This is a genomic window from Streptomyces sp. NPDC001848, assembly GCF_042891915.1.
Classification (GTDB): Bacteria; Actinomycetota; Actinomycetes; order Streptomycetales; family Streptomycetaceae; genus Streptomyces.
Genome location: NZ_JBIATP010000007.1, coordinates 56,791 through 114,461, shown reverse-complemented (window position 1 = coordinate 114,461; position 57,671 = coordinate 56,791). Strand labels below are relative to the sequence as shown.

The 57,671-nt window shown below is 70.4% G+C and carries 47 protein-coding genes and 1 riboswitch (2 of these 48 only partly in view); of the genes, 28 read left to right on the top strand and 19 right to left on the bottom strand.

The genetic code is table 11. The features are described from left to right. Together ACFYZJ_RS15995 and hemL are read right to left on the bottom strand one after the other, a co-directional pair. Positions 1-107 carry the beginning of an MFS transporter gene (locus ACFYZJ_RS15995; protein WP_388567867.1) on the bottom strand. The gene continues 1,300 nt to the left of window position 1, outside the view, so only the first 107 of its 1,407 coding nucleotides appear in the window; it begins with the start codon at positions 105-107; its stop codon lies off the left edge, out of view. 67 nt (positions 108-174) lie between these two features. Further along, the gene (gene hemL / locus ACFYZJ_RS15990; RefSeq protein WP_388567865.1) at positions 175-1,554 is read right to left on the bottom strand and encodes a glutamate-1-semialdehyde 2,1-aminomutase; all 1,380 of its coding nucleotides are present in this window, start codon (positions 1,552-1,554) and stop codon (positions 175-177) included. 600 nt (positions 1,555-2,154) lie between these two features. Here hemL and ACFYZJ_RS15985 point away from each other — a divergent pair. From ACFYZJ_RS15985 to ACFYZJ_RS15910, 16 genes are all read left to right on the top strand, one after another. Further along, positions 2,155-3,180, top strand: coding sequence for a zinc-binding dehydrogenase (locus ACFYZJ_RS15985; RefSeq protein ID WP_388567862.1), 1,026 nt, complete (start codon positions 2,155-2,157; stop codon positions 3,178-3,180). A 380-nt stretch (positions 3,181-3,560) separates the two neighbouring features. Continuing rightward, on the top strand, positions 3,561-6,743 hold the full coding sequence (locus ACFYZJ_RS15980; protein WP_388567859.1) for a type I polyketide synthase: 3,183 nt from the start codon (positions 3,561-3,563) through the stop codon (positions 6,741-6,743). Between the two features lie 59 nt (positions 6,744-6,802). Continuing rightward, on the top strand, positions 6,803-13,378 hold the full coding sequence (locus ACFYZJ_RS15975; RefSeq protein WP_388567857.1) for a type I polyketide synthase: 6,576 nt from the start codon (positions 6,803-6,805) through the stop codon (positions 13,376-13,378). Continuing rightward, positions 13,375-13,809, top strand: a complete 435-nt coding sequence (locus tag ACFYZJ_RS15970) for a DUF3291 domain-containing protein (RefSeq protein WP_388567854.1) — start codon at positions 13,375-13,377, stop codon at positions 13,807-13,809. Before ACFYZJ_RS15975 ends, ACFYZJ_RS15970 begins: the two co-directional genes overlap by 4 nt. A gap of 12 nt (positions 13,810-13,821) precedes the next feature. Further along, positions 13,822-15,018: an acyl-CoA dehydrogenase family protein gene (locus tag ACFYZJ_RS15965; RefSeq protein ID WP_388567851.1), complete on the top strand. Its 1,197-nt coding sequence runs from the start codon at positions 13,822-13,824 to the stop codon at positions 15,016-15,018. 56 nt (positions 15,019-15,074) lie between these two features. After that, positions 15,075-15,806, top strand: coding sequence for a thioesterase II family protein (locus ACFYZJ_RS15960; RefSeq protein ID WP_388567848.1), 732 nt, complete (start codon positions 15,075-15,077; stop codon positions 15,804-15,806). Between the two features lie 209 nt (positions 15,807-16,015). Continuing rightward, on the top strand, positions 16,016-16,831 hold the full coding sequence (locus ACFYZJ_RS15955) for an SOS response-associated peptidase (protein ID WP_388567846.1): 816 nt from the start codon (positions 16,016-16,018) through the stop codon (positions 16,829-16,831). A gap of 10 nt (positions 16,832-16,841) precedes the next feature. Beyond that, entirely contained in the window at positions 16,842-17,468 is a 627-nt protein-coding gene (locus tag ACFYZJ_RS15950) for an alpha/beta family hydrolase (protein WP_388568588.1), read from the top strand. 254 nt (positions 17,469-17,722) lie between these two features. After that, positions 17,723-18,403, top strand: coding sequence for an RNA polymerase sigma factor SigR (gene sigR / locus ACFYZJ_RS15945; protein ID WP_388568585.1), 681 nt, complete (start codon positions 17,723-17,725; stop codon positions 18,401-18,403). Continuing rightward, positions 18,400-18,702, top strand: coding sequence for a mycothiol system anti-sigma-R factor (gene rsrA / locus ACFYZJ_RS15940; RefSeq protein ID WP_388567843.1), 303 nt, complete (start codon positions 18,400-18,402; stop codon positions 18,700-18,702). Before sigR ends, rsrA begins: the two co-directional genes overlap by 4 nt. A 196-nt stretch (positions 18,703-18,898) precedes the next feature. Continuing rightward, positions 18,899-20,281, top strand: a complete 1,383-nt coding sequence (locus tag ACFYZJ_RS15935) for an HD-GYP domain-containing protein (RefSeq protein ID WP_388567840.1) — start codon at positions 18,899-18,901, stop codon at positions 20,279-20,281. Further along, the gene (locus tag ACFYZJ_RS15930; protein ID WP_388567838.1) at positions 20,278-21,543 is read left to right on the top strand and encodes an HD-GYP domain-containing protein; all 1,266 of its coding nucleotides are present in this window, start codon (positions 20,278-20,280) and stop codon (positions 21,541-21,543) included. The genes ACFYZJ_RS15935 and ACFYZJ_RS15930 overlap by 4 nt, the downstream gene beginning before the upstream one ends. Before the next feature lie 140 nt (positions 21,544-21,683). After that, positions 21,684-22,664 carry a tetratricopeptide repeat protein gene (locus ACFYZJ_RS15925; RefSeq protein WP_388567836.1) on the top strand — a complete coding sequence of 327 codons (981 nt, stop codon included), beginning with the start codon at positions 21,684-21,686 and terminating at the stop codon, positions 22,662-22,664. Between the two features lie 119 nt (positions 22,665-22,783). Next, positions 22,784-23,434: a peptide deformylase gene (gene def / locus ACFYZJ_RS15920; RefSeq protein WP_388567833.1), complete on the top strand. Its 651-nt coding sequence runs from the start codon at positions 22,784-22,786 to the stop codon at positions 23,432-23,434. Between the two features lie 295 nt (positions 23,435-23,729). Then, positions 23,730-24,815 carry an epi-isozizaene synthase gene (cyc1, locus tag ACFYZJ_RS15915; protein WP_388567830.1) on the top strand — a complete coding sequence of 362 codons (1,086 nt, stop codon included), beginning with the start codon at positions 23,730-23,732 and terminating at the stop codon, positions 24,813-24,815. Further along, positions 24,812-26,176, top strand: coding sequence for a cytochrome P450 (locus tag ACFYZJ_RS15910; RefSeq protein ID WP_388567828.1), 1,365 nt, complete (start codon positions 24,812-24,814; stop codon positions 26,174-26,176). The genes cyc1 and ACFYZJ_RS15910 overlap by 4 nt, the downstream gene beginning before the upstream one ends. A gap of 126 nt (positions 26,177-26,302) precedes the next feature. On the opposite strand, the gene ACFYZJ_RS15905 is transcribed toward ACFYZJ_RS15910, so the two are convergent. The 6 genes from ACFYZJ_RS15905 to ACFYZJ_RS15880 form a co-directional block, all read right to left on the bottom strand. After that, entirely contained in the window at positions 26,303-27,331 is a 1,029-nt protein-coding gene (locus tag ACFYZJ_RS15905) for a ribonucleotide-diphosphate reductase subunit beta (protein ID WP_388567825.1), read from the bottom strand. Next, positions 27,331-29,685 (bottom strand): ribonucleoside-diphosphate reductase subunit alpha, encoded by a 2,355-nt coding sequence (locus ACFYZJ_RS15900; RefSeq protein WP_388567822.1) that lies wholly within the window; start codon positions 29,683-29,685, stop codon positions 27,331-27,333. The genes ACFYZJ_RS15905 and ACFYZJ_RS15900 overlap by 1 nt, the downstream gene beginning before the upstream one ends. Before the next feature lie 121 nt (positions 29,686-29,806). After that, positions 29,807-29,979: riboswitch (cobalamin riboswitch) on the bottom strand. A 17-nt stretch (positions 29,980-29,996) separates the two neighbouring features. Continuing rightward, on the bottom strand, positions 29,997-30,503 hold the full coding sequence (locus ACFYZJ_RS15895) for a GNAT family N-acetyltransferase (RefSeq protein ID WP_388567819.1): 507 nt from the start codon (positions 30,501-30,503) through the stop codon (positions 29,997-29,999). An 80-nt stretch (positions 30,504-30,583) separates the two neighbouring features. Further along, the gene (gene mctP, locus ACFYZJ_RS15890; protein ID WP_388567816.1) at positions 30,584-32,212 is read right to left on the bottom strand and encodes a monocarboxylate uptake permease MctP; all 1,629 of its coding nucleotides are present in this window, start codon (positions 32,210-32,212) and stop codon (positions 30,584-30,586) included. Further along, positions 32,209-32,475, bottom strand: a complete 267-nt coding sequence (locus tag ACFYZJ_RS15885) for a DUF3311 domain-containing protein (RefSeq protein ID WP_388567812.1) — start codon at positions 32,473-32,475, stop codon at positions 32,209-32,211. Before ACFYZJ_RS15885 ends, mctP begins: the two co-directional genes overlap by 4 nt. A 139-nt stretch (positions 32,476-32,614) precedes the next feature. Further along, complete coding sequence (locus tag ACFYZJ_RS15880; protein ID WP_388567810.1) at positions 32,615-33,379, bottom strand: GntR family transcriptional regulator; 765 nt, start codon at positions 33,377-33,379, stop codon at positions 32,615-32,617. 421 nt (positions 33,380-33,800) lie between these two features. Between ACFYZJ_RS15880 and ACFYZJ_RS15875 the strand changes: the two genes are divergently transcribed. From ACFYZJ_RS15875 to ACFYZJ_RS15860, 4 genes are all read left to right on the top strand, one after another. Beyond that, entirely contained in the window at positions 33,801-35,084 is a 1,284-nt protein-coding gene (locus ACFYZJ_RS15875) for an extracellular solute-binding protein (RefSeq protein ID WP_388567808.1), read from the top strand. Positions 35,085-35,174: 90 nt separating this feature from the next. Next, entirely contained in the window at positions 35,175-36,164 is a 990-nt protein-coding gene (locus tag ACFYZJ_RS15870; protein ID WP_388567806.1) for a carbohydrate ABC transporter permease, read from the top strand. A gap of 14 nt (positions 36,165-36,178) precedes the next feature. After that, a complete protein-coding gene (locus ACFYZJ_RS15865) occupies positions 36,179-37,048 on the top strand; it encodes a carbohydrate ABC transporter permease (protein WP_388568583.1) in 870 nt (289 codons plus the stop codon). A gap of 7 nt (positions 37,049-37,055) precedes the next feature. Further along, positions 37,056-38,549 (top strand): glycoside hydrolase family 3 protein, encoded by a 1,494-nt coding sequence (locus tag ACFYZJ_RS15860; protein ID WP_388567803.1) that lies wholly within the window; start codon positions 37,056-37,058, stop codon positions 38,547-38,549. 65 nt (positions 38,550-38,614) lie between these two features. On the opposite strand, the gene nagB is transcribed toward ACFYZJ_RS15860, so the two are convergent. Next, positions 38,615-39,400: a glucosamine-6-phosphate deaminase gene (gene nagB / locus ACFYZJ_RS15855; RefSeq protein ID WP_388567800.1), complete on the bottom strand. Its 786-nt coding sequence runs from the start codon at positions 39,398-39,400 to the stop codon at positions 38,615-38,617. 350 nt (positions 39,401-39,750) lie between these two features. Here nagB and ACFYZJ_RS15850 point away from each other — a divergent pair, with 350 nt between their 5' ends. Then, positions 39,751-40,821: an SIS domain-containing protein gene (locus ACFYZJ_RS15850; RefSeq protein WP_388567798.1), complete on the top strand. Its 1,071-nt coding sequence runs from the start codon at positions 39,751-39,753 to the stop codon at positions 40,819-40,821. Between the two features lie 30 nt (positions 40,822-40,851). Here the strand turns inward: ACFYZJ_RS15850 and ACFYZJ_RS15845 are convergent, their stop codons facing one another. Continuing rightward, complete coding sequence (locus ACFYZJ_RS15845; RefSeq protein ID WP_388567796.1) at positions 40,852-41,604, bottom strand: SDR family oxidoreductase; 753 nt, start codon at positions 41,602-41,604, stop codon at positions 40,852-40,854. A 95-nt stretch (positions 41,605-41,699) separates the two neighbouring features. Here ACFYZJ_RS15845 and ACFYZJ_RS15840 point away from each other — a divergent pair, with 95 nt between their 5' ends. Both ACFYZJ_RS15840 and ACFYZJ_RS15835 read left to right on the top strand, forming a co-directional pair. Continuing rightward, positions 41,700-42,437, top strand: coding sequence for a TetR/AcrR family transcriptional regulator (locus tag ACFYZJ_RS15840; RefSeq protein WP_388567794.1), 738 nt, complete (start codon positions 41,700-41,702; stop codon positions 42,435-42,437). A 481-nt stretch (positions 42,438-42,918) separates the two neighbouring features. Next, on the top strand, positions 42,919-44,385 hold the full coding sequence (locus ACFYZJ_RS15835) for a sensor histidine kinase (RefSeq protein WP_388568580.1): 1,467 nt from the start codon (positions 42,919-42,921) through the stop codon (positions 44,383-44,385). A 210-nt stretch (positions 44,386-44,595) separates the two neighbouring features. On the opposite strand, the gene ACFYZJ_RS15830 is transcribed toward ACFYZJ_RS15835, so the two are convergent. Both ACFYZJ_RS15830 and ACFYZJ_RS15825 read right to left on the bottom strand, forming a co-directional pair. Continuing rightward, positions 44,596-44,853 (bottom strand): WhiB family transcriptional regulator, encoded by a 258-nt coding sequence (locus tag ACFYZJ_RS15830; protein ID WP_003992873.1) that lies wholly within the window; start codon positions 44,851-44,853, stop codon positions 44,596-44,598. 321 nt (positions 44,854-45,174) lie between these two features. After that, positions 45,175-46,143, bottom strand: coding sequence for a diacylglycerol/lipid kinase family protein (locus ACFYZJ_RS15825; protein ID WP_388567792.1), 969 nt, complete (start codon positions 46,141-46,143; stop codon positions 45,175-45,177). Positions 46,144-46,280: 137 nt separating this feature from the next. Here ACFYZJ_RS15825 and ACFYZJ_RS15820 point away from each other — a divergent pair, with 137 nt between their 5' ends. Beyond that, the gene (locus ACFYZJ_RS15820) at positions 46,281-46,733 is read left to right on the top strand and encodes a hypothetical protein (protein WP_388567789.1); all 453 of its coding nucleotides are present in this window, start codon (positions 46,281-46,283) and stop codon (positions 46,731-46,733) included. An 800-nt stretch (positions 46,734-47,533) separates the two neighbouring features. Here ACFYZJ_RS15820 and ACFYZJ_RS15815 read toward each other — a convergent pair. The 3 genes from ACFYZJ_RS15815 to ACFYZJ_RS15805 form a co-directional block, all read right to left on the bottom strand. After that, positions 47,534-48,673, bottom strand: coding sequence for an RNA polymerase sigma factor SigF (locus ACFYZJ_RS15815; protein WP_388567787.1), 1,140 nt, complete (start codon positions 48,671-48,673; stop codon positions 47,534-47,536). Further along, a complete protein-coding gene (locus tag ACFYZJ_RS15810; protein WP_103839295.1) occupies positions 48,670-49,083 on the bottom strand; it encodes an anti-sigma regulatory factor in 414 nt (137 codons plus the stop codon). The genes ACFYZJ_RS15815 and ACFYZJ_RS15810 overlap by 4 nt, the downstream gene beginning before the upstream one ends. Positions 49,084-49,357: 274 nt before the next feature. Then, entirely contained in the window at positions 49,358-49,618 is a 261-nt protein-coding gene (locus ACFYZJ_RS15805; protein WP_388567784.1) for a UBP-type zinc finger domain-containing protein, read from the bottom strand. Positions 49,619-49,680: 62 nt separating this feature from the next. Here ACFYZJ_RS15805 and ACFYZJ_RS15800 point away from each other — a divergent pair, with 62 nt between their 5' ends. After that, positions 49,681-51,276, top strand: a complete 1,596-nt coding sequence (locus tag ACFYZJ_RS15800; RefSeq protein ID WP_388567781.1) for a Na+/H+ antiporter — start codon at positions 49,681-49,683, stop codon at positions 51,274-51,276. A gap of 17 nt (positions 51,277-51,293) precedes the next feature. Here ACFYZJ_RS15800 and ACFYZJ_RS15795 read toward each other — a convergent pair whose 3' ends face one another. Next, positions 51,294-52,223: a 1-aminocyclopropane-1-carboxylate deaminase/D-cysteine desulfhydrase gene (locus ACFYZJ_RS15795; RefSeq protein ID WP_388567778.1), complete on the bottom strand. Its 930-nt coding sequence runs from the start codon at positions 52,221-52,223 to the stop codon at positions 51,294-51,296. A 168-nt stretch (positions 52,224-52,391) separates the two neighbouring features. Here ACFYZJ_RS15795 and ACFYZJ_RS15790 point away from each other — a divergent pair, with 168 nt between their 5' ends. The 3 genes from ACFYZJ_RS15790 to ACFYZJ_RS15780 all read left to right on the top strand — a co-directional run bounded on the left by ACFYZJ_RS15790 (position 52,392) and on the right by ACFYZJ_RS15780 (position 55,919). Then, the gene (locus ACFYZJ_RS15790; protein ID WP_388567775.1) at positions 52,392-53,798 is read left to right on the top strand and encodes a family 2B encapsulin nanocompartment shell protein; all 1,407 of its coding nucleotides are present in this window, start codon (positions 52,392-52,394) and stop codon (positions 53,796-53,798) included. A gap of 153 nt (positions 53,799-53,951) precedes the next feature. Continuing rightward, positions 53,952-55,076: a family 2 encapsulin nanocompartment cargo protein polyprenyl transferase gene (locus tag ACFYZJ_RS15785; protein ID WP_388567772.1), complete on the top strand. Its 1,125-nt coding sequence runs from the start codon at positions 53,952-53,954 to the stop codon at positions 55,074-55,076. A gap of 222 nt (positions 55,077-55,298) precedes the next feature. Next, positions 55,299-55,919, top strand: coding sequence for a GNAT family N-acetyltransferase (locus ACFYZJ_RS15780; protein WP_388567769.1), 621 nt, complete (start codon positions 55,299-55,301; stop codon positions 55,917-55,919). A gap of 260 nt (positions 55,920-56,179) precedes the next feature. Here the strand turns inward: ACFYZJ_RS15780 and ACFYZJ_RS15775 are convergent, their stop codons facing one another. The 3 genes in view from ACFYZJ_RS15775 to ACFYZJ_RS15765 are tightly spaced (at most 9 nt apart) and all read right to left on the bottom strand, a layout consistent with a single transcriptional unit that may run on beyond the window. Then, positions 56,180-56,932, bottom strand: a complete 753-nt coding sequence (locus tag ACFYZJ_RS15775; RefSeq protein ID WP_388567766.1) for a VOC family protein — start codon at positions 56,930-56,932, stop codon at positions 56,180-56,182. After that, positions 56,929-57,348 (bottom strand): VOC family protein, encoded by a 420-nt coding sequence (locus ACFYZJ_RS15770; RefSeq protein WP_388567763.1) that lies wholly within the window; start codon positions 57,346-57,348, stop codon positions 56,929-56,931. The genes ACFYZJ_RS15775 and ACFYZJ_RS15770 overlap by 4 nt, the downstream gene beginning before the upstream one ends. A 9-nt stretch (positions 57,349-57,357) precedes the next feature. Continuing rightward, on the bottom strand, positions 57,358-57,671 hold the 3' portion of the coding sequence (locus ACFYZJ_RS15765; protein WP_388567760.1) for a helix-turn-helix transcriptional regulator. Its footprint extends 118 nt past the window's final position; only the last 314 of its 432 coding nucleotides appear in the window; its start codon lies off the right edge, out of view; its stop codon occupies positions 57,358-57,360.

Sequence of the window (57,671 nt, the reverse complement as noted above, 5' to 3'; positions counted from 1 at the left end):
AGGTCCAGGATGGCGAGGAACTGCGCGGCCGACGCGACCGCCAGGATCCGCCACCGCCGGCTGTCGGCGCGCGTGACGGCAGGAGACTCCGTGTTGTGTGCTATCACGTCTCGTCACCGTACAGAGCCACTTTGGCCATCACGAGTAGCGTGTCTGCCATCATCCGATGACTCGTCACTGGCCGGAATTCCAGGAAGTTTGGCGGACACACAGTTGGTCCGGGCGAGCTTCGGCCGCGGCGCGGGCAGCATCTGGAAGTGCGTCGATGATCTTGGTGATGGCGCGGTCGTCGTGGGCGGCCGTGACGAACCATGCTTCGTAGACGCTTGGCGGCAGGGCGACTCCGTGTTCCAGCATGGCGTGGAAGAACGGTGGGAACCGGAAGGTCTCCTGCGCCTGTACGGCTTCGTAGTCCCGAGCCGGCTCCGGAGAGAACAAGATGGAGAACAGGTTGCCGGCGGACTGAACTGTGTGGGCCACGCCGGCTTCCGTGAGGGCGTCGGACACCGCTGCCCGAATCGTGCCGCTGGCCTGGTCGAGTCGGGTGTAGGTCTCTTGGTCCGCGAGCTGGAGAGTGGCGAGGCCGGCTGCGACGGCCAGCGGGTTCCCGGACAGGGTCCCGGCTTGGTACACGGGGCCGTCCGGGGCGAGGTATCCCATGATGTCGCTTCTGCCGCCGACTGCGGCTACGGGCATGCCGCCGCCGATCACTTTGCCGAAGGTGACCAGGTCAACGTCGTAGGGCTCTGCGGAACGCGTCCTTTCCAGACCCCAGTAACCGTCGGGGGCGACTCTGAACCCGGTGAGGACTTCATCGAGAATCAGCAAGGCGCCGTTCTCGTGGGCGATCGAGGCGAGAGCGGCGTTGTATCCGTGGTCGGGTGCGACGACCCCCATGTTCGCGGCTGCCGCTTCAACGATCACTGCTGCGATCTGTCCCGAGTGGGCCGCGAAAGCGGCCCGTACCGCGGCGAGGTTGTTGTAGGGCAGGACGATGGTCTGCGCGGCGATCGGCTCGGGAACGCCGACCGAGGCGGGCAGGCCGAAGGTGGCCACGCCGGAGCCCGCGGCGGCGAGGAGACCGTCGGAGTGGCCGTGGTAGTGGCCGCCGAACTTCACCAACAGCGGCTTGCCGGTGAAGCCGCGCGCCAGGCGGATCGCGGTCATGGTCGCCTCGGTGCCGGTGGAGACGAGACGCAACTCGTCGATGAGCCCGCCTGCCGCACGTGTGCCGCCGAGCCGTTCGACGACAAGCTCGGCCAGCTCTGTCTCGGCCGGGGTCGTGGCGCCGAACGAGAGGCCCCGGGATGCGGCGTCCTGAACCGCGGTGACGACCTCCGGGTGAGCGTGACCGAGGATCGCCGGTCCCCAGGAGGCGACGAGGTCGACGTACTCGCGCCCTTCGACGTCTGTGACGTAGGGGCCGCAGGCGGAGACGATGAAGCGGGGCGCACCGCCGACCGACCGGAATGCGCGCACCGGCGAGTTGACCCCGCCCGAGATGACCTTCTGCGCCCGGGCGAAATGGGACTCATTGCTTGGTGTCATGCTCATCGTTCGATCAGCCTCGTGGCGAGTTCGACGGCCTGGTAGGTGAGCACCGCGTCCGCGTCCGGCGCGGGGATGCCGGTGACAGTCTCCAGAATCGCCCGGTCCCGGTCGATCCAGCCGTGTGCAGCGGGAGTTTGTGGGTCGCTGCGACGAGTTGGCGTATCGCCGACGTTCCCCGTAAGCGGCGGGGGCGGACGGTCGGAGTGGATGGAGCAGCCATATCGGCAGTCTAGGACTGGGCCCACCGGACTGATTCAGGTATACGGCGCAGGACGCCGCGCGGGTGGTCGTTCCTGCGCCATTCCCGTGGATACCCCAATGAGACTTCCTGGCAGAGGGTAATGCCGCGGCGTCAGCGGGTCTGCGCATTGTGGGTAGGTGAGGGGCGTGACCCAGGTGGAAGGATCCGCAGCTGGAACCTTGGCGAGAAGACGTACCAGATCGCCGAACTCCAGCCGCTGCTGGAGGTCGTTGCAACTCGCTGGTCCGGTAACACGCAGCGTGGCAGAGCGATTTGGCGGAATCTCGCCGTAGGGGCCGTGAGTGACTCGAACTTATCGGCACGCCGTGACACTCCACGATCTCCCCGATATAGTCCGCCGAATGCTGACAGCGAGGCTTCACGGGATCGCGGACCTTCGGGTCGGGGACGAGCCCGCGCCGGAGGTCGGCGCGGGTGACACCCTGGTGAGGGTGACCGCGGTGGGGATCTGCGGGTCGGACCTGCACTGGTACGAAGACGGCTCGATCGGTGACGCGAAGCTGGAGCGGCCGCTGGTGCCCGGGCACGAGGGCGCCGGCGAGATCGTAGCCGGGCCGCGGCGCGGGGAGCGGGTCGCCATCGACCCGGCGATCCCGTGCGAAACGTGCCGGGCGTGCCGGGACGGGCGCCGGAACCTGTGCTACAACATCAGGTTCTCCGGGAACGGGGCGACGGACGGGATGATGCGCGAGGTCATGCCGTGGCCGTCGCATCGGCTGCACCCGCTGCCCGACTCGATATCCGACGTGGGCGGCGCGATGCTGGAGCCCCTGGGCGTCGCGCTGTGGGCACTGGACCTGGGACAGGTGCCGTTCGGCGGCACGGTGGCGGTCGTAGGCTGTGGCCCGGTCGGCCTGCTGCTGATCCAACTGCTGCGGGCGGCAGGGGTGTCCCGCCTGATCGCGGTCGAGCCACTCCCGCACCGCCGCGAAGCCGCCGCCAAGTGGGGCGCCGACGAAACCCTCGACCCGTCTCGCGCCCCTGCATCCACGTCGACTCCCGCTCCAGCGGCGACAGATCCCGACTTTTCCTTGTGCGGAGTTGACGTCGCATTCGAAATGGTCGGGAACGACGACGGGGTGCGCATCGCCATGGAGTCCGTACGACCGGGCGGGCGCGTGGTGCTCGGCGGCATCCCGGGCTCGGACACGACGACGTTCCGCGCCTCACTCGCCCGCGGCAAGGAGTTGACCATCGCGATGGTGCGCCGGTCGAACGATGTCTACCCGCGCGCCATCGACCTGGCCGCGCGCGGCGTGGTGACGCTCGACCCCCTGGTGACGTCCCGGTTCCCGCTGGCCGAGGCGCCTGCCGCGTTCGCCGCCGCCCAGCGCCGCACCGGCCTGAAAGTCGTCATCACGCTGTAACCGTCGTCGGTTGATCGGTTCACGACGGCCGTCACGTGCCTGGCGCCGGTGATTTCGCCGTCATGCCGTCGGGCTTCTGATTTGTCTTCCCGCCGGGGCGCGGCGGCTCAGCTGTTTTCCCGTCATTATTGTGACCGACTTGCCGCTTGAGCGCCATTTGGTCGCCGCCGGTGCGGCGCACGTGCGACCGGCGCAAAGCGGATCTTGGGTGGCGAAACTGGCGCTGATGGAGCGCCCACCCCGGCGCTCCACTTGACTCTTCCTTGAAGATGGTTGGGTTGACCCTCAAGAGCGCGATCACCTAGTCTAAAAATTAACTGCTAGTGGCAACTAGTGTAGTCGGTGGCTTTATTGCAGTTGGCCTCCGGCGGGAGGGGAAGATGTCCGATTTAGCGGCAAACGGTATAGTGACGGAACCGATTGCGATCATCGGGATGGCGTGTCGGTACCCCGGGGGACTGGAATCTCCAGAAAGACTGTGGGAATTCCTCACGGCGGACTCCGAGGCCCTCTCCGATTTTCCCGCCGACCGGGACTGGAACCTCGACCGTCTCCGCTCGGATCCCGCTCGGGCCGGTTCCAGCTCAGTGGACCGGGGCGGGTTCCTCGACGCCGCCGAATTTGACGCCGCGTTTTTCAGCATATCGCCGCGAGAAGCGGTCGCCATGCATCCCGAGCAGCGTATCCTGCTCGAAGTGTCGTGGGAGGCATGCGAACACGCCATGTTGGACCCGCTATCGGTGAGCGGGATGAACATGGGAGTGTTCGCGGCGCGGCTGTCGACCGAATACGGGCCGCCGATGCATCTGGCGCCGGAAGGTTCCTCCGGGCTGATGCTCACCGGGACCACACCCAGCGCGATCAGCGGCCGGATCGCCTACACGCTGGGTGTCGTCGGGCCGGCGATCACGATAGACACGGCCTCCTCCGGTTCTCTGGTCGCGATCCACCTGGCGGTGCAGGCGCTCCGGGCCGGGGAATGCGACCTCGCGCTGGCCGGCGGCGTCTCGGTCATGCCCGCGCCGGGGTTGTTCACCGAGTTCACCAGGCAGCAGGGGCTCGCGCCGGACGGCCGGCCGAAGCCCTTCTCCGCTGACGCGGACGGCACGGCCTGGTCCGAGGGGGCGGGCATGGTCATGCTCGCCCGGCTGTCGGATGCCCGGGCGAACGGCCATCGGGTCCTCGCGGTGATCCGCGGCTCCGCGGTCAACTCCGACGGCGCGACCGAGGGCTTGGTCGTGCCGAGCGCTCCCGCGCAGGAACGGCTGATTGTCCGGGCGCTGGCGAATGCCGGCCTGTCGCCTGCCGATGTGGACGCGGTGGAGGCACACGGATCGGGGACCAGGGCCGGTGACCGGGCAGAGGCACTGGCCCTCATGGCCACCTACGGCGGTAGTCGTCCGGTGGGGCGGCCGTTATGGGTGGGGAGTGTGAAGGCGAATATTGGTCATTCCCAGGCTGCTGCTGGTGTGGCGGGGGTGATCAAGATGGTGATGGCGTTGCAGCATGAGGTGCTGCCTGGGTTGGTGCATTTCTCGTCGCCGTCGCGTCATGTGGATTGGGAAGGCGGCGGGGTGGTGCCGCTGGCGAAGTCGGTGGAGTGGCCGCGGGGGGATCGGCCGCGGCGGTGTGGGGTGTCGTCGTTCGGGATCAGTGGGACGAACGCGCACGTGATCATCGAGGAGTCGCCGGAGGAGTCGCCGGGGGTGGCGCCGGGGGTGGCGTCGGGGGTGGCGTCGGGGGTGGCGTCGGGGGTGGTGCAGTCGGTGACGCCGTTGGTGGTGTCGGCGCGTGGTGAGGGGGCGTTGCGGGAGTTGGCGGGGAGGCTGCTTGGGGTGGTGGAGGTTGAGCGGCCGGAGGATGTGGGGTTTTCGCTGGCGGTGACGCGGTCGCGGTTTGATCACCGTGCGGTGGTGGTGGGTTCTGGTCGTGAGGAGCTGGTGTCCGGGCTGGTGTCGTTGTCGCGTGGGGAGTCGGCTGCGGGGGTGGTGCGGGGGACGGCGTGGGTGGATCCGCGGCCGGTTTTCGTGTTCCCGGGGCAGGGGGGGCAGTGGCCTGGGATGGCGGTGGCTTTGGCGGAGTCTTCGCCGGTGTTTGCGAAGTGTCTGGCGGAGTGTGGTGAGGCGCTGGGGCGTTATGTGTCGTGGTCGTTGGCGGATGTGCTGGCGGGTGCGGTGGGGGCGCCGAGTCTTGACCGGGTCGATGTGGTGCAGCCGGTGTTGTGGGCGGTGATGGTGTCGCTGGCCCGGGTGTGGCGTGAGTACGGGGTGGAGCCGGCGGCGGTGGTGGGGCATTCCCAGGGGGAGATCGCTGCGGCGTGTGTGGCGGGGGCGTTGTCGCTGGATGACGGGGCTCGGGTGGTGGCGCGGCGTAGTCAGGCGTTGGTGCCGCTGCTGGGCAGTGGGGCGATGCTGTCGTTGGGGCTGGGGGCGGCGCGGGCGCGGGAGTGGGTAGCCCGGTGGGGGTCGCGGTTGTCGGTGGCTGCGGTGAACGGGCCGGAGTCGGTGGTGGTGTCCGGTGATCCGGAGGCGGTCGCGCAGTTGCAGGCGGAGTGTGAGGCTGCTGGTGTTCGTGCGCGTGCCGTGAATGTGGATTACGCGTCGCACAGCGATCATGTCGAGCCGGTCAGGGCGGAGTTGCTGGATGCGCTGGCGGGGGTGCGGCCGCGGGCGGGGTCGGTGCCGATGTTCTCGACGGTGACCGGGGATCTGGTCGGTCATGAGCTGCTTGATGCGGAGTACTGGTGGCGCAATCTGCGTCGGCCGGTGGAGTTCGAGGCGGCGTCGCGCAGCCTGCTGGCAGCAGGTCATCATGTGTTCATCGAGGTCAGTCCGCATCCGGTGCTGGCGTTCGGGCTGGAAGGCACGATCGAGGCGGCACGAGCCGATGCCGTGGTGGTCGGCACCTTGCGTCGTGACGACGGCGGCCCGGACCGTATGACCGCCTCCCTGGCCCAGGCCCACGTCCACGGGGTCCCGGTCGACTGGAACACCTACTTCGCCCCGGCCCGGCCCCGCCGCATCCCCCTGCCCACCTACCCCTTCCAACGCCAACGCTACTGGCTCACCGCTCCCGATCTGTCCGCGGCCGGCCGGGATCCAGCCGACGGCGTCGGACCCGCGGCGGCGACCGTCGAACAGGAGCCGCCGGCCGCGGGCGGTGGATCAGTCACCGCCCCGCGCGACGTGTGGGATCTGCTGGCGGGCGAGATCGCCGCCGTGCTCGGCCTGGAAGCGCCGGCTCTGGTAGCGGCGGACCTCTCGTTCAAGACGCTGGGGTTCGAGTCGATGACCAGCGTGGAACTCCGTAACCGGCTGTGCGCCGCGACGGGGCTCCGGCTGCCGACCACCCTCGTCTATGACTACCCGTCACCGCGCGAGCTCGCCGACTACCTGCTCGCCGAGCTCGGCCCGGGCAGCCCCGGCGACGCCGACCACGACGCCGACCACGGCGTCGACCACGGCGTCGCCCCGGTGCCCGCTGCCCGCGGCGAGCGCACGTTTGACGACATGGACGGCGATGAGCTCGTGCGGCTCGCGCTGCGCAAGCAAGCGCCCAAGTGACATCGGCTGATCAGCCATCAGCTGCTTATTCCCGTGATCGCCCATGCTCTGGGGGTACGTTGAACACGTCGGTTGAAGAGTTAGTCGAAGCACTGCGCGAGTCGCTGAAGGAGAACGAGCGACTCAAGGCCAGGATCAACGAGCCGATCGCGATCATCGGGATGTCGTGCAGGTTCCCCGGCGGTGTGATGTCGCCGAAAGACCTGTGGGAGCTGGTGGCAGCCGGTGGCGACGCGATCGGGCCGTTCCCCTCCGACCGTGGTTGGGACACCGACGGTCTCTACCACCCCGATGCGGATCACCCTGGAACGACCTACGTGCGCGAGGGCGGGTTCCTGCGGGACGCCGCCTACTTCGACGCGGGGTTCTTCGGGATCACGCCGCGGGAGGCAGCTGCCATCAACCCGCAGCAGCGGCTGCTGCTCGAATGCGCGTGGGAATCCTTTGAGCAGGCCGGCATCGACCCGGCCACCCTCGTCGGCAGCCGCACCGGCGTCTTCACCGGCGTGATCTACCAGGACTACAGCGTCCCGTTGCAGTCCCCGCCGCATGACGCGGAGGGGTACCTGCTGACCGGCGAACTCACAAGCGTCGCCTCTGGCCGGATCGCCTACACGATGGGACTGCAGGGGCCGGCGATCACGATCGATACGGCGTGCTCCTCGTCCCTCGTCGCCCTGCACACGGCGGCCGAATCGCTGCGCCGCGGCGAGTGCTCGCTCGCGCTGGCGGGCGGCGCGACGGTGATGTCCCACCCGCGTGTGATCACCGAGATGTCACGGCAGGGCGCGCTGTCACCCGACGGCCGGTCGAAGCCGTTCTCCGACAGCGCGGACGGGGCGGGCTGGGGCGAGGGCGCCGGGCTTCTCCTCCTGGAGCGGTTGTCGGATGCCCGGGCGAACGGTCATCGGGTCCTTGCGGTGATCCGCGGGTCCGCGGTCAACTCCGACGGCGCGAGCAACGGCCTTACGGCGCCGAACGGGCCATCGCAGCAACGGGTCATCCGGGACGCCCTGCGAGCCTCCGGCCTGGCGCCCGCCGATGTGGACGCGGTGGAGGCGCATGGGACCGGCACCACGCTCGGAGACCCGATCGAGGCAGGCGCCCTTATCGGGACGTACGGGGCCGACCGTCCGGTGGGGCGGCCGTTATGGGTGGGGAGTGTGAAGGCGAATATTGGTCATTCCCAGGCTGCTGCTGGTGTGGCGGGGGTGATCAAGATGGTGATGGCGTTGCAGCATGAGGTGCTGCCTGGGTTGGTGCATTTCTCGTCGCCGTCGCGTCATGTGGATTGGGAAGGCGGCGGGGTGGTGCCGCTGGCGAAGTCGGTGGAGTGGCCGCGGGGGGATCGGCCGCGGCGGTGTGGGGTGTCGTCGTTCGGGATCAGTGGGACGAACGCGCACGTGATCATCGAGGAGTCGCCGGAGGAGTCGCCGGGGGTGGCGCCGGGGGTGGCGTCGGGGGTGGCGTCGGGGGTGGCGTCGGGGGTGGTGCAGTCGGTGACGCCGTTGGTGGTGTCGGCGCGTGGTGAGGGGGCGTTGCGGGAGTTGGCGGGGAGGCTGCTTGGGGTGGTGGAGGTTGAGCGGCCGGAGGATGTGGGGTTTTCGCTGGCGGTGACGCGGTCGCGGTTTGATCACCGTGCGGTGGTGGTGGGTTCTGGTCGTGAGGAGCTGGTGTCCGGGCTGGTGTCGTTGTCGCGTGGGGAGTCGGCTGCGGGGGTGGTGCGGGGGACGGCGTGGGTGGATCCGCGGCCGGTTTTCGTGTTCCCGGGGCAGGGGGGGCAGTGGCCTGGGATGGCGGTGGCTTTGGCGGAGTCTTCGCCGGTGTTTGCGAAGTGTCTGGCGGAGTGTGGTGAGGCGCTGGGGCGTTATGTGTCGTGGTCGTTGGCGGATGTGCTGGCGGGTGCGGTGGGGGCGCCGAGTCTTGACCGGGTCGATGTGGTGCAGCCGGTGTTGTGGGCGGTGATGGTGTCGCTGGCCCGGGTGTGGCGTGAGTACGGGGTGGAGCCGGCGGCGGTGGTGGGGCATTCCCAGGGGGAGATCGCTGCGGCGTGTGTGGCGGGGGCGTTGTCGCTGGATGACGGGGCTCGGGTGGTGGCGCGGCGTAGTCAGGCGTTGGTGCCGCTGCTGGGCAGTGGGGCGATGCTGTCGTTGGGGCTGGGGGCGGCGCGGGCGCGGGAGTGGGTAGCCCGGTGGGGGTCGCGGTTGTCGGTGGCTGCGGTGAACGGGCCGGAGTCGGTGGTGGTGTCCGGTGATCCGGAGGCGGTCGCGCAGTTGCAGGCGGAGTGTGAGGCTGCTGGTGTTCGTGCGCGTGCCGTGAATGTGGATTACGCGTCGCACAGCGATCATGTCGAGCCGGTCAGGGCGGAGTTGCTGGATGCGCTGGCGGGGGTGCGGCCGCGGGCGGGGTCGGTGCCGATGTTCTCGACGGTGACCGGGGATCTGGTCGGTCATGAGCTGCTTGATGCGGAGTACTGGTGGCGCAATCTGCGTCGGCCGGTGGAGTTCGAGGCGGCGTCGCGCAGCCTGCTGGCAGCAGGTCATCATGTGTTCATCGAGGTCAGTCCGCATCCGGTGCTGGCGTTCGGGCTGGAAGGCACGATCGAGGCGGCACGAGCCGATGCCGTGGTGGTCGGCACCTTGCGTCGTGACGACGGCGGCCCGGACCGTATGACCGCCTCCCTGGCCCAGGCCCACGTCCACGGGGTCCCGGTCGACTGGAACACCTACTTCGCCCCGGCCCGGCCCCGCCGCATCCCCCTGCCCACCTACCCCTTCCAACGCCAACGCTACTGGCTCAGCGAATCGCCGCGCGCCGGGCTGACCGACCTCGCGGCGGCCGGACTCGAGCGTCCCACGCACCCGCTCATCGGTGCCGGTGTGCAGCTCGCGGATACGGACGGGCACCTGTTCACCGCCCGTCTGTCGCGTGACAGTCATCCGTGGCTGGCGGACCACGTCGTCGGAGAGGAGGTGATCCTCCCCGGTACCGCCATCCTGGAACTCGCCTTGCGGGCAGGGGAGCAGGTGGGTGCCGAATGGGTGGACGAGCTCGTCCTCGAGGCCCCGCTGGTGCTGCCCGACGATGACACCGTCCAGGTCCAGCTCACCGTCGACACGGTGGACGACGAGGGAAGGCGCCGCGTCAGCGTGCACTCCCGACGCGGTGGCATCGGCGAGTGGACCCGCCACGCGACCGGCGTGCTGTCCCCGTCATGGGAGCCGCCGGCCGACGGGTTCGCGGAGTGGCCGCCGGCCGGTGCGGAGCCGATGAACGTGGACGCCGTTTACGACCTGGCAGACCGGGCCGGGATGCTGTACGGCCCTGCCTTCCGCGGCCTGAAGCGCCTGTGGCGGCGCGGCGACGAATTCTTCGCGGAATCGCGCCTGCCTGCGGAGACCGCCCCGGACGCCGAGCAGTACGGCCTGCATCCGGCACTGGCCGACGCGGTGTTGCACGGCTGCCTCGCCGCGATGGCCGACAAGAACGCGCTCAAGAACGAAGCGGTCCTGCCGTTCACCTGGACGGGGGTCGGCCTGTACACATTCGGCGTCCCCGCGGTCCGCGCGCGCATCACGACGACAGGCGACGCCGAATTCAGCGTCGATCTCGCCGACGAGGCGGGGAACCCGGTCGGCCGGATCGCGACGTTGGCCTTCCGGCCCGCCGGGTCCCTGCTGCGAGGGACGGCGCAGGCGCTGTCCGCGGTCCGCTGGACCTCCCTGGCCCCTCCGGCCGACGCCAAGTCCGACGGGGGGCTCTGGGTGCTCGCCACTGGCGGCGACGCCCTGGGCCGCCTGCTCGCCGACGCCGGAGTCGAGTTCGGCACCTGCCAGGATGCCGCGTCGGCCGCTCGCCGGCCAGGTGTGGTGCTGCTCGATGTCTCTCCCGCCACCGAACCCGACCCCGCCACCGACCCCGTCGGCGCCCGCGGCCGCGACGCCGCCGTCGGCCTGGCCCGTTCGGCTGTCGACGACGTACGGCAGGTGCTGTCCGGGATGAGGGAGTGGCTGGCCGCCACCGGGGACTCCCCGGCCCGGCTCGCGGTGATCACCCACCGCGCGGTGGGCACGGTGCCCGACGAGGACGTGGCCGATCTCGCAGGCGCCTCGGTATGGGGCCTGGTCAGAACAGCTCAGGCCGAGTATCCCGGCCGGTTCGTCCTGGTGGACCTCGACGACGAGCCGTCGTCGGCCGGCGCGCTGCCGCTGGCCCTGCAGACCGCGGAGGAGCAGATCGCGATCCGCGGCGGTCACCTGAGCACGCCGCGGATCGGTCCGCTGCGCACCGAGTCGGCGGCCCCGCCGCTGGCCGACCCGGATCGGACCGTGCTGATCACGGGGGGAACCGGCGGACTCGGCGGGCTGCTCGCGCGGCATCTGGCGGCAGAGCACGGAATCCGTCACCTGGTACTGGCCGGCCGACGCGGCGAGAGCTCCCCCGGGTGCCGCGAACTCGTCTCGGAGCTGGCCGAACTCGGGGCATCCGCCCAGGTCGCGGCCTGCGACGTCGCCGACTACGACGCGGTGTCCGAGCTGCTGAGCTCCATCCCGGCCGACCGGCCGCTCGGGGCGGTGATCCACGCGGCCGGAGTCCTCGACGACGGGACCATCGAGACGCTCACCGACGCTCAGATCGAGCGCGTCATGCGCGCCAAGGTGGACGGCGCCGTGAACCTGCACCTGCTGACGAGGGACCGCCAGCTGTCCGCTTTCATCATGTACTCATCGGTGGCGGGTGTCCTCGGCACGCCGGGGCAGGCCAACTACGCGGCGGGCAACGCCTTCCTCGACGCACTGGTGCACCACCGACGGGCGCGAGGGCTGCCGGGCATCTCGCTGGCCTGGGGGCCGTGGGAACTCGAGACCGGCATGACCGAGGCCTTGACCGAGGTGGACCACGCCCGGCTCGCCCGGTGGGGACTGCTGCCGCTGGACGCCCACGACGGCTGCGCGCTGTTCGACGCGGCCCGCGCCGCCGACGCCCCGCTCGCCATCCCCTGCCGCATCCGGTTGACCCGGGGACTCGACGCCCGACTCATCCCGGCGATGCTCCGGGACATGGTCCGGGACGCGCCGCGGCTTCGCCAGGCCAAGAGCGCGGTGAAGGTGGATTCCAGTGCGGGAGAACGCGAGCGGCTTCGCGAATACCTCACCAGCCTGCCCGCCGAGCGGCGGCATGCCGAACTGGTCCGGATCGTCGCCCAGCACGCGGCCGAGGTCGCGAACCTCTCCTCCGCCGACGACGTCGCCCCCGACCTGCCGCTGATGTCGCTCGGCTTCGATTCCCTGGCGTCTCTCGAACTCCGCAACCGGCTCGTGCACCTGCTCGGGCTGACCGGGCACCTGTCGGCCAACGCCGTCTTCCAGACGCCGACGCCCGACGGGCTCGCGGCCCGTATCGCCGCGATCTTGACCGGCGAGGAGGAGACGCCTCGGGCGCCGGCCGAGGCGGCGTCCCCGGCGCACGTGCGGTTGGCCGACGACATCGTTCCCGCCGCGGACTCTGCCCCCGCGTCCCTGGCGGACGCCAAGCACCTGTTCGTTACCGGCGGAACGGGATTCCTCGGCGCCTTTCTGCTGCGCGAACTGCTCGACCGGACGTCGGCCATCCTGCACTGCCTGGTCCCGGCGGCCGACGCCGACGAGGGCGCGGCAGGGCTGCGGGAGACGATGCGTCGATACCGGCTCTGGGACGATGACGTGTCCGACCGGCTGGTTCCGGTGCCGGGGGACATCACCAAGTCCCGCCTCGGCCTGACGGAGGACGAGTTCGACGCGCTGGCGAAGACGGCCGACGGCGTCTTCCACTGCGACGCCGTCGTCGACGTGCCCTACCGTGACCAGGACCTCGAGTCCGCGAACGCAACCGGGACCGAGGACGTGCTGCGGCTGGCCGCACGGCACCGGACGGTGCCGGTGCACCACGTCTCGACGCTCGCTGTTTTCGCGCAGCCGGGCCTCGACGGGCAGCCGCTGGCCGAGGACTCGCCCACCGGCCCGTTCTCGGCCCTGTCGCATGGTTATGAGCAGAGCATGTGGGTCGCGGAGGGGCTGGTCGCCATCGCGCGCGAACGCGGCCTGCCCGTCTCGACGTACCGGCTGTCGCGGGTGTTGGGCCACCACGAGACCGGGGTATGCCGGGCAGAGGACCTGCTCTGGCGTGTCGTGAAGGGCTGCGTCCAGGCGGGCGCGGCCCCCGTGACCGAGCTGACCAGCGACATCATCCCCGTCGACTACGCGGCGGCGGCCGTTGCCGCCCTGGCCTGCCACGGGCAGTCGCTGGGCGGGACATTCCATCTGTCCAACCCGGACCGGGTGCCCTTCGCCACGGTCATCGCCGGCCTCACCGCCCGCGGCTACCCCCTGGCGGAGCTTCCGCCGGGGCTGTGGGCCGACATGGTGCGCAGCGATCCGGACAACGCCGCCTACCCGGTGCTGGAGGCCTTCTCCGAGATCGCCCTGAACCCCGATGGCCACGGCAACCTGACATTCGAGTGCGCCGCCACGCGCGACACGCTCGGGTCTGTCGGCGTGTCCTGCCCCCCGGTGACCGCCGGGATGCTCGCCGCGAACATCGACTACCTCATCGAGACGGGTTACCTGCCGACCCCCCAGGAGGCTTCCAGGCGATGAGCGGCCACTATCACCTCGCCCAGGCGAACATCCTCTATGCGGTTGACTCGCTGAAGTCGGAGACCCTCGCCGACTTCCATGAGCTGGCCTTGACCGTCGACGCCCTTGCCCGCAAGGCGCCGGGGTTCGTCTTCCGACTTGAATCCCTGTTCGATCTCCCCGAAGACCCGTACATGTTGAACATCTCGGTGTGGGAGACCCTGGAGGCGCTTCGGGACTTCACCTACGGCGGCGAGCACGCCGACTCCCTGCGGATGCGCCGGAAATGGTTCAAGCCGCCGCGCGGCGCCCCGTCGGTCCTGTGGTGGCTGCCCGCGGGCAGCCTCCCCGACGTCGATGAGAGCATGGCCCGGCTCGGGATGCTCAACGCCAAGGGACCGACGTCGGAAGCCTTCACGTTCCGGCGCCCCTTCCCGCCGCCTCTGTCCTGAAAGGACGAACCGATGCATCCGGAGAACCACTCACCGACAGCGTCGCCGCAAGAGGCGCTGCGGGCATTCCGTGAGTTCGCGCAGGCCACTCTTCTCGGGCACGACGCGGAGTTCGATTCGGGCGCGGAGCCGCCCTTGGAGCTTTACCAGCCGCTGCACAAGATGGGGCTGCTGAACTGGTGGCTTCCCGCGGAGTACGGGGGCGCGGGCCTCGGTCTGGCCGACAGCGTCGACATCGTGTCGGAGCTCGCCTACGCCGACGCGGGATCGGCTTTCACGCTCCTCATCTCCATCCTCAGCAGCACCATGGTTTCCCTGTATGGATCGCCGGAGCTGAAAGAGGAGTTCCTCACGGCGATGACGCGCGACGGCGGCTACTCGGCTGCCCTGGGCAGCGAGCGGGAGGCCGGAAGCGAGCTGATCAACCTCACGACCACGCTGACCAGGCGTGGCGATCACGTGGTGCTCAACGGCGAGAAGATGTTCTCGACCAACTCCGGCTTCGCCGATTACCTCATCGTGTTCGCCAAGTCCGCCGGGGAAAGGGAAGGGTCCGCCTCCTACCATGCGGTCCTGGTTCCCCGCGGCACCCCGGGCGTCCGCGTGGTCAAACGGTGGGACATGATCGGCCTCCGGTCGGCGGGCACCTACCAGGTGTCATTCTCCGACTGCGTCGTGCCGAGCGGTAACGTCCTGAACGGTCCCGGGCTCAAGATAATCGAGGTCGGCCTCAATTCCAGCAGGATCCTGATCGGGGCCATCGCGCTCGGCGTGGCCCGGAGAATCCGCGATATCTGCCTGGACTACGCGATCAGGAAACCGCTGGGCGGCCACACGCTCATCGAGAACGCGGTTTTCGCGAGCAAGATGGGGCAGATGGAGATGCAGATCGACGTCATGCGCAACCAGTGTCTCTCGGCCGCGCGTGATTACGACGACGTCATGGCTATGGCCGACCCGCCGAGCGAATTCCTCAAGCGCGGCGCGCTGCGGTCCGCGTTGACCACCAAGATGTTCTGCGGCCAGACCGGCTGGCAGATCGCCACCATGGGATCGGAGATGTTCGGCGGCCTGGGCTATACGAGTGAGATGCCCATGTCCAAGTATCTCCGGGACATCAGGGCGGTGACCATCGTCGAGGCCGGGGATGACGTGCTGCGTGAACTCATCTTCCGGCGGTTCGTGCTCCCTCCCAACCGTAGGATCTGAGGTAGCTGAGAATGGGTCAGAGGTCGCTCAGGAAGCCATCGCCGTGGCTGCAGCACGTGGTCTCCGGCACCCAGCCGGGCGATGCCTGTCTGGTGTGCGTTCCGCCGGCCGGCGGCGCCGCCGGCGCGTACTGGACCTGGACGCAATGGCTGCCGCCGAACATAGACCTGCTTCTCGTGCAGCCGCCGGGGCGGGAAGACCTCTACGCGGAGCCACCGGAGTGGACGCTCGATCAACTGCACGATCAGTTCACGCAGGCGCTGGCCGACCTGCCGGACGTGCCGTATCACGTGCTGGGCCACAGCATGGGCAGTCTGGTGGGCACTCATATCGCGACCTGGCTGGCTCCTGTCAGGGATCTGCGACGGCTGATCGTCAGTTCGTACCGGCCGGACCCGAGCGAGAGCCGCTTTTCTCGCGTGTTTCCGGGTGGAAAGATCGATGAGATCGATATGGCGGAGTTTGCTGCGCTGAGCGGGATCGGCGTTGAAGAATGGCGGCGCCTCCCCGCGGAATTCCAGGAACCACTGACGCGGCGCTGGTACGCGGACCTGGCGTTGTCCGCAGAGTTGCCGGTCCCTTCGGAACCAGTCCTGGACTGCCCGGTGACCGCGTGGCTCGGCGACCGCGATTTCATGACCGATGGCGAGATGACGGCCTGGTCGAAACTCACCTCGGGTACCTGCGAGGTCCAATCCTGGCCCGGAGGCCATGACTACCTCTTCGCCCGGCCTTCGCCGGTGAGGGAGCGGCTCATCGAGCTCATCGACCCCGGCCTGCGCGGGTGAGCACCGCTCCGTGACGGTCTGCCACTCTTGGTCGTGTCCCCGCAGGCGGGGACACGAGGAGCATCAAGGAGACAGCTGACACGTGTGGGCACCACACTCCGGACGCACTGGCCGGGCGGTCAAGGTGATGGATCGGGCGCTGACCCGGCACCCTGCTGACTTGGTGCGGCATGATCCAGCGTCTTCGCACGTCGGAGGGGTGGTTCCATATGTGCGGACGGTATGCAGCCGGTCGAGGGCCCGAGGATCTCGCAGGAATCTTCGAAATCGACAGGTGGGAGCCCGAGGAGACCTTGGCGCCCGACTACAACGTGGCGCCGACCAAGGAGGTCTACGCGGTCCTGGACCGTCCTGTGAAGGACGCCGACGACCACCGCCCGGTCCGCCAGCTGCGCAGGCTCAAGTGGGGCCTCGTCCCCTCCTGGGCCAAGTCGCCCGAGGGCGGCGCCCGCATGATCAACGCGCGCGCCGAGACCGTGCACGAGAAACCGTCGTACCGTCGGGCCTTCGCCGCCCGGCGCTGCATCCTGCCCGCCGACGGCTACTACGAGTGGGTCACCGGCAAGGACGAGCGCGATCTGGAGGTCGAGGGCAGGCGGAAGCGCCCGCGCAAGCAGCCGTACTTCGTGCTGCCCGCCGACGGCGGCGTCTTCGCGATGGCTGGGCTGTACGAGTTCTGGCGGGACCGGACCCTGCCCGACGACCACCCGCGGGCCTGGTGGGTGACCTGCTCGGTGATCACCACGGAGGCGGAGACGACCCCGCTGGCCGTGGCCCCGGCCGAGGGCCCGCGCACCCTGGCCGACATCCACCCCCGGATGCCGCTGATGCTCACCCCGGACCGCTGGGACGCCTGGCTCGACCCCTCCCGCACGGACCCCGACGACCTGCGTTCCCTGCTGGAGCCGCCGCCCCCGGGCCTGATGCGCGCCTACCCGGTCTCCACGGCGGTCAGCAACGTCCGCAACAACGGCCCGGAGCTGCTGAAGGAGCTGGCGGGGCCCGAAGAAGGCACACTGTTCTGACGTGACGGATGTGACACAGAGCGTCGAGACGGACGCCGGAACGGCCCGCGTCACCTGGCGCCGGGCGGAGCAGGCGCGGCTGGTCCTGGCCGTGAGCCACGGCGCGGGCGGCGGCATCGAGGCGCGCGACCTCCAGGCGCTCGCCCGGGTCCTGCCGGCGCACGGCGTGAGCGTCGCCCTGGTCGAGCAGCCCTGGCGCGTCGCCGGCAAGAAGGTGGCGCCCGCGCCGAAGACGCTGGATGCGGGCTGGCGCGGGGTGTGGCCCGCGCTCGTCGGCCCCGGCCTGCCGGTGATCTCCGGCGGGCGCAGCGCCGGGGCCCGGGTCGCCTGCCGCACCGCCGCCGAGCTGGGCGCGCACGCGGTCCTCGCCCTGAGCTTCCCGCTGCATCCGCCGGGCAGGCCGGAGAAGTCGCGTGCGGACGAACTGCTGGGCGCGGGCGTGCCCACGCTCGTGGTGCAGGGCGGCAACGACCCTTTCGGCAAGCCGGAGGAGTTCCCCCAGGGCCCCTTCGAGATCGTCGAGGTGCCGCACGGCGACCACGGCTTCGCGGTCCCCAAGCGCGCGGACGTCACCCAGGAGCAGGCGCTGGAGACGATCACCGACGCCGTGGAGAAGTGGGTCACGTCACTCGGATGACCTCCGGGAATGTTGCGGGACGGGCCACTGTTGTGTGGATCAGACAGCATCGGCCGTGCTGTACGCACCGACGAGAGGAAGTCCGCCGCATGGGTTCGACCATCTGCCCGAGCCGTCGTAGCAGCGCTGACCTGGACTGGACGGTGCTGCACGCGGCGAAGACCGCTCCGATTCGAGCGGCGGCGGGCAAGGATGTTCGTCTATCCTCCGATTCGAGTGGGGCCGGTCTCGGTCCCACCACGTCGCTGGAGGAGGTGGGTCCGGTCACCGGTACCGACGCAGGGACCGACTACGGCCAGGCGGAGCAGCCCGAGGGCCGGGGCGCGGGCATGGAGTCGTCCACCGAGCGCAGTGCGCGCTTCGAGCGGGACGCGCTCGAATTCCTGGACCAGATGTACTCGGCCGCGCTGCGCATGACGCGCAACCCGGCCGACGCGGAGGACCTGGTGCAGGAGACGTACGCGAAGGCGTACGCGTCCTTCCACCAGTTCCGCGAGGGCACCAACCTCAAGGCCTGGCTGTACCGGATCCTCACCAACACGTTCATCAACTCGTACCGCAAGAAGCAGCGCGAACCCCAGCGCAGCGCGGCCGAGGAGATCGAGGACTGGCAGCTGGCACGCGCCGAGTCGCACATGTCGACGGGCTTGCGCTCCGCGGAGTCGCAGGCGCTCGACCACCTTCCCGACTCGGACGTCAAGGAAGCGCTGCAGGCGATCCCCGAGGAATTCCGCATCGCCGTCTATCTCGCGGATGTCGAGGGCTTTGCCTACAAGGAGATCGCCGACATCATGGGGACACCCATCGGAACGGTGATGTCCCGGCTGCACCGGGGCCGCCGTCAACTGCGCGGCATGCTCGAGGACTACGCCCGCGAGCGCGGGCTGGTCCCGGCCGGCGCCGGAGAGTCGAACGAGAAAGGCTCGGGCTCATGAGCTGCGGAGAGCCGCACGAGACGGACTGCAGTGAGGTCCTGGACCATCTCTACGAGTTCCTCGACAGTGAGATGCCGGACATCGACCGCACCAAGTTCCAGCAGCACTTCAAGGAGTGCTCCCCCTGCCTGGAGAAGTACGGGCTGGAGCAGGCCGTGAAGAAGCTGGTCAAGCGGTGCTGCGGCCATGACGACGTGCCGACGGACCTGCGGGCGAAGGTCATGAGCCGCATCGAGCTGATCCGCTCCGGCCAGACGGTCCCCGAGCACGACGTGACCGCGACTCCGCAGGAGTCCTGAACCCCAGTTCGGAACGCCGTGGTCAATCCTCGACCGTCCGTCACCCGAACGTGCTAATCCGGGGTCGGAAGCCCGCGGATTCGGCCAATGCCACCCCGGTGCGCCACCTGCCCCTCTAGGCTCCCGAGCCTGAATGGGGCATGACCGGGCCCGCCCGGTTCCAGGGCCGGGCGCCGGTTGGGCGGGAGGTGGCGTCGTGGGACCGGTTCGGCCGTCGGGCTGCGTGTATGTCGGCTGTGCCACCCTCGCCGCCCTGTTCTGCGTGGTTCCCGTGCCGGGGCTGCCCGTCCCCTGGTGGGTGGTCGCCCTGCTCGCCGCGCTCTACGCCGGCTGCGAGCAGGTTCCCCGCTGCTCCCTCGTGGGCCGCCGCGCACCCGACGGCATGGGCACCTTCTTCCCCGTGCTGCTCGCCGGGGCCTTCCTGCTGCCGCCCCCGGCCGCCGCTCTCGTGCCACTGCCGGGTGCCCTGCTCGCCCGCGTCGACGGGCGGCCCGCCTGGCTGCGCCGGATCTGGCGGGCCGCACAGCTCGCCCTGGCCGTGTGGGCGGCCTCCCGGGTGCACTGGTCGCTCGGCGGCCACGACGCCGTCGTCGGCCCCCGCTTCCCCTACGCCCTCCTGCCGGCCAGCGCCGCCGTGGTGGCGTTCTGTCTGGCGCTCACCGCCCTGGACGGCGCAATCCTGGTGCTCGCCGAGGGCGTACCGGTGCGCACCGCCTGGCGCGGACTGTTCCTGCGCTCCCTCGCACCCGTCACCGTGCACGGCCTGGCCGGGCTGATGATGGCCGTGCTGTGGCGCAGCCCTTACGGGCCGGTCGCCGCGCTGCTCGTGCTGCTGCCCATGTACGTCTCCTGCTGGGTGTTCGCCCAGTACCACCGCGAGCGGGCGGCTCACCAGGCCACCATCCGGGCCCTCGTCCAGGCCGTGGACATCAAGGACGGCTACACCCGGGGGCACAGCGAACGGGTCGGACAGGCCTCGATGATGATCGCCCGCGAACTCGGCATGGACGACGAACGCGTCGAGGTGCTGCGGTTCGCCGGCATCCTGCACGACGTGGGCAAACTCGGCGTGCCCACCCGGCTGCTGCGCAAGGACGGGCCGCTCACCCCCGAGGAGCGGCGGATCATCGAACTGCACCCCGAGTACGGCCACGAGATGGTCCGCGGCATCGGGTTCCTCGACGAGGCACGGTCCGCGATCCTCCACCACCACGAACGTCTCGACGGCAGCGGCTATCCGTACGGCTTGACGGGCGAGCGGATCCCCGAGTGCGCCCGCGTGGTCGCCGTCGCCGACGCCTTCGACGCCATGACCTCGACCCGCTCCTACCGGCGGGCCCGCCCTGTCGCCGCGGCCCTGGACGAGCTGCAGCGGTGCGCGGGGTCGCAGTTCGACCCGGCGATGGTACGGGCGCTCGTGCGGGCCCTGGGAAGGAACGGCTGGCACCCGGTGGTGACCGCGGACGAGGAACGGCGCGACGAGGCCCGGCAGGCCCGCGCGCGCGGAAACGTACCGCCTCCGGCCCTTCCCGTGGCCGGCCGTCCGGCCGGGCGTGGACACGGCGGGGGCGGTGCATGACCGCCGGCCGCCTCCCCCTCCTCCTCGCCCACGCGGCGGCCGGGCTCCTCGGCGCCGGCTGTCTCGCCCGCACCCTCTGGCACGGCCTGGACGAACCCGGTGTCGCCCTCGCCTTCGGGGTGCTCGTCGGCGTCGGCGAACTCGGCCGGTGGAGCGGCAGCGGCGAGCGGGAGCCCGCGCCCCTCGGGGCGGCCGGGGCGCTCGCCTACGCCTTGCTCGGGGAGACCGCCGGCCGGCCCACCCAGCACGGCGTGCCCCAGGTCGTCGCGGTGGTCCTCGCTGCCTCCCTCGCCGGCTGTGTGCCGCACGTGGCCCGCGGGCGCGGCCCCACCACCGACCACCTCACCCGCCGCCTGCTCACCGTCGGCTTCGCCGCCGTCTGCGCCCAGCCGCTCTACCACCACGGCCGGCCGCTCCACCACCACGGTGGGTCGCCTCACAGCAGCGGACCCGCCTACGCGCTGATCGTCGTCACCCTGCTCGTCCTGACCACTCTCTGCGACGCGGTGCTCGCCGCCGCGCTCGCGCACTGCCGGACCCGCTGGCCGTTCGGACCGCTGCTGCGCGACGAACTGCGCGCCAGGCGCGGCATCGGCTCCGCGGTGTGCGCCACGGGAGCCGTGATGTCCCTGGCCGTCGCGGTCGTAGGCCTGTGGGCGCTGCCCGTCTTCTCGCTGCCGCTGCTGCTCACCCAGCTCTCCTACCGGCGCTACGCGGCCGTGCGCACCACCTACCGGCAGACCATCGCCTCCCTGGCCCGCGCCACCGAGATCGCCGGGTACACGCCGCCCGGGCACGCCCGCCGAGTGGCCGAGCTCAGTCGGGCCGTCGGCCGTGAGATGGGCCTCACCGAGCCCCAGCTGACCGTCCTCGAGTACGCGGCCCTCATGCACGACATCGGGCAGCTCAGCCTGGTCGATCCGGTGCCCGCCGGCGCCACCGCCCGGCTGCCCGCCGAGGAGCAGCGGCGCATCGCCCTGCTCGGCGGCGCCGTGGTACGCCAGACCGGCGTGGACGCCGAGGTCGCCGTCGTCGTGGAACGGCAGGCCGACCCCTACCGGGAACAACCGGTCAGCGCCAGAATCGTCCGGGCGGTCAACGCGTACGAGGAGATGGCGCGGGAAGAGTCGGGACCGGGGGGACCGCTCAACGCTCTGGAGCGCCTGCGCCTCGCCTGCGCCCGCGACTACCAGCCGGAAGTCGTGGAATCACTCGCACGAGTGCTGCAGCGAGACAGTCTGAGGGCCCCCGTGGTGGGGTAACCCATGGGTAATGAGCACCCGTCCGGCCGTACGTGGTTGGATGCGAGGAGAGGGTGTTCGGGGGCACAGCTCGGTCCGTGGCCCCCGCAGACGGCAGGAATCCGGCAGGCGGGAATCGCAAGGGACTGGCAGGCGGAATCGTGAGGATCTTCGGGAAGGGACGGCACCGGCCCTCCGCCTCCTGGCGGCAGGCCACCGACCGCGCGTTCACCCTGATCGGTGACGGCCGGTACGAGGACGCGGGAGCGCTGCTGACCCGTGCCGCAGACCTGGAGCCCTGGCTTTCGGAGTCCTGGTTCAACCTGGCGCTGCTGCACAAGTTCCGCCACGACTGGGAGCAGGCCCGCACCGCGGGGCTGCGCGCGGTGGCGCTGCTCGAGAAGGAGACCGGGGCGCCCGACTGGTGGAACGTGGGCATCGCCGCGACCGCCCTGCAGGACTGGCCGTTGGCTCGCCGCGCCTGGCAGGCGTACGGGCTGAAGGTGCCGGGGGGTGCCGCGGTCTCCTCGGAGCCCTCCGGGATGGAGCTGGGCAGCGCCGCCGTGCGGCTGTCACCGGAGGGCGAGGCCGAGGTGGTCTGGGGCCGACGGCTGGACCCCGCCCGCATCGAGGTGCTCTCCATCCCGCTGCCGTCCTCGGGGCGCCGCTGGGGCGAGGTCGTGCTGCACGACGGAGTACCGCACGGGGAGCGCACGACGGCCGCCGGGCACAGCTACCCGGTCTTCGACGAGATCGAGCTGTGGGCGCCCTCCCCGGTGCCCACCTGGGTGGTCCTGCTGGAGGCCGCCACGGAGGCCGACCGGGACGCGCTGGAGCAGCTGGCCGCCGACGCCGGGTTCGCCGCCGAGGACTGGTCCTCGTCCGTGCGGCTGCTGTGCCGCACGTGCTCCGAGTCCCGGATGCCGGCCGACGAGGGCGACGGCGAGCACCTCGACCCGCACGACCACAGCGAGCCCGGTCACCCGGGGCCGCTGGGGCACCGTACCGACGGGCAGCTGTGGGTGCCCGAGCGGGAGTGCGGGGTGGCCGCCCCGGCCTCACTGGTCCGGGGGCTGCTGGACGGGTGGGTCGCGGACAGTCCCGACTCCCGGGACTGGCGGGACCTCGAAGAGGTGTGCTGACCGGGGTGGACCTGTGTCGACCGGGCCTTCACCGGTCGATCCCAGGGCCGTCACCGGACCGCGCCCCGTAGGCTGTACTCCGCAGATTTCCCATGGTTGCAGGAAGGCGTACGTCGGTCATGGCGCAGCAGGACACCGATCAGCAGCACGCGGGCGTGCTCCCCGTCGACGACGAGGGCTATGTCGTCGACACGGAGGACTGCGAGGAGCGCGAGACGGCCTGGCGGGAGCGCGGCACCTCGCGGCCGATCACGGTCGTCGGGAACCCGGTGCTCCACAAGGAGTGCAAGGACGTCACCGAGTTCGGCGCGGAGCTCGAGCAGCTGGTCGCGGACATGTTCGCCAGCCAGCGCACCGCGGAGGGCGTGGGCCTGGCCGCCAACCAGATCGGTGTCGATCTGAAGGTCTTCGTCTACGACTGCCAGGACGACGAGGGCGTACGCCACGTGGGCGTGGTCTGCAACCCCAAGCTCGTCGACCTGCCCGCCGACAAGCGCCGCCTGGACGACAGCAACGAGGGCTGCCTGTCCGTGCCGGGCGCCTACGCGCCGCTCGCCCGCCCCGACTACGCGGAGGTCACGGGGCAGGACCAGAAGGGCAACCCGATCAAGGTGCGCGGCACCGGCTACTTCGCGCGGTGTTTGCAGCACGAGACGGACCATCTGTACGGCTACCTGTACATCGACCGGCTCTCCAAGCGGGAACGCAAGGACGCCCTGCGGCAGATGGCCGAGAACGAGCCCCGCTACCCCGTGGTGGCCAACGACTGAGTCATCACCGAACCCCCCGTTCGACGGCACCGGGCCGGGCACCGGCCCGGCGTCGTTCGTGGAGGTGTCACATTCACGTGTACGTCGCACATTCGATCCCTTGTACGTATGAACTGATCCTTAATCAGTCACACAAGGGGAGGATCTCGGCACAGTAGGGGAGTGAGTGGAGCAAATCCGTTCCCATGCCGGTCAGTTGTAGTGCTGAATGGAATGCGCGGGACAACGCGACGGCGCTGCGCCCGGCACGACGGAGGGGGCGCGGCGCCAACCGGCTGCTGAGAGGGGTTTGTTCGTGCCAGCTTTCCCACACAGCACTTCACCGACGGCGACCTCGGTCGCGGTTCCACCGGCGCTCCGACTGCCGGTGATCGAGGCCGCGTTTCCCCGTCGACTGCACCCGTATTGGCCCAGCCTGCAGGAGAAGACACGTTCCTGGCTGCTGGAAAAGCGGCTCATGTCGGCGGACAAGGTCGAGGAATATGCCGACGGACTGTGCTACACCGACCTCATGGCGGGCTACTACATCGGTGCCCCCGATGAGGTCCTGCAGGCGATAGCCGACTACAGCGCGTGGTTCTTCGTCTGGGACGACCGCCACGACCGGGACATCGTGCACCGCCGGCCCGCCGCCTGGGGGAGGCTGAGGTCGCGGCTGCACACGGCCCTGGACTCTCCGGCGGATCATCTGCACCACCAGGATCCCCTGGTCGCCGGCTTGGCGGACAGCGTGCTGCGGTTGTACTCGTTCCTCGGCCCCACCTGGAACGCGCGCTTCGCCCGGCACTTCCACGCCGTGATCGAGGCGTACGACCGGGAGTTCCGCAACCGCACCCTGGGGCGCGTCCCGACGGTGGACGCCTACCTCGAGCTCCGCCGGCTCACCTTCGCGCACTGGATCTGGACGGATCTGCTGGAGGTGAGCGCCGAATGCGAACTGCCGGACCACGTCCGGAAACACCCCGCATACCGGCGGGCGGCGTTACTGAGCCAGGAGTTCGCCGCCTGGTACAACGACCTGTGTTCACTCCCCAAGGAAATAGCGGGGAACGAGGTCCACAATCTCGGAATCAGCCTCGTCCAGCATGAGGGACTGACGTTCGAAGAGGCCGTCAGGGAAATAAGGCGGCGGGTCGGGCAATGCGTCACCGATTTCATCGCCGCCGAAAAGGAGGCACTGCGGTTCGCCGACACCCTCGCGGACGGAACGGTGCACGGAAAGGAACTGGGTATCGCGGTCGGAGTGATCGTCGGGAACATGCGGAACTGGTTCAGCGCCGTGTACTGGTTCCATCACGAGTCCGGCCGGTACCGGGTCGACAGCTGGGACGACCGGTCGACACCCCCGTACGTCGACAACGAAGCGACAGGTGAGAAATGACGCTGGAATCGGTCAGGACCGAAGCCCCCATGGAGTCATCCGTTCCGCCGCTCGCCGCGGGTGGCGTACCCGGTCTCGGACACGGCTGGAAACTGGCCCGCGACCCGCTCGGCTTCCTCACCCGGCTGCGGGACGACGGCGACGTCGTACGGCTGAGGATCGGCCCCAAGACGCTGTACGCCCTCACCAGCCCCGAACTCGCCGGCGCCCTCGCGCTCAGCACCGACTTCGAGATCGGCGGCGCGCTGTGGGAGTCCCTCGAGGACCTGCTCGGCAAGCAGGGCGTGGCCACCAGCAACGGGCCGCTGCACCGGCGCCAGCGGCGGGCCATCCAGCCCGCCTTCCGGCTGGAGGCCATCCCCGCCTACGGCCCGATCATGGCGGAGGAGGCGCACGCGCTCGTGGAACGCTGGCGGTCCGACGCCCCCGTGGACGCCACCACGGAGGCCTTCCGGGTGGCCGTCCGCGTCGCCACCCGCTGCCTGATGCGCGGCAGTTACATGGACGCCCGCGCCGAGCGGATCTGCGCCGCGCTCACCACACTGTTCAGCGGTATGTACCAGCGCATGGTCCTGCCCCTGGGGCCGCTTTATCGTCTGCCGCTTCCGGCCAATCGCGAATTCAACCGGGCATTGGCCGATCTGCATCTCCTGGTCGACGAGATCGTCGCCGACCGCCGGGCGTCCGGTCAAAAGCCGGACGATTTGCTGACGGCTTTGCTGGAGGCCAAGGACGAGAATGGCGAGGCCATAGGGGAACAGGAGATCCACGACCAGGTCGTCGCCATCATCACCGCCGGAAGCGAAACCGTCGGCTCCGTGATCATGTCGCTCCTGAAGGTGCTCACCGAGCACCCGGATCAGGGTGACAAGATCTGCGACGAGGTGAAAGCCGTCGTGGGGGACCGGCCGGTCGCATTCGAGGACGTCCGGAAGCTGACGTACACCGCGCACGTCATCGTCGAGACAATGCGTTTGCATCCTGCCGTATGGATATTGACGCGGCGGGCGGTGGCCGACACACAGCTCGGCGGGTACCGCATTCCGGCCGGGGCCGACGTCGTGTACAGCCCCTACGCGATCCAGCGTGATCCGCGGTCGTACGGGCGGCATCTCGAGTTCGACCCCGACCGGTGGCTTCCGGAGCGGGCCAAGGAGGTCCCCAAGTACGCGATGACCCCGTTCGGCGTCGGCAACCGGAAGTGCCCGGGCGACCACTTCTCGATGGCCGAACTCACGCTCCTCACCGCGGCGATGGCCTCCGCCTACCGCTTCGAACAGGCACCCGGGTCCGAGGCCGGGCCCCGCATCGGCATCACGCTCCGCCCGCGCCGGCTGCTGCTGAGGGCCGTGCCCCGCTGAGCACCCCGTACCGGACGCACGTCCAGGTGGCCCGCAGGCCCCCTGAACGTGCGCCGGTAGGCGTTCGGCGCCGCATTCACGGCGCGCACGAGCGCCGGACAGACCGTCAGCCCAAGGAGGCGGAGGCTAGAAGTCCTCGTCCAGTGCGACGGTTCCCTCCACCGCGACCTGGTACGCCGACGGACGCCGCTCGAAGAAGTTGGTCAGCTCCTGAACGCCCTGCAGCTCCATGAAGGAGAAGGGGTTCTCCGAGCCGTACACCGGGGCGAAGCCGAGGCGCGCGAGGCGCTGGTCGGCGACGCACTCCAGGTACTGCCGCATCGAGTCGGTGTTCATCCCCGGCAGGCCGGCACCGCACAGGTCGCGAGCGAACTGCAGCTCGGCCTCGACTGCTTCCCGAAGCATGTCGGTGACCTGCTGCCGGAGCTCGTCGTCGAAGAGGTCCGGCTCCTCCTTGCGGACGGTGTCCACGACGTCGAACGCGAACGACATGTGCATCGTCTCGTCGCGGAACACCCAGTTGGTGCCGGTGGCCAGGCCGTGCAGCAGGCCTCGGCTGCGGAACCAGTAGACGTACGCGAAGGCGCCGTAGAAGAACAGGCCCTCGATGCAGGCGGCGAAGCAGATGAGGTTGAGCAGGAAGCGCCGGCGGTCCGCCTTGGTCTCCAGGCGGTCGATCTGCTCCACGGAGTCGATCCACTTGAAGCAGAACTCGGCCTTCTCACGGATGGACGGGATGTTCTCCACGGCCGCGAAGGCCGCCGCCCGGTCGTCCGGATCCGGGAGGTAGGTGTCCAGCAGCGTCAGATAGAACTGGACGTGGACGGCCTCCTCGAAGAGCTGCCGGCTCAGGTAGAGCCGGGCCTCGGGGGAGTTGATGTGCTTGTAGAGGGTCAGCACCAGGTTGTTGGCGACGATCGAGTCGCCCGTCGCGAAGAACGCGACCAGGCGGCCGATCAGGTGCTGTTCGCCCGGGGTGAGCCTGGCGAGGTCGGCGACGTCCGAGTGGAGGTCGACCTCCTCCACGGTCCAGGTGTTCTTGATGGCGTCCCGGTAACGCTCGTAGAAGTCGGGGTAGCGCATGGGGCGCAGGGTCAGCTCGAAGCCGGGGTCGAGGAGGTTCTGGGGACGGGTGGTGCCGGTGGTACTCGTCATTACTGGCAGGCCTCGCAGGACTCGGGGTTCTCAAGGGAGCAGGCGACGGCTTCGGTGTCGGGGGCCGTCTGCTGGACGGGGACGGTGGCCTGTGCGGCACGGGCGATACGGGTCGCCGGGCGGGAGCGCAGGTAGTAGGTCGTCTTCAGACCCCGCTTCCAGGCGTAGGCATACATCGAGGAGAGCTTGCCGATGGTCGGCGTCTCCATGAACAGGTTCAGCGACTGGGCCTGGTCCAGGAACGGGGTGCGGGCGGCGGCCATGTCGATCAGAGCGCGCTGCGGGATCTCCCACGCCGTGCGGTAGAGCTTCCGTACGTCCTCCGGGATCCAGGCGAAGCCCTGCACGGAGCCGTTCGCGTCGCGCAGCGCCTCCCGGGTGCGGGCGTCCCAGACGCCCAGCTCCTTCAGGTCGTTCACCAGGTAGGAGTTGACCTGGAGGAACTCGCCGGAGAGCGTCTCGCGCTTGAAGAGGTTGGAGACCTGCGGCTCGATGCATTCGTAGGCGCCCGCGATGGACGCGATGGTCGCGGTGGGCGCGATGGCGAGCAGCAGCGAGTTGCGCATGCCGACCGCGGCGATGCGTTCGCGCAGGGCCGCCCAGCGCTCCGGCCAGGTCGGCTCGACGTCGTAGTGGTCGGGGTGCAGCACGCCCCCTGCGGTGCGGGTGTTCTCCCAGGCCGGGAGCGGGCCGTGGCGTTCGGCCAGGTCGGCGGAGGCCTCGTACGCGGCGAGCATGATGCGCTCGGCGATCCGCGTGGACAACGCCTTGGCCTCGGAGGAGTCGAAGGGCAGCCGCAGCTTGAAGAAGACGTCCTGCAGGCCCATCGCGCCGAGGCCGACGGGACGCCACTTGGCGTTGGAGCGGGCCGCCTGCTCGGTCGGGTAGAAGTTGATGTCGACGACGCGGTCGAGGAAGGTGACGGCGGTGCGGACGGCGGCGTCCAGCCGCTCCCAGTCCATGTGGCCGTCGGCCACGAACGCGCCGAGGTTGACGGACCCCAGGTTGCAGACCGCCGTCTCCCCGTCGTCCGTGACCTCCAGGATCTCCGTGCAGAGGTTGGAGGAGTGGATCACGTGGCCCGGCTCGGCCGTCTGGTTGGCGGTGCGGTTGGCGGCGTCCTTGAACGTCATCCAGCCGTTGCCGGTCTGCGCGAGGGTGCGCATCATGCGGCCGTACAGGTCCCGGGCGGGGATCGTCCTCCTGGCGAGCCCCGCCGCCTCCGCCCTGCGGTAGGCGGCGTCGAACTCCTCGCCCCACAGGTCGGCCAGCTCGGGCACGTCCGAGGGGGAGAACAGCGACCACTGCTGGTCGGCGTCGACCCGGCGCATGAACTCGTCCGGGATCCAGTGCGCCAGGTTGAGGTTGTGGGTGCGGCGGGCGTCCTCGCCGGTGTTGTCGCGCAGCTCCAGGAACTCCTCGATGTCCGAGTGCCAGGTCTCCAGGTAGACGGCGGCGGCACCCTTGCGCCGGCCGCCCTGGTTCACGGCGGCGACCGAGGCGTCGAGGGTCTTCAGGAACGGGACGATGCCGTTGGAGTGCCCGTTGGTGCCGCGGATCAGCGAGCCGCGGGAGCGGATGCGGGAGAAGGCGATGCCGATGCCGCCGGCGTGCTTGGAGAGACGAGCGACCTGGTGGTAGCGCTCGTAGAGGGAGTCCAGCTCGTCCTTCGGGGAGTCGAGGAGGTAGCAGGACGACATCTGGGGGTGCCGGGTACCGGAGTTGAACAGGGTGGGGGAGGAGGGCAGGTAGTGGAGCCGGCTCATCAGCCCGTAGAGCGCGGCGACATCGTCCACGGACCGGGGACTGTCGTCCTCGGCGAGCCCGGAGGCGACGCGGAGCATGAAGTGCTGCGGCGTCTCGACGACCTTGCGGGTGGACGGATGCCGCAGGAGATAGCGGCTGTGCAGGGTGCGCAGGCCGAAGTAACCGAAACGGTTGTCGGCCTGTTCGTCCACCAGTGCGTCGAGACGGTCGGCGTGCAGCCGTACGAAGGCGGCGGTGCGGTCGGCGATGAGCCCTTCCCGGTGGCCGACGGCGATGGACTCGGTGAACGACGTGACGCCCTGGGAGGCGGCCTCGGCACGGATGCCGATGGTCAGCAGACGGGCGGCCAGACTCGAGTAGGCGGGGTCCTCGGGGATGAGGCCCGCGGCCGCCTCCGTGGCCAGCTCACGCAGCTCGGCGTCGTCGGCGTGGGCGGACCGGCCGCGCAGCGCGGCGGCGGCGACCCGGCCGGGGTCGGCGTCGGGGAGGTCTGCGGTCAGCTCGGTCAGGGTCCGCAGCAGCGCGGCACCCGGACCGTCGGTTTCCAGGCCTGCGGCTGAAGCCGGATCGGCTGGCGCGATGGTCACGTGGGGCTCTCCCTCGCTCGGCACGGGGCCTGGCGGAGGGCAGGGGCAGCTCACGAGCGCACGCGGCGTCGCGTCCACCGGCCCATTCCACGAGGCCCGGACGTCAGGGCACCCGGACCGGACGGCCGGGCGCACTGTCGGCAGGTCCTCGGACTGACGTTCGTACGACGGTATGCGGGCATACGTGTACGAGTACACCGTTGCGGGACAGTTCCGGATTCGCACCGGATTCCCCTGCGGCGACAGCGAGCATGAGCATACATCTTGTGTCAGGCCGCAACGCCACCCCCAGATGTTGTGCCGCCTTGCTCTCAGAGCGTCAACTCGTAGGTGAGGAGCGTGATGTGGTCGACAGCAGGGAGGGGGTTCCAGTCCCACTCGGGTGTGCGAACAAAGCCCAGGCGTTCGTAGATCCGGTGGGCGGTGCGCATCGCGGACTGGGTCGACAGGACCACCCGTACGCAGCCGTCCGTGGCCCGAGCGCGGTCGACGCAGGCCCGGACGAGGGCCTCTCCGGCGCCCCGGCCGCGCGCGGCGTGCGCCACCGCGAGCATCCGTATCTCGGCCTCCCCCGGTCCGGCGATGTCAGCCATGGGCCCGCCGGCCGGTACGAAGGTGACGCCGCCGAGCACCTGCCCATCCGCCACGGCCACCAGCACCTCTGCCGCGGCCGCCCGCTTGGCCACGTCCTTCAGTTCGTCGAGGTAGGTGTCGCTCTCTCCGAAGTCGAGGAGGCCGTCCCGGAGGTACGCCTGGGCGGTGATCTCGCCGAGCGTCTCGTACTCGTCGGGGTTCGCCTGCCGGATGGTGAGCTCCATGGGGCCGAGTGTGCCGTACAGGTACGACAACGGGCCGCCGGATTTCTCCGACGGCCCGTTGCCGCGCGTACGACGTGGGCTCAGTGCGAGGCGCCCGCCGTGGCCGGCGGCAGCTCCACCTGCACCCCCGGGTCGCCCGCGTCCGCCGTGTAGTCCTCCGGCTTCGTCTCGTCGACGCCCTCCGGAGCCTTCAGCGCCTTCAGGACGACCGTCAGCACCACCGTGACCACCACGTTCAGCACGAACGCCGTCAGGCCGATGTAGCCGATCTGCCCGATGCCGGGGATCTCCTTGGCCGAGCCGCCGAAGTGCCGCTGGGTCGGGGACGCGACGCCGTACGCCGCCAGCGTGCCGTAGGCCATGCCGACCGCCCAGCCCGCGAGCAGCGCCCAGCGGTGGAACCAGCGGGTGAACAGACCGCCGACCAGGGCCGGGAACGTCTGCAGGATCCAGATGCCGCCCAGGAGCTGGAAGTTGATCGCGACCGTCTTGTCCATCGTCAGGACGAAGACCAGCGCACCCACCTTCACCAGCAGCGACACGATCTTGGAGACCCTCGTCTCCTCCTTCGCCGTCGCGTCCGGCTTGATGAAGTCCTTGTAGATGTTGCGGGTGAACAGGTTCGCGGCCGCGATCGACATGATCGCCGCGGGCACCAGCGCACCGATGCCGATCGCCGCGAAGGCCACCCCGGCGAACCAGTCCGGGAACATGTTCTCGAACAGCTGCGGAATCGCCAGCTGCCCGTTCTGGACCTTCACGCCGGCCGCGATCGCCATGAAGCCGAGCAGCGCCAGCAGGCCCAGCATCAGCGAGTACAGCGGCAGGATCGTGGTGTTGCGGCGGATCACCTCACGGCTGCGCGAGGACAGCGTCGCGGTGATCGAGTGCGGGTACATGAACAGCGCGAGCGCCGAGCCCAGCGCCAGCGTGGCGTAGGTCCACTGGGTCGCCTCCGCCGGCGCGAGAGCCCCGCGCGGCTTGCCCGTCGCGGGGTTGACCTGCGCGAACGCATGCCCGGCCTTCGCGAAGATGGCGTCGAAGCCGCCCAGCTTGATCGGGATGTAGATGATCGCCACCGCGATGACGATGTAGATCAGTGCGTCCTTCACGAACGCGATCAGCGCGGGCGCCCTGAGGCCCGACGAGTAGGTGTACGCGGCCAGCACACCGAAGGCGATCAGCAGCGGCAGGTCCTTCACGAACCAGTTGGTGTTCTCGCCGCCGCCCACGCCCATCACGTCCAGCACGGCCTGGATGCCCACCAGTTGGAGCGCGATGTACGGCATCGTCGCCAGGATGCCGGTCAGCGCCACCGCCAGCGACAGGCCCTTCGAACCGAACCGGCCGCGCACGAAGTCCGAGGTGGTGACATATCCATGGCGGTGGGAGACCGACCACAGGCGCGGCAGGAAGGTGAAGATCAGCGGGTACACCAGGATGGTGTAGGGCACCGCGAAGAAGCCCGAGGCACCCGCCGCGTAGATCGCCGCCGGCACCGCCACGAACGTGTACGCGGTGTACAGGTCGCCGCCGAGCAGGAACCAGGTGATCCAGGTCCCGAAGGAGCGGCCGCCGAGGCCCCATTCGTCGAGGCTGTGCTCGTTGTCGGCCCTGCGCCAGCGCGCCGCCAGGAAGCCCATGACGGTCACGGCCAGGAAGAAGAAGATGAAGACGCCGAGCGCGACGCCGTTCACGCCGTCCTTCATTCCGACGCACCCCCCTTCCGGGCATCCCGGGCGCGCTGGTCACGCTGCCACAGCCTGTACGCGAGCATCGTCAGCGCCGTGGAGATGAGCACCCACAGCATCTGGTACCAGTAGAAGAACGGGATGCCGATGAACGCGGGGTCCGTCTTGGCGTACGAGCCGACCCACAGCATCGCCACGAAGGGTGCTACGAGGCAGAGGGCGATGACGACGCGCACCGGCGTCACCACCGCCGCTCTGGCTGCATCTGGTTGATCGGACATGCGGCTCCGTCCCCTCACTGGTCACCTGTGTACCTGTGTAATGCGCAGGCAATGTAGGTGACCCCCTCGGGAAAGCGGAAGCCCTCGTCCGCATATCGGTACCGAGTAGACCCGATGAGCTCTGGGTCGGCTCCGCGCCCTACTCCGCGGGACGCTTCAGCCTGGCCACGAACTTGTACCGGTCCCCCCGGTACACCGACCGTACCCACTCCACCGGCTTGCCCTCGCGGTCCAGCGAGTGCCGGGAGAGCATCAGCATCGGCAGGCCCACGTCCGTGCCGAGCAACCCCGCCTCCCGCGGGGTGGCCAGCGAGGTCTCGATGGTCTCCTCGGCCTCCGCGAGATGGACGTCGTACACCTCCGCGAGCGCCGTGTAGAGGGAGGTGTACTTCACCAGCGACCGGCGCAGCGCCGGGAAGCGCTTGGCGGACAGGTGTGTCGTCTCGATCGCCATCGGCTCGCCGCTCGCCAGTCGCAGCCGCTCGATGCGCAGCACCCGGCCGCCGGGCGAGATGTCGAGCAGCCCGGCGAGCGTGTCGTCGGCCGTGACGTAGCCGATGTCCAGAAGCTGGGAGGTCGGCTCGAGGCCCTGCGCGCGCATGTCCTCCGTGTACGAGGTCAGTTGCAGCGCCTGGGACACCTTCGGCTTGGCGACGAACGTGCCCTTGCCCTGGATGCGTTCCAGCCGCCCTTCGACAACCAGCTCCTGCAGCGCCTGGCGCACCGTCGTGCGGGAGGTGTCGAACTCCGCGGCCAGCGTGCGCTCGGGCGGCACCGGCGTCCCCGGCGGCAGCGTCTCCGTCATGTCGAGCAGATGCTTCTTCAGACGGTAGTACTTGGGCACGCGCGCGGTGCGGACGGTCGCCCCGCCCTCGCTCTCCGCACTGCTGACGTCGGTGCTCATGCTCTGCCTTCCCGGCTCCGGATGCCGAAACGACCGACAGGGCGTCGGTCACGGCTCACATCGTGGCACGGCTTCATGGGGAGCAGAGCCCCACGCTCCGTGATCCCCGTTCCACGGACGGGGATCCCCTCTGTATACCGTCGGCACTCCCGCTGGTCTAGTCCACATGGCGGAAGTGGTCCAGCGGTGGCCGCGTGTATCCGGGTGCCCGTTTTCGCTGGGTTCCTACTTAAAGATCCTTTCATATGTAGGTCGCATAACGAACGCTCTGAGCGGCGCGAACGCCCTTGACGCACCTATTGGTCTGAGCCAAGCTCCCCCCTACTGGTCTACACCATTGGTCCAGTCCCGGCCCCACGGGCGGTGCGCGTCGTCACGCCGCGGGGACAAGGGGGGTTGTGGCATCCCTGAGGAGGATGGCGTGAAGCGCAAACTGACAGTCGCGATCGGTATCGCGGGCATGGTGGTCTCCGTCGCGGCGTGCGGAGGCGGCAAGTCCGGGGGGTCGAACACGGGGGCGGACGCCAAGGAGCTGACCGTCTGGCTGACGGTCGACGCCCAGAACAACTGGCCGACCCTGGTGAAGGCCGCCGACGACGCGGTGCTGAAGAAGCACCCGGGCCTGAAGATCAACCACGAGTACTACGGCTGGCCGGACAAGAACACCAAGCTCGACGCCGTCCTCGCCACCGACAAGGCCCCCGATGTGGTCGAGATGGGCAACACCGAGATGCTCGGCTACATGGTCAAGGGCGCCTTCGCGCCCGTGGACGCGGCCAAGTTCGACAACTCGGCCCAGTGGCTGGACGGCCTCAAGGCCTCCGTGACATACGACGGCAAGACCTACGGCGTCCCCTACTACGCCGGCGGCCGCGTCGCCAACTGGCGCAAGGACATCGCCGCTTCGGTCGGCGTGAAGGCGCCGCCGAAGACGTACCAGGAGCTCACTGCCGACCTGGACAAGATCCAGCAGAAGGAGGGCAGCGGATTCAGCGCCTGGTACCAGCCCACGCGCGACTGGTACGCGGCCATGTCCTTCGTCTACGACGCCGGCGGCTCCATCGCCAAGCAGGAGGGCGGCCAGTGGAAGGCCAGCCTCTCCTCGCCGGAGTCCCTCAAGGGGCTGAACGAGTTCAAGACGGTCATCGACAAGTACATGCACGGCGACAAGACCAAGGACGAGTCCGACCGGTACATCGTCTACGGCCAGGGCAAGTCCGCCATGATCTTCGGCGCCGCCTGGGAGGGCGCGGCCGCGGCCGACCCGAAGGCCGACAAGACCGGGGGCAAGCTGAAGAACGGCCTCGAGAACTTCGTGATGCCCGGCCCGTCCGGCAAGAACATGCCCGTGTTCCTGGGCGGTTCGGACCTGGCGATCCCGGTGAAGTCCAAGGCGCAGGCACTGGCCGCCGAGTGGATCAACGCCTTCACCGGATCGCAGGGCCAGAAGGGCCTCATCGCCAAGGGCAACCTGCCCAACAACAAGACCGACCTCGCGACCCTGAAGAACGACCCGGCGACGGCGGTCCCGGCCACCGCGGCCGAGTCCAACTGGTTCGTCCCGATGGCACCGGGCTGGGGCCAGGTCGAGAAGGCGCAGGTCCTGCAGACGATGCTGCAGGACATCGGCACCGGCAAGAAGTCGGTCGAGGCCGCCGCGAAGGACGCGGACGCCGCGATCGACAAGGTCATCAACACCAAGTGAGCCGACGGCAGGGCCCTGTGAGCCCCGGGGGGTGTTCGGGGTGGGGCCCTGCTTCTCGTACGACCTACAGGGACCGCTGAGGAGCGCGCGATGAGTGCCGCAGACACGACCACCCCCGCCAAGGCGCCACCGCCGCGGCCGGCGCCGCCACCGGGCGTCGTCGCCGCAGGGCCACGCAGAAGGCGGGCGCCGGGCGCGGCCGCCGTCCCCTGGGCGCTGCTCGCCCCCTGTCTGCTGGTCCTCGCCCTGGTGATGGGTTATCCGCTGGTCCGCCTGGTGACCCTGTCCTTCCAGAAGTTCGGTCAGTCCCAGCTGTGGGGGTTCCAGCCGGCCGAGTCGGCCGGGTTCGCCAACTTCACCGAGGTGCTCCAGGACGGTGAGTTCTGGGCGGTCGTGGTCCGCACGATCGGCTTCGCGGCCGGCTCGGTGATCTTCACCATGGTCCTCGGCATGCTGATCGCGTTGCTGCTCCAGCGGGTCTCCGGCTGGATGAAGACGCTGATCAACATCGTGCTGGTGGCCAGTTGGGGCATGCCGGTCATCGTGGCCACCACCGTCTTCAAGTGGCTCTTCGACTCGGACTACGGCATCCTCAACGCCCTGCTGAGCAAGCTGCCCGGCGTGCGTCTGATCGGCCACAACTGGTTCGCGAGCGGACCGCAGGGCCTGGCCGTGATCATGCTCCTCGTGGTCTGGGGTGCCGTCCCGTTCGTCGTCATCACGCTCGGCGCGGGCCTCACCCAGGTGCCGAAGGAACTGGAGGAGGCGGCCCGGCTCGACGGCGCGGGCTCCTGGGGCGTGTTCCGCCATGTGACCCTCCCGGTCCTGAAGCCGATCATCGTGATGCTCACGACCCTCTCCGTCATCTGGGACATGGGCGTCTTCCCGCAGGTCTTCGTGATGCGCGGCGGCCACCCCGAGGCCGAGTTCCAGCTGCTCACGACGTACTCGTACGACCGGGCGTTCGTGGTCAACGACTACGGCCAGGGCTCCGCGATCGCCCTGATCACCGTGCTGTTGCTGCTCGGCGTCGTTGCCGTCTACATGCGCCAGATGCTGAAGATCGGAGAAGTCGAATGAGCGGCATGAGCGGCATGAGCGGCGCGAGTGCGACGACGCTCACCGGGCGCGCCGTGGCCCGCCGCCGGACCAGGTCCCGGCTCGGCTGGAACCTCCTCGGCCTGCTCGTCCTCCTGACCGCTGGTTTCCCCGTCTACTGGATGATCGACACGGCGATCAAACCGGCGAAGGACGCCATCGACCCGGACCCGAGCCTGCTGCCCACGGGCTTCACGCTCGCCAACTTCCGCCGGGCGCTGGCCATCGCCGACTTCTGGGGGCCGGTCGGCCGCAGCCTGGTCGTGTCGCTGTCGGTGGTCGCGATCGGCATCGTCGTCGGCATGCTGGCGGCGCTCGCCATCTCCCGGTTCGCCTTCCGCGGCCGCAAGCTCGTGATCGTGGGCATCCTGGCGGTCCAGATGGTCCCGCTCATCGCCATGATCATCCCGGTCTTCCTGCTGCTCAACGACCTCGGCCAGTACGACAAGCTGTCCGGTCTGATCATCACCTACCTGACCTTCATCCTCCCGTTCACGGTGTGGACGCTGCGCGGCTTCATCGTCAACATCCCGCGCGAACTGGAGGAGGCGGCGATGGTGGACGGCTGCTCGCGCACCGGCGCCTTCCTGCGGGTGGTCTTCCCGCTGCTGGCCCCCGGCCTGGTCGCCACCTCGGTCTACGGCTTCATCCAGGCCTGGAACGAGTACCTGTACGCCCTGATGCTGATGAGCCAGCAGAACCAGACCGCGACCGTCTGGCTCGGCAACTTCACCACCAAGCACGGCACCGAGTACGCCCCGATGATGGCCGGCGCCACGATGATGGCGGTCCCGATCGTCGTGCTCTTCCTCCTCGTCCAGCGCAAGATGGCCGCGGGCCTCACCGCGGGCGCCGTGAAGGGATAACGCCCCGATGACGACATTCGCCAGCGGCACGGACACGGTGACGCGTGACGCGCTGACGGTCCTCCAGCCCGGCTTCAGCGGCACCACCGCCCCCGACTGGCTGCTGCGCCGCCTCGGCGAGGGCCTGGCGTCCGTGGGCCTGTTCGGCCGCAACATCACCTCTCCCGGACAGCTCGCCGCCCTGACGGCCCAGTTGCGCGCCGAACGCGAGGACGTGCTCGTCGCCATCGACGAGGAGGGCGGTGACGTCACCCGCCTGGAGGTGCGGACCGGTTCCTCCTTTCCGGGCAACCACGCGCTGGGCGCGGTGGACGACGTCGACCTGACCCGGGAGGTGGCCCACGCACTCGGCCGCCGGCTCGCCGAGTGCGGGGTCAACCTCAACTGGGCACCCTCGGCCGACGTCAACTCCAACCCCGCCAACCCGGTGATCGGCGTACGGTCCTTCGGCGCCGACCCCCAGCTGGTGGCCCGCCACACCGCCGCCTATGTCACCGGACTGCAGTCCGCCGGCGTCGCCGCCTGCACCAAGCACTTCCCGGGGCACGGCGACACCGCGGTCGACTCCCACCTCGCCCTCCCGCGCATCGACGCGGATCCCGCGGTGCTCCAGGACCGCGAACTGGCCCCGTTCCGTGCGGCGATCGCCGCCGGCACCCGCGCGGTGATGAGCGCGCACATCCTGGTCCCGGCCCTGGACCCGGACCGCCCGGCAACGTTGTCCGGGCGCATCCTGACCGACCTGCTGCGCGGCGAGCTCGCCTTCGACGGCCTGCTCGTCACCGACGGCATGGAGATGCGGGCGATCGCCGGCACGTACGGCATCGAGCGCGGCAGCGTCCTCGCCATCGCGGCCGGCGCGGACGCCATCTGCGTGGGCGGCGGCCTGGCGGACGACGAGACGGTACGACGTCTGCGGGACGCCCTGGTGGCAGCCGTCCGCTCGGGCGAGCTGGCCGAGGAACGGCTCGCCGAGGCGGCGCAGCGCGTACGGGCGCTGGCACGGTGGACGGCGTCCGCGGCAGCGGAGGGCGCCCGCGCACACCGGCCTCCCGTCGCGGACATCGGTCTGCTCGCCGCCCGCCGCGCGCTGACGGTCACCGGCGAAGAGGGCTTCACCCCGCTCACCGAGCCGCCCTACGTCGCCGCCCTCACCCCCGTCGCCAACATCGCGGTGGGCGACGAGACCCCGTGGGGTGTGGCCGCGGAACTGCTTCGGCTGCTTCCCGGCACGGAGACCGGCAGCTTCGCCGGGGATGCGGCGGGCCGTGCGGCACTGGTGGCCGCGGGGGCCCGGCGGATCGTGGCGGTGGTCCGCGACGAGCACCGCCACCCCTGGATGGCCTCCGCCCTGGAGACCCTCCTCGCGGAGCGCCCCGACACGATTGTGGTCGAGATGGGCGTCCCCCAGGCCGCTCCCCGCGGCGCCCTGCACATCGCCACCCACGGGGCGGCACGGGTGTGTGGCCGGGCGGCGGCGGAGGCCATCGCGGGCTGTTGAGCCGTTGCGGGGAGGACGCCGGGTCCGGGTGCCGTCCGGGCCCGGCGTCATCCGTGTGCGGAGCGCTAAATCCCCTGCCAGTCGGGCTTGTTGGCGTAGGTGTGGCGGAAGTAGTCGGCGAGTTTCAGCTTGGACGCGGCCGCCTCGTCCACGACGACGGTCGCATGCGGGTGGAGCTGGAGCGCGGAGGCCGGGCAGATGGCGGCGACCGGGCCCTCGACGCTGGCGGCGACCGCGTCCGCCTTTCCCTCGCCGGTCGCCAGCAGCACCAGGTGCCGCGCCTCGAGGATGGTGCCTATGCCCTGGGTGATCACATGGTGCGGCACCTGGTCGATCTCGCCGTCGAAGAAACGGGCGTTGTCGATGCGGGTCTGCTCGGTGAGCGTCTTGATGCGGGTGCGGGAGGCGAGCGAGGAGCACGGCTCGTTGAACCCGATGTGCCCGTCGGTGCCGATCCCGAGCAGCTGCAGATCCACGCCACCGGCCGCGGCGAGCGCCCTGTCGTACGCCTCGCAGGCAGCCTGCACGTCCTCCGCCGTGCCGTCGGGCCCCAGGAAGGCGTCCATGCCCATCCCGAGCGGCTCCAGCACCTCCCGCCGGAGGACGGAACGGTACGACTCCGGGTGATCCGCGGGCAGTCCGACGTATTCGTCGAGCTGGGCGACGCGCGCCCGCGAGACGTCCACGGCGCCGGAGCGTGCCCTGGCCGCCAGGGCCTCGTACACGGGCAACGGTGTGGAGCCGGTGGCCACACCGAGCAGGGCGTCGGGCTTGCGTCGGAGCAGCTGCGCCATGGCCTCGGCGATGAGCTCGCCACCCGCCTGGGCGTCCGGAACGATGACAACTTCCACGCTGGGCCTGCCGATCTGAGGAGAGGGGGGTGGGAACCGGGGTGAGGGACCAGTGGTTTAGACCAATCTAACAGAGTGGAGGGTGCGTACGGGGGTCCGGACAGGGCTGTCGACGGGCGATGCGGAGGCGGTCTCGGGGGAGTCGGCGGCGTCCCGGACGTGTTGGCCGGCCAGGGCTGCCTGCCTGGCGGATTCCGGGCGACGGGCCGGCAGATCCGCCCCGCTCCGCCCGGTATCTCCCGACGCAACTCCGCCACTCCCCCTCTGCCGAGGCGTCGGCGGATTCGAGGAGGTGGAATAGGAGCCGTCAGCCCAGAGCGAGAGACACTCTCCACCCCGGGAGGAACCCCATGACGCCGACGACACCGGACCCTCAGCGAGACCTCCCGGGACGGATCATGGCCCGGGAGATGGCCGAACAGCCCGCCGTGCTGCGCCGCATCCTCGACGAGGGAGCGCCGCGCATCCGGGAGGTGGCCCGCGAGGTCGCCGCCCGCAAGCCCCGGTTCGTGCTGCTGACGGCCCGCGGCACCTCGGACAACGCCGCCCTCTACGCCAAGTACCTCCTGGAGATCCGCCTCGGCCTGCCCTGCGGTCTCACCTCCATGTCCACGACCACGGCCTACGGCGCCCGCCCCGACCTCACCGACGTCCTCGTCATCACCGTCAGCCAGTCCGGCGGCTCCCCGGATCTGGTGGCCTCGACGCAGGCCGCACGGGAGGCCGGCGCCCTCACGCTCGCCGTGACCAACAACCCCGATTCACCGCTGGCCGCCGTCTCCGAGTACCACATCGACGTCATGGCCGGTGAGGAGAAGGCCCTCCCCGCGACCAAGACCTACACCGCCTCCCTCCTCGCCCTCTATCTCTTCGTCGAAGGACTGCGCGGCGGCGACGGCGCCCCCGCCAAGACGCTGCCCCACCTCGCCGAGCAACTCCTCGCCCGCCAGGACGAGGTCCGCACCCTCGCCGCCCGCTACCGCTTCGCCGAGCGCATGGTCATCACCTCGCGCGGCTACGGCTACCCCACCGCCAAGGAAGCCGCCCTGAAGCTGATGGAGACCAGTTACATCCCCGCGCTCTCCTACTCCGGTGCCGATCTCCTGCACGGCCCGCTCGCCATGGTCGACAACGTCTCGCCGGTCATCGCCGTCGTGACGGACGGCAAGGGCGGCGCCGCGCTCCAGCCCGTACTCGACCGGCTGCGCGGCCGCGGCGCCGACCTCGTCGTCATCGGGCCGCGAAGCCAGGTCGAGCAGGCGTCGGCGGGGTTCGTCCTGCCGACCGAGGGCGTGGCCGAGGAGGTCCAGCCGATCCTGGAGATCATCCCCCTCCAGCTCCTCGCGTACGAGGTCACCATCGCCCGTGGCCAGGACCCGGACGCCCCGCGTGCCCTGGCCAAGGTGACGGAGACACGCTGAGGAGCGGCTGGGTGTCGTGCGGGGCGTCCTCTAGGTCAGCGAGCCTCCCGTCGCGTCCACCCAACTGCCCGTGACCCACCGGCCGGCGTCGGAGGCCAGGAACGCCACCACGTCGGCGACGTCCGCCGGGGCGCCCACCCGGCCCAGTGCCGATATGGAGGCGGCCCGCGCCCAGCCGTCCTCCGTGCCGTACAGCAACTCGGCGGTGTTGTCGGTGTCGATGATGCCCGGCGCCACCGAGTTGACCGTGATGCCGCGGGGGCCCAGCACCTTGGACAGGTCGCGGGTGAAGACGTCCAGCGCGCCCTTCGTCATCGCGTAGGCGATCTGGTGGGGAAACACCGCGGTCCGGGAGAGACCGGAGGAGATGTTGATGACGCGGCCGCCGTCCCTCAGCCGGTCCAGGCCCTGCCGCACGATGAAGAACGGCGCCTTCACGTTCACCGCGAAGACCCTGTCGTACTCCTCCTCGCCGATCTCCTGCAGTGGCCGTGCGCTGCCGATGGCCGCGTTGTTGACCAGGATGTCCACGCCGTCCGCATGGTGGTCGAACGCCTCCCACAAGGCCTGGGTGTCGCCCGGCAGGCCCAGCTCGACGCCGATCGCGAACGCGGAACCGCCCGCCGCCTCGATCGCTGCGACCGTTTCCTTCGCCGCCCCCTCGTTCCGGCCGTAGTGCACGGCCACCCGCGCCCCGTCACGCGCCAGCCGCTCGGCGATTCCCCGGCCGATGCCCCTGCTCGCCCCGGTGACGAGTGCGGTCCTCCCCCTGAGCACGTCCATGCCGACGCCCCCTCCATTTCTCTAGCGGTCGATACAGAAAACACCGTACAACAGGGCCGGGTGATTTCTCTAGCACCCGCTATAGAATCCACTCCATGGTGGAGAGCGAGGACAGGGGCCGACAGACCGAGGCGCGACCCGGGGTCCCGATGGAGGCAGTGGCCGAGGGTGAGCCTGCGACCGACCCGGCCCCCGTCACCCCGTCACGCGCGACCCGTGCCGCAGCCTCCCGCCCCCGAGGGCGCCCCCGTTCCTTCGACCGCGCGACCGCGCTCGAAAAGGCCCTCCTGGCGTTCTGGGAGCACGGTTACGAGGCCACCTCCGTCTCCGACCTCACCCGGGTCATGGGCATCGGTGCGCCGAGCCTGTACGCGGCGTTCGGTGACAAGCGGTCCCTCTTCGAGGAGGTCGTCGGCGTCTACGACGAGCGGTACGGGTCGTTCGGTGACCGGGCCCTCGCCGAGGAGCCGACCGCTCGTGCCGCTGTGGAGCGGATGCTCCGCGAGGCCGCCGAGATCTACACGGCCCCCGGGCATCCGCACGGCTGTCTCGTCATCCACGCCGCCGCCAACTGCACGACGCCCGAGATCGAGGAGTCCCTGCGGGCGCGGCGCAACGCCAACATCGACGCCTTCGAGCGCCGTATCCGGGCCGGAGTCGCCGCCGGTGAGCTGCCCGCCGCCAGCGATGCCCGCACCCTCGCCCGCTATGTCGGCGCGATCGTCCAGGGCATGTCCCAGCAGGCGCGCGACGGGGCGACCCGGGAGGAACTGGAAGCGCTCGTGGAGGTCGCCCTGGCGGTCTGGCCCCGCGCCCGAGCCGACAGGTCCTAGGCTGCGCGTGGGCCGTCCGGATGTTCGGCAAGGCAGATGCGTGAAGCCACGGATGTCTGATAAAGAGACAACAGCAAACATCCTCCAACGTATGGACACATGCGTCGGAACTCAGCCACCATGGTGTCGTCGGCGTGGTCTAGTCCACCTGCCCGACAAGACAGTAAAGTAAGTAAAGACACGAGCCCCGTCTTCCCCCGCACAGGAAGGCGGACCGAGGAACCGGCGCTCTCTGCCCTGACTGCTCCGGCTCCTCGACCTTCGGCCGACCGGGACCGCACACCCCGCGGCCGTTGCTGCTCCGGGCTGCGGTGCCGGGAGGGTTGAGGGTCCCTCCCAGGCGCCGCGGCCCGCGGGTGCTTTCGGGGCCGTACGAGCGCCGCACCGCATCCCCTTCCGGCAGGGTCGTACCGGAGCCCCCTGCACTGGCCGATTTCGGTCGATGTCCGAACGCCCGGGTACCCTCGCACACGTGCCCTCCATGAACGAACTGGTCCGCCAGCACACCGCCCTCAGCGACTCCGACCTGGAGTGGCTGCACCTGCTGGTGTCGGAGTGGCAGCTGCTCTCTGATCTCTCCTTCGCCGACCTGGTTCTGTGGGTGCCCACCCGTGACGGCACCCGGTATGTGTCGGTGGCCCAGATGCGCCCGAACACCGGCCCCACCTCCTACCAGGACGACATGGTCGGCCACCTCGTCCCCCGAGGCCGCCGCCCCATGCTGGACGCGGCGCTGGACGAGGGCCGGATCGTGCGCGAGGGTGACCCGGAGTGGCGCGAGGAGGTCCCGGTCCGGGTCGAGTCCATCCCCGTACGCTGCGGGGGGCGCGTCCTCGGTGTCATCGCGCGCAACACCAACCTGCTGACCGTGCGCACCCCGAGCCGCCTGGAGCTCACCTACCTCCAGAGCGCCTCCGACCTCGCCCAGATGATCGCGGCCGGCGCCTTCCCGTTCCCCGACCAGCAGGTCGACATGGACGCTTCACCGCGCGTCGGCGACGGTCTGATCAGGCTGGATGCGGACGGCATCGTCCAGTACGCGTCACCGAACGCCCTGTCGGCGTACCACCGCCTCGGCCTCGCCGCCGACCTCGTCGGTCACCACCTCGGCAAGACCACCGCGGAACTCGCCCCCACAAAGGGCCCGGTGGACGAGGCGCTGGTCAAGCTGGCCAGCGGATGGGCGCCGCGCGAGTTCGAGATCGAGGCGAACGACGGGGTGATCCAGTTCCGCGCGATTCCCCTGAAGCCCAAGGGCACGCGCATAGGCTCGCTCGTCCTGCTGCGGGACGTCACGGAACTGCGGCGCCGGGAGCGGGAGTTGATCACCAAGGACGCGACCATCCGGGAGATCCACCACCGGGTGAAGAACAACCTCCAGACGGTCGCCGCCCTGCTCCGCCTGCAGGCCCGCCGTATCGGTTCCGAGCGTGGACGGGAGGCGCTCGAGGAGGCCGTACGACGGGTCGGGTCGATCGCGATCGTCCATGAGACGCTGTCCCAGAATCTGGACGAGCGCGTGGAGTTCGACGAGATCGCCGACCGGGTGCTCGCCATGGTCGCCGAGATCTCGCCCGGCACGGTCAGCGGCCGACGCAGCGGCCGCTTCGGCATTCTCGACGCGGAGGTCGCCACCCCGCTGTCCATGGTGCTCACCGAGATCCTCCAGAACGCCCTGGAGCACGGCTTCCGCCAGGGCGACACCGGCACGGTCGAGGTCTCGGCCGTCCGTGGCGGTACGGCGAAGGAGGCGCGCCTCCTGGTCACCGTCCAGGACGACGGGGTCGGGCTGCCCGAGGGCTTCGACCCGCAGACCGCCGGCAATCTCGGGCTGCAGATCGTACGGACGCTGGTGGAGGGGGAGTTGGGCGGCACCTTCGACATGGTCCCGGCCCCGGGGCGCGGCACACGGGTGATCCTGGACATCCCGGTCCGTGCACAGAAGTGAGGCCGGGCGGCGACCGGGCAGGTACGGACACCGCGCTCCCGGCACTCCATGGCAACGTCCACACAGCAATGAGCCCCGGGCCACCAAGTGGCCCGGGGCTAAAGCTCGTTGGTGCCAGCTGCTGCTAGCGACTGCGCGCTGCGGCTCGGGGGCGGGAGAAGCGTACTCGCTGTACGCGCCGCCAAGCTCAGGCTCGTCGGGGCGGGTGTGTCAGGCGGAGGCCTGACGGGCCCGGTTGCGGGCGGCGCGGCGCTTCATGGCGCGGCGCTCGTCCTCGCTGAGACCACCCCAGACGCCGGAGTCCTGGCCGGACTCGAGCGCCCACTGCAGGCACTGCTCGATAACCGGGCAGCGACGGCAGACGGCCTTGGCTTCCTCGATCTGCAGCAGCGCAGGACCGGTGTTGCCGATGGGGAAGAAGAGCTCGGGGTCTTCCTCGCGGCAAACGGCGTTGTGACGCCAGTCCATGGCTGCTACCTCTCCGTGGTATTACGTGCAGATTGCTTGTGAATGTGAACGCTTTCACGAATCCCTCAACAAGTGAAGGGCCGATCGTCAGACTCACTGACGTGGTCCTGTGGATTGAGGAGGGGTTCGGGCACTCTCGATGGGAGCCGGTGTTGCGAGCTGTCCCGAGCGCCACGTAGAGACTCGCAAACCTCAGCGGCGGATACAACCCCTTCCGGAAAGTTTTTTTTGATTCCTTGGTGTCGACTAGGTCACAGCCGTACTTCCAAGGGGTGGATCCTGGCCTAAACGTTCGAGTGAAAGGACTTTAGCCCCTTCTGCTCACACAATCACACGCAGTGCACGGCGTACGCCTGTGAACGTCACGCTCGTACGTACTCCGAGGTGGTCGCCGTCCATCTGCAGGGGGAGCGGCGCCTTCGAATGCAAGGTGAAGTCGGTCAGGTCGTGCAGCGAGACCACGTGCTTGCCCCGGGGACCGCGCTCGGGGGACGAAGTGAGCAACTGGGTCGCATACCGGGCAACCGAGGCCGTCGAGAGGCGGCTGAGGGCGAGCACGTCGAGGCCGGTATCGAACGAGGCCTTAGGTGAGGCGTACACCGGACGATTGCCGAGAAACGTCCAGGGCGCGGTGTTGCAGATTATGGACATGACCAGATCGGTTACCGGCTCCTCACCCGCCCGCTCCAGGGTGATCGTGCCGTGCCTGCGATGCGGTTCGTCCAGGAACTGACGGACCACCTGGCGCAGATACAGCGCATGGGTGGACCGCTTGCCCTGCTCACGCTGCTGCTCGACCCGGCCGACCACACCCGCGTCGAAGCCGAAGCCGGCGTTGAAGGTGAACCAGCGGGAGGGCGCCGCCTCGTCCTCGCTGCCCGGGGTGCCCGCGGCGAGACCGAGGCCGACCGTGCGCTCACGGCGTTCGCGCAGGCCGTCGAGGATGGCGCCGGTGGCCTCCACCATGTCGTTGGGCAGGCCGAGGGCGCGGGCGAAGACGTTGGTCGAGCCGCCGGGCACGACGGCGAGCAGGGGGAGACGGTCGGGGTCGGGACCGTGGTGCAGCAGGCCGTTGACGACCTCGTTGACCGTGCCGTCCCCGCCGAGCGCCACGACCAGGTCTATGTCCTCGCTCTCCACGGCCTGCCGGCCGAGGTCCCGGGCGTGCCCCCGGTACTCGGTGGTCACCACCTCGAGCTTCATCTCGCTCGCCAGCGCGTGGATGAGGACGTCACGGGTACGTGCGCTTGTGGTGGTTGCCGCCGGATTGACCACGAGAAGTGCACGCATGGTGTGCAGCGTACCTACTGAGCGGTACTCGACCCCAGCCCGGGTAGGGATCCGGTAAGAGGCCCGGCTGTGGTCTCGGGCACAGCGGCGCCGGAGGCGTCGGGGAGCCGACCGGCCCGCAGGGCTACCCTTCAGGGGTGAGCGCTGAGCAGAACTCCACTCCTGAGACCCGTGAAGCCGGGCCCCGGCCCGCGCGGCTGACCGCCGCGGCGGCGCTGGCCGGCCTGGAGGGGCTGGCCCTGGTCGCGGGCGGCGTCTGGACGCTCGTCCTCGGCCTCACGGGCTCGCCGGACGACCGGCAGCAGGCCGTCACCCTCGGCATCACCCTGATCGTGCTCGCGCTGCTGCCCCTGCTGGCCGCGCGCGGTCTGCTGCTGCGGCGTGGCTGGAGCCGGGGGCCCGCCGTCATCACCCAGATCATGGCGCTGCCGGTGGCGTACAACCTGCTCCGCGCCGACAGCGTCGCGATCCCGGTCGGGATCGTGCTCGCGCTCGTCGCGGTGACGGCGCTGGTGCTCCTGGTGAACCCGGCGACGACGCAGGCCCTCGGGATCCGCGGCCCCGGCCGTGCGGAGGAGCCGAAGCGGTAGTCGGCGTCCGGCTGTCCCGGTTCGGCGTGCGACGCCGGGGCGCGGCAGCTCGCCCGGGGTTCTCCCAGGTCCACCTGCTGGATCCGGTCCGACGACCGTCGCCGTCTGCGGCGGCCGGGCACGGCCTCGGAACGGCGGTGCCCCTCCGGCCGCCGCCGGGCGACGACATCGACGACATCGCGGTCGTCGCCGGGGTGCCGCGGCCGGGCCGCCGGGTGCCGAGTCCCGAGCCGACGTGAACGCGGTGCACCGCCAAGCCGTGCCGTCTGCCTCGGCCGGGCCCGCCTCGGAACGGCGGCGCCCCTCCGGCCGCCGGGTGCCGAGTCCCGAGCCGACGTGAACGCGGTGCACCGCCAAGCCGTGCCGTCTGCCTCGGCCGGGCCCGCCTCGGAACGGCGGCGCCCCTCCGGCCGCCGGGTGCCGAGTCCCGAGCCGACGTGAACGCGGTGCACCGCCAAGCCGTGCCGTCTGCCTCGGCCGGGCCCGCCTCGGAACGGCGGCGCCCCTCCGGCCGCCGGGTGCCGAGCCCCGAGCCGACGTGAACGCGGTGCACCGCCAAGCCGTGCCGTCTGCCTCGGCCGGGCCCGCCTCGGAACGGCGGCGCCCCTCCGGCCGCCGGGTGCCGAGCCCCGAGCCGACGTGAACGCGGTGCACCGCCAAGCCGTGCCGTCTGCCTCGGCCGGGCCCGCCTCGGAACGGCGGCGCCCCTCCGGCCGCCGGGTGCCGAGCCCCGAGCCGACGTGAACGCGGTGCACCGCCACGCCGTCGCGGAGCGCTGACCGCACCCCGGTGCCGCCGTCCTACTCCTCGACCAGCAGCTTGTCCCGCAGTTGAGCCAGCGTCCGCGCCAGCAGACGTGAGACGTGCATCTGCGAGATGCCGACCTCCTGCGCGATCTGCGACTGCGTCATGTTGCCGAAGAAGCGCAGCAGCAGGATCCGCTTCTCCCGCGGCGGAAGATCCTCCAGCAGCGGCTTCAGTGACTCGCGGTACTCGACGCCCTCCAGCGCCTCGTCCTCCGCGCCGAGCGTGTCCGCGACCGCCGGGGACTCGTCGTCCGTGTCGGGGACGTCCAGGGACAGCGTCGAGTACGCGTTGGCGGACTCCAGGCCCTCCAGGACCTCCTCCTCCGAGATGGCCAGTTTCTCGGCCAGCTCATGGACCGTCGGAGAGCGGCCGTGCTGCTGGGACAGCTCGGCCGTGGCCGTCGTCAGGGCCAGGCGCAGCTCTTGCAGGCGCCGCGGCACCCGCACCGCCCAGCCCTTGTCGCGGAAGTGCCGCTTGATCTCGCCGACGACCGTCGGCGTCGCGTAGGTCGAGAACTCGACGCCCCGCTCCGGGTCGAAACGGTCGACCGACTTGATCAGACCGATGGTGGCGACCTGGGTCAGATCGTCCAGCGGCTCACCCCGGTTGCGGAAACGGCGCGCGAGGTGCTCGACGAGCGGCAGGTGCATCCGGACCAGCTGGTTGCGCAGCTCCGCGTACTCCGGGCTGCCTTCCTTCAGCTTGCGCAGTTCGACGAACATCGCCCGCGCGCCGCTGCGGTCCTGTGGGTTGGGCTGTGCGCCGACCGGCACACCGTGCTCAGCGTTTCGCTCGTGCTCGCTCATCGTCCCGCCCGTCGTCCTTCCCCGAGCTCTCGACTCCGCTCGAGCAGGGGAGGCCCCATTCCCTCCGGAGGACGTACCCGTGGCTCCGCCTGGATCCCGCTGTCCGCCGCCCCGGGCGGAGAGCGCCTCGTCCGCCCCGGCCGGTCCCGTCGGCACGGGCGCCATGACCGCCGACGCCTGGCCCTCCGGGTGCGGACGTGCCTGCTCGGGGATGCCGTCCACGCCTTCCGCCGTGCGCCGCGCCCCGCCCGGGCCGCCCGCGCTCCCGGCGGAGAACTTCCGTGTGCCGCGCTCTTCGTCCCGCACCGGCCCGTCCCCGTTCGTCACGCCGGCCCGGGTCCCGCGCCGCGCTGTTTGTAGAGGCTGATGGACACGGTCTTGTCGTCGGAGACCGCGGAGGAGACCTTGCCGGCCAGGGCCGACAGGACGGTCCAGGCGAACGTGTCCCGCGAGGGGGCGTGGCCGTCCGTGGTCGGGGCCGCGACCGTGACCTCCAGCGAGTCGTCGATGAGCCGGAAGACACAGCTGAGCACCGAGCCGGGCACGGCCTGCTGCAGCAGGATCGCGCAGGCCTCGTCGACCGCGATGCGCAGGTCCTCGATCTCGTCGAGGGTGAAGTCCAAACGGGCCGCGAGACCGGCCGTGGCCGTGCGCAGCACCGACAGATAGGCACCCGCAGCCGGCAGCCGGACTTCCACGAAGTCCTGGGTCGCGGGCTCGCCTGCGATCTGGGACACCCTCACCTCCAAGGTGGTACAAGCTGTTTCGGGGGCCGAGGGCCGCCCCCCGGGGTAACGCCCCTCATGGTTCAGCGGTGACGCTATCGCGCTCTCAACGTACCTGTCCCCAGGACCCCGACCCCTTGCTGTCACTCATAGTAAACCCATGTATACGCACAGTGGCTAGGGGTCTGGCGGAACCAATCGGGAAGAGCGCGTGCCGGTTTGACGTACCCAGGCGCCGGACCGGCGAACCGTCCGGATACAGGGTCACACGAGTACCGGCCCCGGGTCACACGAGTACATGATCGACGAAGCACCAGCGCCAGTTCTCACCCGGTTCGAAAGTGCGCATCACCGGATGCCCGCTGGCCTCGTGGTGCGCCGTGGCGTGCCGCAGGGGCGAGGAGTCGCAGCAGCCTACGTGCCCGCACTCCAGACACAGGCGCAGCTGCACCGGGTGCGTACCGGTGGCGAGGCACTCCAGGCAGGTCTCGCTCTGGGGCTTGGGCTCGGGGTCCGGCAGCGAGTCGCCGTGCCTGCACTGTTTCATGATGGCCAGGTTACGACGGGTCCGCGGGAAGCGGCGCGGAAAAAGAGGGCGGGCGGAAGACGATGAACGTGGTGCCACTGCTGTTGCTGGTCGCCGGCAGCGCGGCCGTCGCCGGCGCGGCGCGCCGGACCCCGGTGCCCGCGCCGCTGCTGCTCGTCGCCGTTGGTCTCGCCGTCTCCTACCTGCCGGGGGTGCCCGGGTACACCCTCGACCCCGACATCGTCCTGCCGCTGGTGCTGCCGCCGTTGCTGTACACGGCGGCCACCGACAGCTCCTACCTGGACCTGAGGGCGCAAATGCGCCCGGTGGCCCTGTTGTCCGTCGGATACGTGCTCTTCGCGACGCTCACCGTGGGCTGGGCGGCGTACCTGATCGTGCCCGGTCTGCCGCTGACGGCGGCGCTGGTACTGGGTGCGGTGGTGGCACCGCCGGACGCGGTCGCGGCGACGGCGGTCGCCCGGCGGGTGGGCCTTCCCTCGCGGGTCACCACGATCCTGCAGGGGGAGTCGCTGGTGAACGACGCCACCGCGATCACCGCGTACAAGGTGGCACTGGCGGCGGCGGTCGGCGAAAGCGCGACCTGGACGGGCGGCGTGCGGGAGTTCCTGCTCGCGGCGGTCGGCGGGGTCGTGGTCGGTCTGCTGCTCATGGTGCCGATCCAGTGGCTGCGCACCCACCTGAAGGAGGCGCTGCTGCAGAACACGCTCTCCTTGTTGATCCCGTTCGTCGCCTACGGCGCCGCGGAATGGGTGCACGCCTCCGGTGTGCTCGCCGTGGTCGTCGTCGCCCTCTACCTCGGCTACCACAACTGGCAGGTCGACTTCGCGACCCGGCTCCAGGAAGAGGCGGTGTGGAAGATGGTCGCGTTCGTGCTGGAGTCCGCGGTGTTCGCGCTCATCGGACTGCAGCTGCCGGTCGTCCTCAGGGGGCTCGGTCCGTACGAGGGCACCCGGGCGGCCTGGTACGCGGTGGCCGTGTTCCTGGTGGTCGTCGGGTCCCGGTTCGTCTGGGTGTACCCGGCGACCTTCCTGCCGCGAGCGCTCTTCGGGCGCATCCGGGAGCGCGAGGAGAACCCGACGTGGAAGGCGCCGTTCATCATCGGCTGGGCCGGAATGCGGGGAGTGGTGTCGCTCGCCATCGCCTTCTCGATCCCGCGGACCGTGCACGGTGGCGGCCCCTTCCCCGAGCGCAATCTGGTCCTCTTCCTGACCTTCACGACCGTGATCGGCACCCTCGTGGTGCAGGGACTGAGCCTGCCCCCGATCATCCGGCTGCTTCGCCTGCCGGGACGCGACCCCCAGGCCGAGACGCTCGCGGAGGCGAACGCGCAGGCGCAGGCGTCCCGGGCCGCGGAGCAGCACCTCGACGCACTCCTTCAGGACGAGCGCAACGCGCTGCCGCCGCCGCTGGCCGACCGCCTCCGCACGGTTCTGGAGCGCCGCCGCAACGCTGTCTGGGAACGGCTGGGCTCGGTGAACCCGGTGACCGGCGAAACGGTCGACGACACCTACCGGCGGCTGTCCCGCGAGATGATCGGCGCCGAGCGGGAGGTCTTCGTCAAGCTCCGCAACCACCGCTACATCGACGACGAGATGCTTCGCACCCTGCTGCGCCGCCTGGACCTGGAGGAGGCGGCGGCGTACCGGGAGACGACATAGCCCGCCGGAGACAGGCCTCAGGGGAAGGGGCGGCCCGTGATCACGGCCGCCACCGTCGTCCCCCTCGGGAACGCCCCCTCCCGGGTCAGCGTGACCAGTCCGTACAGCAGCTTGGCGACATAGAGACGCTCCACCGGAAGGCCGTGGCGGAAGGCGAAGTCGTTCGCGAACGCATCGAGTTCGGGGGTGGTGCGGGCGTATCCGCCGAAGTGGAAGCGGTCGTCGAGGGACCAGGCGCCGCGGCAGGCGCCGAAGGCGCGGGTCTGCAGGGCGGTCACCTCGGCGGTCAGGAAGCCGCCCTTCAGAACGGGGATGCCCAGGGCCCGCCGGCCGGGGGCCAGGCCGGCCGCGAGGCCCGCCAGCGTGCCGCCGGTGCCGCAGGCCACGGCGACCACGTCCGCCCGGTCGCCGAGCTCCTCGCCGAGCGCGCGGCAGCCCCGCACGGCGAGGGAGTTGCTGCCGCCCTCCGGTACGACGTACGCCTCCTCGGCGTCCGCCGCGCGCAGGATGCCGGTCAGCGTCTCCGGCTCCGTCTTGTGGCGATACGTCGACCTGTCGACGAAGTGCAGTCGCATGCCGTCGGCCGCACACCGGGCCAGCGAGGGGTTGAGCGGGAGGTCGGCCAGCTCCTCGCCGCGGACCACACCGATCGTCTCCAGCCCCAGCAGCCGGCCCGCCGCGGCCGTGGCCCGCAGATGGTTGGAGTACGCGCCGCCGAAGGTGAGCAGGGGGCGGCCGGCCGCGGCCCGCAGGTTGGGGGCGAGCTTGCGCCACTTGTTGCCGACCAGATCCGGGTGGATCAGGTCGTCGCGCTTGAGTAGCAGCCGCACGCCGTACCGCTCGAACCGCTCGTCCACGACCTCCCGCAGCGGCGACGGCAGGCGCGGGCCCAGCGCGGTCGCCGGATCGGGCGTTTCGCGGTCATCTCGAGCGTCAGGGCTGGTCACCCCGCCATTGTCGGACACCTGCCGGCGGCGAGGACCGCTCGGAAACGCGCTCCAGTGCCCAGGCCCACGTTGATCCATTCCCGCTCTTTCGTGTAATGGTGTGACCACGCGGAGTGATGGAAGGCTTGTTCCCGCAGATCAGATGCATGACCGGGAGGGGCATCACCAATGTCGGTAGGCGAAGAGGTCCGCGCGGAGGAGAACAGGCCGCAGCAGAGCCTCGGCACCGCGGCGGCGCGGAACCTGGCCACCACCACCAAGTCCGCACCCCAGATGCAGGAGATCAGCTCACGGTGGCTGCTGCGCACGCTGCCGTGGGTGGACGTACAGGGCGGTACCTACCGGGTGAACCGCCGCCTGACCTACGCGGTGGGCGACGGCCGTGTGACCTTCGTGAAGACCGGCGACCAGGTCGCGGTCATCCCCGCGGAGCTGGGCGAGCTGCCCGCCCTGCGCGCGTACGACGACCTGGACGTGCTCGGTGAACTCGCCCAGCGCTGCCAGCAGCGCAGGTTCGCACCAGGGGACGTGCTCGCCGAGTTCGGCAGTCAGGCCGACGAGGTGTTCCTCCTCGCGCACGGCAAGGTGGAGAAGATCGGCACAGGCCCCTACGGGGACGACGCGGTGCTCGGCGTCCTCGCCGACGGCGCCTACTTCGGCGACCAGGCGCTCCTCGACCCGGACGCCATCTGGGAGTACACGGCCCGCGCGGTCACCACCTGCACGGTGCTCGCCCTGCCCCGCCGGGACGTCGACCAGATCGCGGAGCGGGCCCAGTCGCTGCGCGACCACCTCCAGCGGCAGCGCTCGATCCCCGCCCAGCGCACCAACAAGTACGGCGAGAAGACGATCGACCTCGCCGCCGGCCACACCGGCGAGCCGAACATCCCGCACACCTTCGTCGACTACGAGGCCTCGCCCCGCGAGTACGAACTGAGCATCGCCCAGACCGTACTCCGCATCCACACCCGCGTGGCCGACCTCTACAACCAGCCGATGAACCAGACCGAGCACCAGCTGCGGCTGACGGTCGAGGCACTGAAGGAACGCCAGGAGCACGAACTCATCAACAACCCCGACTTCGGGCTCCTGCACAACTGCGAGTACGACCAGCGGCTGCAGCCGCACGACGGCGTGCCGAGCCCCGACGACATGGACGAGCTGCTCAGCAGGCGGCGCGGCACCAAGCTGTTCCTCGCCCATCCGCGTGCGATCTCCGCGTTCGGCCGCGAACTCAACAAGCGTGGACTCGTCCCTGAGACGATCGACATCGCGGGCAACCGCATCCCCACCTGGCGCGGGGTGCCGATCTACCCGTGCAACAAGATCCCGGTCACCGAGGCCCGAACGACCTCGATCATCGCCGTGCGTACCGGAGAGGAGGACCAGGGCGTCATCGGACTCCGCCAGTCCGGTATCCCCGACGAGATCGAACCGAGCCTGTCGGTGCGGTTCATGGGCATCAACGAGCAGGCGATCATCAGCTATCTGGTGACGGCGTACTACTCGGCCGCCGTCCTGGTCCCGGACGCGCTGGGGGTCCTGGAGAACGTCGAGATCGGCCGCTGGAGGTGATGCTCTTCCCCGGCTCGTCCGCCTACGGGGCGCGCCCAGCCGAGACTGAGGGGCGGCACCCCGTGTTCCGCCCGTCACCGTGGGTAGATCCCCCGGGTAAGTGCCCGGTGGCAGCGGAAGCACCACCGTCCGCAGAATCTACGAGGCGGTTCCATGGGTGAGTTCATGACGGAGCCGAAGCGGGGCCCCGCCGTCGCGCGGCGCGGCCCGGCCGGCATCCCGAGGCGGCGTGACCCGCTCCCTGGCCGGTCGGCACCGCCCGACGGACGCGAGGCCGCGGCGATCCTGGAGCGTGCTCGCGCCGCGGTCGACCCGGAGCTGCGCCGGGCCGTCGACTCGCTGCCCGGCTCCATGCGCCGGATCGCGCGCTACCACTTCGGCTGGGAGCACGCGGACGGCACCCCGGCGAACGGCAACGCGGGCAAGGCGATACGACCCGCGTTGGTGCTGACCGCCGTCCGGGCCCTCGGTGGGCAGGAGACAGCAGCCGTGGGGGCCGCCGCCGCGGTGGAACTGGTCCACAACTTCACATTGCTGCACGACGACGTGATGGACCGGGACACCACCCGCAGGCATCGCCCCACCGCGTGGACCGTGTTCGGTGACGCCGACGCGATCCTCGCCGGAGACGCCCTGCAGGCGCTGGCCCTGCGCCTGCTCGCCGAGGACCCGCACCCGGCGTCGGGCGCGGCCGCCGCTCGGCTCGCGGCCTGCGTGGTCGAGCTGTGCGCCGGGCAGCATGCGGACACGGCCCTGGAGCAGCGGGGCCCCCACGAGGTCACCCTCGCGGAGGTGCTCGCCATGGCGGAGGCGAAGACGGGCGCCCTGCTCGGCTGCGCCTGCGCGCTCGGCGCGCTGTACGCGGGAGCGGACGCGGCGGACGTGGAGGCGCTGGACGCGTTCGGCCGCGAGGCGGGGCTCGCCTTCCAGCTCATCGACGATGTGATCGGCATCTGGGGTGACCCGAGCCGCACCGGCAAGCCGGCCGGTGCGGACCTCATGGCCCGCAAGAAGTCGCTGCCCGTGGTCGCCGCACTAGCCTCCGGCACCCCGGCGGCGGCCGACCTCGCCGAGCTGTACCAGGGGCCGTACCAGGAAGGAGAGCTGGAGCGCACGGTGCTCGCCGTCGAGCGGGCGGGCGGTCGTGACTGGGCGCAGTCGCAGGCGGCCGATCGGATGGGCCGGGCGATGCAGGAGCTGTCCCGCGCGGTTCCCGACCCGGAGGCGGCGGGCGGTCTGCTGGCGCTGGCCGAGTTCGTCACCCGGCGCAGCACCTGAACGGCACCATCGTTGGACCCCGGAGACCCGGGCCGCGCGGTTCCTGACCCCGCACGGTCCCGGAGGCTCCGGCCGGGGCGGCCCCCCGCACCTTCCCACAGTGTGCGGGGGCCGTCCCTTCCCACCCCGCCCCGTCCCACCCGCGCCGTCCCGGCCGATCGAGTCCCCGCTAGGCTGCAACCGCCGTACGTACAAGGTGAGTTGACGCTAAGGGGTGGGCTGATGGGCGTGGCCATTCGGGCGGCCGACGGACGCGACCGGGAACTGGTCGTCCGGCTGTTGGACGAGGCGTTCCAGGACGACCCGGTCAGCAACTGGGTCTTCCCGGGCGAGGAGTACCGCCGCAGGACGCACCCTCGGCTGATGGCCGCGTTCACCGACGCGGTGCTCGCCGAGGGACGCATCGACGTGACCGAGGACGGTACGGCGTGCGCGCTGTGGCTGTCCGTGCCCGCCGGCGACCACGCGGAAGACAGGAGTACGGCCGGGGCGGCGACCGAGGAGGGGGACGACGCGGTGCGGCTGCGCGAGGCCGTCGACCCCGAGAACGAGCGCGTGGAGCGGATCGCCCGGCTGGCGGCCGAGGCACACCCCGCGGACCGCGCCCACGAGTACCTGTGGATGATCGGCGTGGCCCCCGGACACCAGGGCGAGGGCCTGGGCACCGCGCTCATCCAGCACGTCCTCGACCGCTGCGACAGCGAGGGCCTGCCCGCCTATCTGGAGGCGAGCAGCACCCGCAGCACCCGGCTGTACGAACGCCTCGGCTTCGCCTTCACCGGACGCACCCTGGACCTCCCGGACGGCCCGCAGATGTGGCCGATGTGGCGCGAGCCGCGCTGAAAGCCGTCGAAGCGGTCCACGGCGGCCCCGGTCCCGAACCCGCGTCCGACCTACGCTGGAGGCATGGGCAGCCAGGACCCCGTCTGCCCGTCCTGCGGGCAGCCCGTCGCCACCGTCGTGCGGCGCCACAAGACGCTGGGCGCCATCGTCCCCGTATGGCGCCCCGGCCCCTGCCGGAATCCGCAGTGCCCGGCGTATGCGGCCCGGGAAACGGAGGAGACCCGGCGGAACCGGCCCGGCGAAGGTGCCGGACGAGATCGTTAGTGCGCCGGCCGGCCGCCCGTCCAGGGGTCGCGGCCCGTCAGGCAGTAGGTGCCGCCCGCAGGGTCGCGCATCACGGTCCAGTGGGTGCCGTCGGCGACGTGCGAGGCGCCGAGCCGCTCGTGCCAGGCCCGGGTCGCGGCGATGTCCGCGCATGCCAGGTCCAGGTGGGCCGCGGCCGGGCGGTCGGTGCCGAGGCGTTGCAGCAGGATACGGATCGGCAGGCCGGCGGGCGGCGCGACCACGTGGAACTCCGGCAGGGAACCGGGACGCGACTCCCAGCCGGTGAGCTCGCTCCAGAAGGCGACCTCGGCGTCGAACATGGGCGGGGCCAGGTCGAGGCACACCTGGTCGAGTCGGCAGGCTGCGCCGTCGGGGCCCTCGACCACCGGCGGCCGAACGGACTCACCGTGCCAGGGCACCGCGCAGAACAGCAGGCCGCCGGGGGAGCGCAGGACGGACCAGCCGGGATGGTCGGCGACGACGTCCGCGCCTAGCCGACGTGCCGCCGCCACGAGCGCGGGCACGTCCTGCACCGCGAGATCGAGATGCGCGCCGCCGCCCGCGCGCACGGCCTGCGCCTTCACACAGGCATCACCCGACCCCGGCAGCAGCGTCAGGAACTCGCCGTCCTCACCCCGGGGTTCGGACGGCTTGGTGTCCGTGACGGCGGTCCAGAAGTCGCAGGCCCGGCCGAATTCCTCGGCGGGTCGGTCGACGAAGGCGTATGTCCAGCGGATCGGTTCGCTCATCGGGCCCTCCGGCGCTCCATGAAGCGCAGCAGGTTGCCCGCCGGGTCACGGAAGGCGCAGTCCCGTACACCGTACGGCTGGTCCATGGGCTCCTGGAGCACCTCCGCGCCGGACGCCTGGACGCGCGCGAACAGGGCATCGCAGTCCTCGGTGGAGAAGATGACGCCGCGCAGGATGCCCTTGGCGAGCAGCTCCGCCATCGCCCGGCGGTCGGCGGGGGAGGCGTCGGGGTTCGCCGCCGGGGGTTCCAGCACGATCTCCACGTCCGGCTGAAGCGGTGAGCCGACCGTCACCCAGCGCATCCCCTCGAAGCCGACGTCGTTGTGCACCTCCAGGCCGAGGACGTCGCGGTAGAAGGCGAGCGCCTTGTCGTGGTCGTCGACGGCGATGAAGCACTGGGCGAGTTTCAGGTCCATGGGGCCAGGCTAGAGCTGCTCCCGGGGATCTGTGCGGGTGTCGCCCGGCCGACCCCGGCGCGGGCGTGTCAGCCCCTTCGCCACGCACGGCGGTATCGCCGCCCCCTGCTCGTGCGACCGCGCCCGGTAGGCGCTCGGAGTCTCGCCGACCAGCTCCGTGAACCGTGAGCTGAAGGACCCCAGCGAGGTGCAGCCCACGGCGATGCAGACCTCCGTCACGGTCAGGTCGCCGCGCCGCAGCAGCGCCTTGGCCCGCTCGATACGGCGGGTCATGAGGTAGCTGTACGGCGTCTCCCCGTACGCCTTGCGGAAGCTGCGCTGGA

Coding starts and splice junctions, on each gene's coding strand:
- hemL (WP_388567865.1), bottom strand. CDS start 1,554: ATGAGCATGACACCAAGCAATGAGTCCCATTTCGCCCGGGCGCAGAAG.
- ACFYZJ_RS15985 (WP_388567862.1), top strand. CDS start 2,155: ATGCTGACAGCGAGGCTTCACGGGATCGCGGACCTTCGGGTCGGGGAC.
- ACFYZJ_RS15980 (WP_388567859.1), top strand. CDS start 3,561: ATGTCCGATTTAGCGGCAAACGGTATAGTGACGGAACCGATTGCGATC.
- ACFYZJ_RS15970 (WP_388567854.1), top strand. CDS start 13,375: ATGAGCGGCCACTATCACCTCGCCCAGGCGAACATCCTCTATGCGGTT.
- ACFYZJ_RS15965 (WP_388567851.1), top strand. CDS start 13,822: ATGCATCCGGAGAACCACTCACCGACAGCGTCGCCGCAAGAGGCGCTG.
- ACFYZJ_RS15955 (WP_388567846.1), top strand. CDS start 16,016: ATGTGCGGACGGTATGCAGCCGGTCGAGGGCCCGAGGATCTCGCAGGA.
- rsrA (WP_388567843.1), top strand. CDS start 18,400: ATGAGCTGCGGAGAGCCGCACGAGACGGACTGCAGTGAGGTCCTGGAC.
- ACFYZJ_RS15930 (WP_388567838.1), top strand. CDS start 20,278: ATGACCGCCGGCCGCCTCCCCCTCCTCCTCGCCCACGCGGCGGCCGGG.
- def (WP_388567833.1), top strand. CDS start 22,784: ATGGCGCAGCAGGACACCGATCAGCAGCACGCGGGCGTGCTCCCCGTC.
- ACFYZJ_RS15910 (WP_388567828.1), top strand. CDS start 24,812: ATGACGCTGGAATCGGTCAGGACCGAAGCCCCCATGGAGTCATCCGTT.
- ACFYZJ_RS15905 (WP_388567825.1), bottom strand. CDS start 27,331: ATGACGAGTACCACCGGCACCACCCGTCCCCAGAACCTCCTCGACCCC.
- ACFYZJ_RS15895 (WP_388567819.1), bottom strand. CDS start 30,503: ATGGAGCTCACCATCCGGCAGGCGAACCCCGACGAGTACGAGACGCTC.
- mctP (WP_388567816.1), bottom strand. CDS start 32,212: ATGAAGGACGGCGTGAACGGCGTCGCGCTCGGCGTCTTCATCTTCTTC.
- ACFYZJ_RS15885 (WP_388567812.1), bottom strand. CDS start 32,475: ATGTCCGATCAACCAGATGCAGCCAGAGCGGCGGTGGTGACGCCGGTG.
- ACFYZJ_RS15880 (WP_388567810.1), bottom strand. CDS start 33,379: ATGAGCACCGACGTCAGCAGTGCGGAGAGCGAGGGCGGGGCGACCGTC.
- ACFYZJ_RS15870 (WP_388567806.1), top strand. CDS start 35,175: ATGAGTGCCGCAGACACGACCACCCCCGCCAAGGCGCCACCGCCGCGG.
- ACFYZJ_RS15865 (WP_388568583.1), top strand. CDS start 36,179: ATGAGCGGCGCGAGTGCGACGACGCTCACCGGGCGCGCCGTGGCCCGC.
- ACFYZJ_RS15860 (WP_388567803.1), top strand. CDS start 37,056: ATGACGACATTCGCCAGCGGCACGGACACGGTGACGCGTGACGCGCTG.
- ACFYZJ_RS15850 (WP_388567798.1), top strand. CDS start 39,751: ATGACGCCGACGACACCGGACCCTCAGCGAGACCTCCCGGGACGGATC.
- ACFYZJ_RS15845 (WP_388567796.1), bottom strand. CDS start 41,604: ATGGACGTGCTCAGGGGGAGGACCGCACTCGTCACCGGGGCGAGCAGG.
- ACFYZJ_RS15840 (WP_388567794.1), top strand. CDS start 41,700: ATGGTGGAGAGCGAGGACAGGGGCCGACAGACCGAGGCGCGACCCGGG.
- ACFYZJ_RS15835 (WP_388568580.1), top strand. CDS start 42,919: ATGAACGAACTGGTCCGCCAGCACACCGCCCTCAGCGACTCCGACCTG.
- ACFYZJ_RS15830 (WP_003992873.1), bottom strand. CDS start 44,853: ATGGACTGGCGTCACAACGCCGTTTGCCGCGAGGAAGACCCCGAGCTC.
- ACFYZJ_RS15825 (WP_388567792.1), bottom strand. CDS start 46,143: ATGCGTGCACTTCTCGTGGTCAATCCGGCGGCAACCACCACAAGCGCA.
- ACFYZJ_RS15805 (WP_388567784.1), bottom strand. CDS start 49,618: ATGAAACAGTGCAGGCACGGCGACTCGCTGCCGGACCCCGAGCCCAAG.
- ACFYZJ_RS15800 (WP_388567781.1), top strand. CDS start 49,681: ATGAACGTGGTGCCACTGCTGTTGCTGGTCGCCGGCAGCGCGGCCGTC.
- ACFYZJ_RS15790 (WP_388567775.1), top strand. CDS start 52,392: ATGTCGGTAGGCGAAGAGGTCCGCGCGGAGGAGAACAGGCCGCAGCAG.
- ACFYZJ_RS15785 (WP_388567772.1), top strand. CDS start 53,952: ATGGGTGAGTTCATGACGGAGCCGAAGCGGGGCCCCGCCGTCGCGCGG.
- ACFYZJ_RS15780 (WP_388567769.1), top strand. CDS start 55,299: ATGGGCGTGGCCATTCGGGCGGCCGACGGACGCGACCGGGAACTGGTC.
- ACFYZJ_RS15775 (WP_388567766.1), bottom strand. CDS start 56,932: ATGAGCGAACCGATCCGCTGGACATACGCCTTCGTCGACCGACCCGCC.
- ACFYZJ_RS15770 (WP_388567763.1), bottom strand. CDS start 57,348: ATGGACCTGAAACTCGCCCAGTGCTTCATCGCCGTCGACGACCACGAC.